Source organism: Pseudomonas mediterranea CFBP 5447 (assembly GCF_000774145.1).
GTDB lineage: Bacteria > Pseudomonadota > Gammaproteobacteria > Pseudomonadales > Pseudomonadaceae > Aquipseudomonas > Aquipseudomonas mediterranea.
On record NZ_KN322982.1, the window covers coordinates 171,416 to 229,086 of the forward strand.

At 61.8% G+C, this 57,671-nt stretch carries 46 protein-coding genes and 1 pseudogene (2 of these 47 running past the window's edge); 25 read left to right on the forward strand and 22 right to left on the reverse strand.

All coding sequences use genetic code 11. From position 1 onward, the window contains the following. From N005_RS05035 to N005_RS05065, 7 genes are all read left to right on the forward strand, one after another. Positions 1–15, forward strand: the 3' end of a protein-coding gene (locus tag N005_RS05035) for an SfnB family sulfur acquisition oxidoreductase (protein ID WP_047699973.1). Its footprint begins 1,227 nt before the window's first position; the window shows 15 of its 1,242 coding nt (coding positions 1,228–1,242); the start codon falls outside the window, past its left edge; its stop codon occupies positions 13–15. A 23-nt stretch (positions 16–38) separates the two neighbouring features. Continuing rightward, entirely contained in the window at positions 39–1,232 is a 1,194-nt protein-coding gene (locus tag N005_RS05040) for an SfnB family sulfur acquisition oxidoreductase (RefSeq protein WP_047699974.1), read from the forward strand. Beyond that, complete coding sequence (locus N005_RS05045) at positions 1,232–2,590, forward strand: LLM class flavin-dependent oxidoreductase (protein WP_047699976.1); 1,359 nt, start codon at positions 1,232–1,234, stop codon at positions 2,588–2,590. The genes N005_RS05040 and N005_RS05045 overlap by 1 nt, the downstream gene beginning before the upstream one ends. A gap of 175 nt (positions 2,591–2,765) precedes the next feature. Then, positions 2,766–3,575, forward strand: a complete 810-nt coding sequence (locus N005_RS05050; protein WP_047699978.1) for a MetQ/NlpA family ABC transporter substrate-binding protein — start codon at positions 2,766–2,768, stop codon at positions 3,573–3,575. A gap of 2 nt (positions 3,576–3,577) precedes the next feature. Beyond that, positions 3,578–4,696, forward strand: a complete 1,119-nt coding sequence (locus N005_RS05055; RefSeq protein ID WP_047699980.1) for a methionine ABC transporter ATP-binding protein — start codon at positions 3,578–3,580, stop codon at positions 4,694–4,696. Continuing rightward, entirely contained in the window at positions 4,686–5,330 is a 645-nt protein-coding gene (locus N005_RS05060; RefSeq protein ID WP_047699982.1) for a methionine ABC transporter permease, read from the forward strand. Before N005_RS05055 ends, N005_RS05060 begins: the two co-directional genes overlap by 11 nt. A gap of 57 nt (positions 5,331–5,387) precedes the next feature. After that, complete coding sequence (locus tag N005_RS05065) at positions 5,388–6,017, forward strand: class I SAM-dependent methyltransferase (RefSeq protein ID WP_047699984.1); 630 nt, start codon at positions 5,388–5,390, stop codon at positions 6,015–6,017. Positions 6,018–6,102: 85 nt separating this feature from the next. Here the strand turns inward: N005_RS05065 and N005_RS05070 are convergent, their stop codons facing one another. Further along, the gene (locus N005_RS05070; RefSeq protein WP_047699986.1) at positions 6,103–6,681 is read right to left on the reverse strand and encodes a transporter substrate-binding domain-containing protein; all 579 of its coding nucleotides are present in this window, start codon (positions 6,679–6,681) and stop codon (positions 6,103–6,105) included. Between the two features lie 133 nt (positions 6,682–6,814). On the opposite strand from N005_RS05070, the gene N005_RS05075 reads away from it, so the two are divergent. Beyond that, entirely contained in the window at positions 6,815–7,237 is a 423-nt protein-coding gene (locus N005_RS05075) for a DUF4399 domain-containing protein (protein WP_047699987.1), read from the forward strand. A gap of 196 nt (positions 7,238–7,433) precedes the next feature. Here the strand turns inward: N005_RS05075 and serA are convergent, their stop codons facing one another. Continuing rightward, a complete protein-coding gene (gene serA / locus N005_RS05080) occupies positions 7,434–8,663 on the reverse strand; it encodes a phosphoglycerate dehydrogenase (RefSeq protein WP_041020979.1) in 1,230 nt (409 codons plus the stop codon). A 201-nt stretch (positions 8,664–8,864) separates the two neighbouring features. Between serA and N005_RS05085 the strand changes: the two genes are divergently transcribed. From N005_RS05085 to N005_RS05100, 4 genes and pseudogenes are all read left to right on the forward strand, one after another. Further along, complete coding sequence (locus N005_RS05085) at positions 8,865–10,259, forward strand: FAD-binding oxidoreductase (RefSeq protein ID WP_047699990.1); 1,395 nt, start codon at positions 8,865–8,867, stop codon at positions 10,257–10,259. Between the two features lie 40 nt (positions 10,260–10,299). Next, on the forward strand, positions 10,300–10,965 hold the full coding sequence (locus N005_RS05090) for a fumarylacetoacetate hydrolase family protein (protein WP_047699991.1): 666 nt from the start codon (positions 10,300–10,302) through the stop codon (positions 10,963–10,965). A 232-nt stretch (positions 10,966–11,197) separates the two neighbouring features. Further along, entirely contained in the window at positions 11,198–12,130 is a 933-nt protein-coding gene (locus N005_RS05095; protein ID WP_047699992.1) for an SdiA-regulated domain-containing protein, read from the forward strand. A 116-nt stretch (positions 12,131–12,246) separates the two neighbouring features. Further along, positions 12,247–13,157 (forward strand): annotated as a pseudogene (locus N005_RS05100) (SdiA-regulated domain-containing protein). Positions 13,158–13,309: 152 nt separating this feature from the next. Here N005_RS05100 and rpiA read toward each other — a convergent pair. Beyond that, positions 13,310–13,984: a ribose-5-phosphate isomerase RpiA gene (gene rpiA / locus N005_RS05105; RefSeq protein WP_047699994.1), complete on the reverse strand. Its 675-nt coding sequence runs from the start codon at positions 13,982–13,984 to the stop codon at positions 13,310–13,312. A gap of 137 nt (positions 13,985–14,121) precedes the next feature. On the opposite strand from rpiA, the gene ilvA reads away from it, so the two are divergent. Together ilvA and N005_RS05115 are read left to right on the forward strand one after the other, a co-directional pair. Next, positions 14,122–15,636 carry a threonine ammonia-lyase, biosynthetic gene (gene ilvA, locus N005_RS05110; protein ID WP_047699996.1) on the forward strand — a complete coding sequence of 505 codons (1,515 nt, stop codon included), beginning with the start codon at positions 14,122–14,124 and terminating at the stop codon, positions 15,634–15,636. A gap of 173 nt (positions 15,637–15,809) precedes the next feature. After that, positions 15,810–16,238, forward strand: coding sequence for a DUF2269 family protein (locus N005_RS05115; protein ID WP_047699998.1), 429 nt, complete (start codon positions 15,810–15,812; stop codon positions 16,236–16,238). A 93-nt stretch (positions 16,239–16,331) separates the two neighbouring features. On the opposite strand, the gene N005_RS05120 is transcribed toward N005_RS05115, so the two are convergent. Continuing rightward, positions 16,332–16,988 carry a histidinol-phosphatase gene (locus tag N005_RS05120; protein ID WP_047700000.1) on the reverse strand — a complete coding sequence of 219 codons (657 nt, stop codon included), beginning with the start codon at positions 16,986–16,988 and terminating at the stop codon, positions 16,332–16,334. Between the two features lie 143 nt (positions 16,989–17,131). Here N005_RS05120 and N005_RS05125 point away from each other — a divergent pair, with 143 nt between their 5' ends. Further along, complete coding sequence (locus tag N005_RS05125) at positions 17,132–17,611, forward strand: RNA pyrophosphohydrolase (RefSeq protein ID WP_003186867.1); 480 nt, start codon at positions 17,132–17,134, stop codon at positions 17,609–17,611. Between the two features lie 22 nt (positions 17,612–17,633). Next, positions 17,634–19,913: a phosphoenolpyruvate--protein phosphotransferase gene (gene ptsP, locus N005_RS05130; protein ID WP_024777955.1), complete on the forward strand. Its 2,280-nt coding sequence runs from the start codon at positions 17,634–17,636 to the stop codon at positions 19,911–19,913. A 94-nt stretch (positions 19,914–20,007) separates the two neighbouring features. Here the strand turns inward: ptsP and N005_RS05135 are convergent, their stop codons facing one another. Further along, complete coding sequence (locus N005_RS05135) at positions 20,008–20,754, reverse strand: NRDE family protein (protein ID WP_047700004.1); 747 nt, start codon at positions 20,752–20,754, stop codon at positions 20,008–20,010. Positions 20,755–21,077: 323 nt separating this feature from the next. Between N005_RS05135 and N005_RS05140 the strand changes: the two genes are divergently transcribed. The 3 genes from N005_RS05140 to N005_RS05150 all read left to right on the forward strand — a co-directional run bounded on the left by N005_RS05140 (position 21,078) and on the right by N005_RS05150 (position 23,761). Next, complete coding sequence (locus tag N005_RS05140) at positions 21,078–21,860, forward strand: sulfite exporter TauE/SafE family protein (protein WP_047700165.1); 783 nt, start codon at positions 21,078–21,080, stop codon at positions 21,858–21,860. 68 nt (positions 21,861–21,928) lie between these two features. Further along, positions 21,929–22,738: a prolipoprotein diacylglyceryl transferase gene (lgt, locus tag N005_RS05145; protein ID WP_042730278.1), complete on the forward strand. Its 810-nt coding sequence runs from the start codon at positions 21,929–21,931 to the stop codon at positions 22,736–22,738. Between the two features lie 51 nt (positions 22,739–22,789). Next, positions 22,790–23,761 (forward strand): thymidylate synthase, encoded by a 972-nt coding sequence (locus N005_RS05150; RefSeq protein ID WP_047700006.1) that lies wholly within the window; start codon positions 22,790–22,792, stop codon positions 23,759–23,761. A 139-nt stretch (positions 23,762–23,900) separates the two neighbouring features. On the opposite strand, the gene cadR is transcribed toward N005_RS05150, so the two are convergent. Continuing rightward, complete coding sequence (cadR, locus tag N005_RS05155; protein ID WP_047700008.1) at positions 23,901–24,347, reverse strand: Cd(II)/Pb(II)-responsive transcriptional regulator; 447 nt, start codon at positions 24,345–24,347, stop codon at positions 23,901–23,903. Positions 24,348–24,433: 86 nt separating this feature from the next. Here cadR and N005_RS05160 point away from each other — a divergent pair, with 86 nt between their 5' ends. Beyond that, positions 24,434–26,647, forward strand: coding sequence for a heavy metal translocating P-type ATPase (locus N005_RS05160; protein WP_047700010.1), 2,214 nt, complete (start codon positions 24,434–24,436; stop codon positions 26,645–26,647). 106 nt (positions 26,648–26,753) lie between these two features. Here N005_RS05160 and N005_RS05165 read toward each other — a convergent pair whose 3' ends face one another. The 9 genes from N005_RS05165 to N005_RS05205 form a co-directional block, all read right to left on the reverse strand. Further along, positions 26,754–29,801, reverse strand: a complete 3,048-nt coding sequence (locus N005_RS05165; protein WP_047700012.1) for an efflux RND transporter permease subunit — start codon at positions 29,799–29,801, stop codon at positions 26,754–26,756. Then, positions 29,798–30,862, reverse strand: a complete 1,065-nt coding sequence (locus tag N005_RS05170; RefSeq protein WP_047700015.1) for an efflux RND transporter periplasmic adaptor subunit — start codon at positions 30,860–30,862, stop codon at positions 29,798–29,800. Before N005_RS05170 ends, N005_RS05165 begins: the two co-directional genes overlap by 4 nt. Then, the gene (locus N005_RS05175; protein ID WP_047700017.1) at positions 30,859–31,962 is read right to left on the reverse strand and encodes an efflux RND transporter periplasmic adaptor subunit; all 1,104 of its coding nucleotides are present in this window, start codon (positions 31,960–31,962) and stop codon (positions 30,859–30,861) included. The genes N005_RS05170 and N005_RS05175 overlap by 4 nt, the downstream gene beginning before the upstream one ends. Before the next feature lie 444 nt (positions 31,963–32,406). Continuing rightward, on the reverse strand, positions 32,407–33,189 hold the full coding sequence (locus tag N005_RS05180) for a MetQ/NlpA family ABC transporter substrate-binding protein (RefSeq protein ID WP_047700019.1): 783 nt from the start codon (positions 33,187–33,189) through the stop codon (positions 32,407–32,409). 169 nt (positions 33,190–33,358) lie between these two features. Beyond that, positions 33,359–38,107, reverse strand: coding sequence for an RHS repeat-associated core domain-containing protein (locus tag N005_RS05185; protein ID WP_047700020.1), 4,749 nt, complete (start codon positions 38,105–38,107; stop codon positions 33,359–33,361). A gap of 25 nt (positions 38,108–38,132) precedes the next feature. Next, positions 38,133–39,086 carry a hypothetical protein gene (locus N005_RS05190; RefSeq protein ID WP_047700021.1) on the reverse strand — a complete coding sequence of 318 codons (954 nt, stop codon included), beginning with the start codon at positions 39,084–39,086 and terminating at the stop codon, positions 38,133–38,135. Positions 39,087–39,415: 329 nt separating this feature from the next. Next, complete coding sequence (locus N005_RS05195) at positions 39,416–40,264, reverse strand: sigma 54-interacting transcriptional regulator (RefSeq protein ID WP_052126359.1); 849 nt, start codon at positions 40,262–40,264, stop codon at positions 39,416–39,418. A 59-nt stretch (positions 40,265–40,323) separates the two neighbouring features. Next, a complete protein-coding gene (locus tag N005_RS05200; protein WP_047700023.1) occupies positions 40,324–40,905 on the reverse strand; it encodes an alpha/beta hydrolase in 582 nt (193 codons plus the stop codon). Between the two features lie 211 nt (positions 40,906–41,116). Then, the gene (locus N005_RS05205) at positions 41,117–41,362 is read right to left on the reverse strand and encodes a DUF2789 domain-containing protein (protein WP_047700026.1); all 246 of its coding nucleotides are present in this window, start codon (positions 41,360–41,362) and stop codon (positions 41,117–41,119) included. 155 nt (positions 41,363–41,517) lie between these two features. On the opposite strand from N005_RS05205, the gene N005_RS05210 reads away from it, so the two are divergent. Both N005_RS05210 and N005_RS05215 read left to right on the forward strand, forming a co-directional pair. Beyond that, complete coding sequence (locus N005_RS05210) at positions 41,518–42,042, forward strand: NfeD family protein (RefSeq protein WP_047700169.1); 525 nt, start codon at positions 41,518–41,520, stop codon at positions 42,040–42,042. Between the two features lies 1 nt (position 42,043). Further along, a complete protein-coding gene (locus N005_RS05215; RefSeq protein WP_047700027.1) occupies positions 42,044–42,805 on the forward strand; it encodes a slipin family protein in 762 nt (253 codons plus the stop codon). A 145-nt stretch (positions 42,806–42,950) separates the two neighbouring features. Here N005_RS05215 and N005_RS05220 read toward each other — a convergent pair whose 3' ends face one another. From N005_RS05220 to N005_RS05240, 5 genes are read right to left on the reverse strand one after another with little or no spacing between them, the layout of a single operon-like run. Next, the gene (locus tag N005_RS05220) at positions 42,951–43,892 is read right to left on the reverse strand and encodes a sulfotransferase family protein (RefSeq protein WP_047700029.1); all 942 of its coding nucleotides are present in this window, start codon (positions 43,890–43,892) and stop codon (positions 42,951–42,953) included. After that, entirely contained in the window at positions 43,880–44,665 is a 786-nt protein-coding gene (locus tag N005_RS05225; protein ID WP_047700031.1) for an aspartyl/asparaginyl beta-hydroxylase domain-containing protein, read from the reverse strand. The genes N005_RS05220 and N005_RS05225 overlap by 13 nt, the downstream gene beginning before the upstream one ends. Positions 44,666–44,677: 12 nt before the next feature. Beyond that, positions 44,678–46,189 carry a TolC family protein gene (locus tag N005_RS05230; RefSeq protein ID WP_047700033.1) on the reverse strand — a complete coding sequence of 504 codons (1,512 nt, stop codon included), beginning with the start codon at positions 46,187–46,189 and terminating at the stop codon, positions 44,678–44,680. Positions 46,190–46,235: 46 nt separating this feature from the next. Then, entirely contained in the window at positions 46,236–52,559 is a 6,324-nt protein-coding gene (locus N005_RS05235) for an Ig-like domain-containing protein (RefSeq protein ID WP_047700171.1), read from the reverse strand. A 52-nt stretch (positions 52,560–52,611) separates the two neighbouring features. Further along, positions 52,612–53,448: a sulfotransferase family protein gene (locus N005_RS05240; RefSeq protein ID WP_047700034.1), complete on the reverse strand. Its 837-nt coding sequence runs from the start codon at positions 53,446–53,448 to the stop codon at positions 52,612–52,614. 285 nt (positions 53,449–53,733) lie between these two features. Here N005_RS05240 and N005_RS05245 point away from each other — a divergent pair, with 285 nt between their 5' ends. The 3 genes from N005_RS05245 to N005_RS05255 all read left to right on the forward strand — a co-directional run bounded on the left by N005_RS05245 (position 53,734) and on the right by N005_RS05255 (position 55,549). Continuing rightward, entirely contained in the window at positions 53,734–54,321 is a 588-nt protein-coding gene (locus tag N005_RS05245; protein WP_047700036.1) for a phage tail protein, read from the forward strand. A 46-nt stretch (positions 54,322–54,367) separates the two neighbouring features. Continuing rightward, a complete protein-coding gene (locus N005_RS05250; protein WP_024777932.1) occupies positions 54,368–54,679 on the forward strand; it encodes a DUF6916 family protein in 312 nt (103 codons plus the stop codon). A gap of 282 nt (positions 54,680–54,961) precedes the next feature. Then, positions 54,962–55,549: a phage tail protein gene (locus N005_RS05255; protein WP_047700038.1), complete on the forward strand. Its 588-nt coding sequence runs from the start codon at positions 54,962–54,964 to the stop codon at positions 55,547–55,549. Between the two features lie 152 nt (positions 55,550–55,701). Here the strand turns inward: N005_RS05255 and N005_RS05260 are convergent, their stop codons facing one another. Further along, a complete protein-coding gene (locus tag N005_RS05260) occupies positions 55,702–56,193 on the reverse strand; it encodes a GNAT family N-acetyltransferase (RefSeq protein WP_047700040.1) in 492 nt (163 codons plus the stop codon). A gap of 9 nt (positions 56,194–56,202) precedes the next feature. Then, on the reverse strand, positions 56,203–57,671 hold the 3' portion of the coding sequence (locus N005_RS05265; protein WP_047700042.1) for an efflux RND transporter periplasmic adaptor subunit. The gene runs 628 nt beyond the window's last position; only the last 1,469 of its 2,097 coding nucleotides appear in the window; the start codon falls outside the window, past its right edge; it ends in the stop codon at positions 56,203–56,205.

The window sequence follows — 57,671 nt, forward strand, 5'->3', positions numbered from 1 at the left end:
CATTCCTGGATCTGACCACCCGACCTCTGGAGCAGCACATGACGCTTTCCCAACACGTCGCGGTGATCACCAGCGATGAACAAGCCCTGGTCATCGCCAGCGACCTGGCCGATGAATTCAAACGCGACAGCGCCCTGCGCGACCGCGAACGTCGCCTGCCGCACCCGGAGCTGGAGGCATTCTCACGTTCCGGCTTGTGGGGCATCAGCGTGCCCAAGGCCTATGGCGGCGCGGGCGTTTCCAACGTCACCCTGGCCAAAGTCATTGCGTTGACCGCCGAGGCCGACGGATCTCTCGGGCAGATTCCGCAAAATCATTTCTATGCCGTGGAAGTGCTGCGGGTCAACGCCAGTGAGGCGCAGAAACAGCGTTTGTACGCCGAGGTGCTGGCCGGCCAGCGGTTCGGCAACGCCCTGGCGGAACTGGGCACCCAAACCGCCCACCACCGCACCACTCGACTGCGCCGCGACGGCGACGGCTATCGCATCGACGGTCGCAAGTTCTACGCCACCGGTGCGCTCTATGCCCAGCGCATCCCCACTGCCGTGGTGGATGAAAACGGCGTGCAGCAACTGGCATTCGTGTCGCGCGACAGCCAGGGCCTGACGGTCATCGATGACTGGAGCGGTTTCGGCCAGCGCACCACCGGCAGCGGTTCGGTGGTGTTCGAAGACGTGTATGTTGCCGCCGCAGACGTCGTGCCATTCCAGAGCGCCTTCGAGCGGCCGACGCCGGTAGGGCCACTGGCGCAGATTCTTCATGCCGCCATCGACACCGGCATCGCCCGCGCCGCCTATGAAGATGCCCTGCAGTTTGTCCGCAGCAAAACCCGACCATGGATCGACGCCACCAGCGACGTCGCCACCGACGATCCACACACGCTCAAGAGTTTTGGCCAACTGAGCAGCCGCCTGCATGCCGCCGAAGCGCTGCTGGAAAGGGCCGGAGAATTTCTCGACCGGGCCCAGGCCGACACCAACGCCGAAACGGTCGCCGCCGCATCGATTGCCGTGGCCGAAGCTCGCGCCATCAGCAGCGAAATTTCCCTGGCCACCAGCAGCACACTGTTCGAGCTGGCCGGCAGCCAGGCAACCCTGGCCGAGCATGGCCTGGACCGCCATTGGCGCAATGCCCGGGTGCACACGCTGCATGACCCGGTGCGCTGGAAATACCACGCGGTGGGCAACTTCTATCTCAACGATGAGAAGCCGCCGCTGCGGGGGACCATCTGATGGCGCTCGGCAAGAAAAAGATCCTGCTCAACGCGTTCAACATGAACTGCATCGGGCACATCAATCACGGACTATGGACGCATCCCCAGGACACTTCTACCCAATACAACACCCTCGAATACTGGACCGGGCTGGCACAGCTGCTGGAACGCGGGCTGTTCGACGGGTTGTTCATCGCCGATATCGTCGGGGTCTACGACGTGTACCAGCAGTCGGTAGACGTCACGCTGAAAGAGTCGATTCAGTTGCCGGTCAACGACCCGTTGTTGCTGGTCAGCGCGATGGCCGCCGTCACGAAGAACCTGGGCTTCGGCCTCACCGTCAACCTGACCTACGAGCCGCCGTACTTGTTCGCCCGTCGCATGAGCACCCTCGACCATCTGAGCCGTGGCCGGGTCGGCTGGAACATCGTCACCGGCTACCTGGACAGCGCTGCCAAGGCGATGGGCCTGACTGCGCAGGTCGAGCATGACCGCCGCTACGACCAGGCCGACGAATACCTGCAAGTGCTCTACAAATTGTGGGAAGGCAGTTGGGAAAACGATGCGGTACTCAACGATCGCCAGCAGCGGATCTACGCCCGACCGGAAAAAGTCCATAAGGTCCGACACCAGGGCGAGTTCTATCAGGTCGAGGGTTACCACCTCTGCGAACCTTCACCCCAGCGCACACCGGTGCTGTTCCAGGCCGGCAGCTCGGAGCGCGGCCTGCAGTTCGCCGGGCGTCACGCCGAGTGCGTGTTCATCAGCGGACAGAACAAGGCGGCGACCAGAAGCCAGGTGGACAAGGTGCGCGCCAGCGCTGTCCAGGGCGGACGCAAGCCCGAGGACATCAAGGTGTTCATGGGCCTGAACGTGATCGTCGGCGAGACCGAGGAAACCGCCTGGGCCAAGCACGCCGAGTACCTGAGCTACGCCAGCGCCGAGGCCGGGGTCGCACATTTCTCGGCGTCGACGGGCATCGATTTTTCCGAATACGCCCTCGACGAGCCGATCCAGTACGTGAAGAACAATGCCATCCAGTCCGCCACGCGGATTCTGCAGAACAACGACTGGACCCGACGCAGGCTGCTGGAACAACACGCCTTGGGCGGCCGCTACATCACGCTGGTCGGTTCGGCCGAACAGGTGGCCGACGAGTTGGAGTCGTGGATTGCCGAAACCGGTCTCGACGGTTTCAACCTGACCCGCATCGTCACGCCGCAAAGCTATGTGGACTTCATCGACTTGGTGATCCCCGAGCTGCAGCGACGTGGGTCGTACAAGACTGCATATGACCACGGCACCCTGCGGGAAAAGCTGTTTCGGGCAGAGGCCCATTTACCCGAGCGACACACCGGTTCGCACTACCGACACTGACTTGTTAACCAGAGGCAGGCTGAGCCCTGTGGCGAGGGAGCTTGCTCCCGCTCGCCTGCGACGCAGGCTCCCAAGCAGTTTCAATGAACATTTGGGTCCGCTTCGCGGCCCAGCGGGAGCAAGCTCCCTCGCCACGAAGACATCGATTTTTTATCAAAATGACTGGAAAAACTTTATGACCAAGCACTCCCTTTCCTTGCCAGTCAAAGCACTGGCCCTGACCCTCAGCCTGTTCAGCCCGGCACTGTTCGCCGCCGACGCACCGCTGAAAATCGGCACCACCGCCGCCTTCGCCATTCCTCTGGAAGCCGCCGTGGCCGAGGCAGACAAGCAAGGCCTGAAGGTCGAGCTGGTGGAGTTCAGCGACTGGATCGCACCGAACGTCAGCCTCGCCTCCGGCGATATCGACGTGAACTATTTCCAGCACATCCCGTTCCTGGAAAACGCCAAAGCCGCCGCCGGATTCGACCTGGTGCCGTTCGCACCGGGAATCATCAACAACGTCGGTCTCTATTCGAAGAAATACAAAAGCTTCGACGATCTGCCCGAGGGCTCGAGCGTCGCCATCGCTAACGATCCGATCAACAGCGGGCGCGGCTTGCAGCTGCTGGCCAAGGCCGGGTTGATCACCCTCAAGCCGGGAGTGGGCTACAAGGCCACCGAGGACGACATCGTCGCCAACCCGAAGAAGCTGCGGATCTTGCAGGTCGAAGCCGTGCAACTGGTGCGCGCCTATGAAGACGCCGATCTGGTGCAAGGCTATCCCGCCTACATCCGCCTGGCGAACACCTTCGACGCCACCTCCGCGTTGCTGTTCGACGGCCTCGACCACAAGGAGTACGTCATCCAGTTCGTGATCCAGCCCAAGAACCGGAACGACCCGCGGCTGATCAAGTTCGTCGACATCTACCAGCATTCGCCTGTGGTGCGATCGGCCCTGGACAAGGCTCACGGCAAGCTCTACCAGGCCGGTTGGGAGGGCTGACCATGAGCGTCGCCAATGCTCGTCCCAGCCTGGAAACACCTTGGCCCCTCAGCGCCGAGCACACCGAGCTGCATCCGGAGCTCAACCGCGCCCACGTGCGCTTCATCGGCGTGAGCAAAACCTACGGCGGCGCTCGGGTGGCGGCGTTGCAAGGCATCGATCTGGCGATCCAGCACGGCGAAGTGTTCGGCATCATTGGCCGCAGTGGAGCCGGCAAATCATCGTTGATCCGTACCATCAACCGTCTGGAACAACCCACCCGCGGACGGGTGCTGATCGACCAGGTCGACATCGGCGGGCTCGATGAAGATCGCCTGGTGGAACTGCGCCGACGTATCGGCATGATCTTCCAGCATTTCAACCTGATGTCGGCCAAGACCGTGTGGCAAAACGTCGAGTTGCCGCTGAAGGTCGCCGGCGTACCGAAGGAACAGCGCCAGCGCAAAGTTCGCGAACTGCTGGAACTGGTCGGCCTGCAAGACAAGCACATGGCTTACCCGGCACAGCTCTCGGGCGGCCAGAAGCAGCGCGTCGGCATCGCCCGGGCGCTGGTGCACGACCCACAGATCTTGCTGTGCGACGAGGCCACCTCGGCCCTGGACCCGGAAACCACCCAATCGATTCTCGGCCTGCTGCGCCAGATCAATCAGCGGCTGGGCCTGACCATCGTGTTGATCACCCATGAAATGGCGGTGATCCGTGAAGTCTGCGACCGCGTGGTAGTGCTCGAACAAGGGCGGATCGCCGAGCAGGGGCCGGTCTGGGAGGTGTTCGGCAACCCTCGGCATGAGGTCAGCCGGACATTGCTGGCGCCGTTGCAACAGGCCTTGCCGGAGGAATTGCAACGTCGTTTGCAGGCACAACCGCCATCGGCAGACGCAGCTGCGGTGCTGCGCTTGCAGTTCACCGGCACAGGACGGGAGGAAGCGGATCTGGCGGAGCTATTCAGTGCCCTGGGCGGGCGGGTGCGGCTGCTGCATGGGGGCATCGAAAGAATTCAGGGGCACGGGCTCGGCCAGTTGCTGCTGGCAGTCAGCGGCTCGTCCTGGGGCGTCGAGGAACTGCGGCAACGCGCGGGCAATTGGGCACAACAGGTGGAGGTGCTGGGCTATGTGGTTTGATCGGTTGTTGCAGGGTTTCATCGACACGCTGCTGATGGTGGGCGTGTCGTCGCTGATCGCGTTACCAACCGGCATCGCTCTGGCGGTGATTCTGGTCACCAGCGGCAAGGGCGGGATCTACGAAGCGCCCACGTTGAACCGCGCCCTAGGCGCGTTCGTGAACCTATTCCGTTCGATACCCTTCCTGATCCTGATGGTGGCGCTGATCCCGTTCACGCGGCTGATCGTCGGCACGACCTACGGCGTGTGGGCCGCCGTGGTGCCCTTGACCATCGCTGCCACACCCTTCTTCGCCCGCATCGCCGAAGTCAGCCTGCGGGAGGTCGACCACGGCTTGATCGAAGCCGCCCAGGCCATGGGCTGCCGACGCTGGCATATCGTCTGGCACGTGCTGTTGCCAGAAGCCCTGCCGGGCATCGTCGGCGGTTTTACCATCACGCTGGTGACCATGATCAATTCCTCGGCCATGGCCGGTGCCATCGGTGCCGGCGGCCTGGGGGACATCGCGTATCGTTATGGTTACCAGCGCTTCGACAGCCAGATCATGCTCACCGTGATCGTCTTGCTGGTGGCACTGGTGGCACTGATTCAAGTGGGCGGTGACCGCTTGGCGCGAGGGTTGAACAGGCGTTGAGTCGATGGGCGTGACGATGGGGTATAGTCGGCTTTCGCTCCTCACTCAAGCCTCGCCATGAAACACTCCCCCGACGACCTCCACGCCATTACCACCACGACCCTGGGCCATTACAACTCGGTCGCCGAGAGCTTTCGCGAAGGCACTCGCGATCACGACGTCAGCCAGAACATCGACGCGCTGTTGCGGCATATCCAAGGCCCGGCCCCCCTTCACATTCTCGATTTCGGCTGCGGCCCGGGGCGGGATCTGCAGACATTTACCCGCATGGGGCACGTTGCGGTGGGCCTCGACGGCTCGCAGGAATTCGCCCGAATGGCACGCCAGGACAGCGGCTGCGAAGTGTGGCAGCAGGATTTCCTGCAACTGGACCTGCCAAGCGAACGCTTCGACGGGATCTTCGCCAACGCCGTGCTGTTTCATGTCCCCGTCCAGGAACTGCCCAGGGTGCTCGAGCAGCTGCATGCCACCCTCAAACCCGGCGGCGTGCTGTTCAGCTCCAACCCCCGGGGCGAGAACCAGGAAGGCTGGAATGGCCAGCGCTTCGGCGCCTACCACGACCTCGAGGCCTGGCGCACGCTGCTCATCGCAGCCGGCTTTGAGGAGCTGGAGCACTACTACCGGCCAACGGGGTTGCCCCGGGAGCAGCAGCCCTGGTTGGCGAGTGTCTGGCGCAAGATTGTCTAACCCTTGAGCACCTCATCGCGAGCAGGCTCGCTCCCACAGGTGATGGAGTTTCCATGTGGGAGCGAGCCTGCTCGCGATGACGGCATTACTGCCCAACCGACTGCTGCTTACCCAACCACTTCTGCGTCAACTGCTCCAGCCTCCCATCATCCTTGATACGCGCCAGGGCGTTGTCCACGCTGGCCTTGAACGCCGGGTTGCCCTTCTGGAACGGAATCACCAGGCTCGGTGCCGGGCCGCTCTTTTCTTCCGGCTGGAAAGACTGCGCCATCATCAGCGGGCGCGGTGTGTCCTCCTTGCTCGCCAGCAGTTGCGCATCCGGACGGCTGTAAGCCGCACTGGTGTCGAAACGTTCCGCCAGTTCCGGGGTCATTGCTATGTGGTTGATGGCGACGTCGTACTTGCCGCTTTCCACGCCGCTCAGCAGATCCGCGGCATCGGTAACCACAAAGTCGGCGCGCACATCGAGTTCATTGGCCAGCATCTGGCCCAGTTCCACTTCGAAGCCGGTGAGCTTGCCGTCCTCCTTGAAGTTGAAGGGAGCGGCATTGGCTTCGAGGGCGATGCGCAGTTCGCCACGGTCGTTGATGTCGTCGATCAGCTCGGCATGGGCCAGGGGGCTCAGAAGAGGTAGCAGGCAGATCAGGCCAGGCAGGAAACGCATGGTCACTCCTTTGTATGGGTACAAGCGACGCTCGTTTCAGGCTCGCTTTGCTATGGTTGTTGCAGGCTTCGACAACGATTGGTCATGAAGTTGTCACGACCAATAGGATTTCATGGAAAAACTGGAGAGAAAAATGAAAAGCTTTATGTCACGTGCAGTTTTGACAGGCCTGTTGCTGGGCACTTCGATGCTGGCGGCAGCAACGCCTGCGCCTGAAGACGCAAAAGTGTTTATCGTGTCCCCAGCCGATGGCGACACCGTCTCCCAGGAATTCAAGGTCAGGTTCGGCGTCGAGGGTATTGCGCTGGCGCCGGCGGGTAATACGACAAAGAACACCGGGCACCACCATCTGCTGATCGACGTCGACAAACTGCCTGCCGCAGGCGCACCGATTCCAACCGACGCCAACCACATGCACTTCGGCAAGGCGCAAACCGAAGCCACCATCAAACTGGCCCCGGGCACGCACACCTTGCAACTGGAACTGGGCGACAGCGGGCATATGCCGTTCGATCCGCCGATCGTTTCCAAAAAAATCACGGTAAACGTGAAGTAACCACACTAACCTTTGTGGGAGCGAGCCTGCTCGCGAAAGCGTCGGATCAGCGACATCTCCGCATACTGATGCACCACCTTCGCGAGCAGGCTCGCTCCCACAGGTTGCGCGGTGTATCAGGCCATAAAAAAACGGGAGCCCTCTTGGACTCCCGTTTTTTATTGCAAGTCCAACCTCGACTTGCCACCCAGTCTTTTTAGAACAACACGCGGGACCGGATGGTGCCCTTGATGTGCTGCAACTTCTCTTGCGCCAGGTCCGAGTACTCGGCATCGACGTCGATCACGACGTAGCCGACTTTGTCGTTGGTCTGCAGGAACTGACCGGAAATGTTGATGCCGTTTTCCGCGAAGACCTTGTTGATCTCGCTCATCACACCCGGGATGTTTTCGTGGATGTGCAGCAGGCGGTGCTTGCCAGGGTGCGCCGGCAGGGCCACTTCCGGGAAGTTCACGGACGATACCGAGGTACCGTTGTCGCTGTACTTGACCAGCTTTTCCGCCACTTCCAGGCCGATGTTGGCCTGGGCTTCAGCGGTGGAACCGCCGATGTGCGGGGTCAGGATCACGTTGTCCAGGCCACGCAGCGGGCTTTCGAAGATATCGTCGTTGGAGCGCGGCTCCACCGGGAACACGTCGATGGCAGCGCCGATCAGGTGCTTGTCCTTGATCGCGTCGGCCAGAGCATCGAGCTTGACCACCGTACCGCGGGCGGCGTTGATCAGGATCCCGCCCTTCTTGATGGCGCGGATTTCCTTCTCGCCGATCATCCACTGGGTCGCCGCGGTTTCCGGCACGTGCAGGGTCACGATGTCGGACATGCCCAACAACTCATGCAGATCGTTGACCTGGGTGGCGTTGCCCAGTGGCAGCTTGGTCACGGTGTCGTAGAAGAACACCTGCATGCCCAGGCCTTCGGCCAGGACCGACAACTGGGTGCCGATCGAGCCATAACCGACGATACCCAGCTTCTTGCCGCGGATTTCGAAGGAGTTGGCCGCGCTCTTGATCCAACCGCCACGGTGGCAGGAAGCGTTTTTCTCGGGAATGCCGCGCAGCAGCAGGATCGCTTCGGCCAGCACCAGCTCGGCAACGGAACGGGTGTTGGAATACGGTGCGTTGAACACCGCGATACCGCGCTCGCGAGCCGCGTCGAGGTCAACCTGGTTGGTGCCGATGCAGAAGCAGCCGACCGCCACCAGTTTCTTGGCGTGGTCGAAGATCTCTTCGGTCAATTGGGTGCGGGAGCGAATGCCGATGAAATGAGCATCGGCGATCTTTTCCTTGAGCTGGGCTTCCGGCAGAGAACTGGTGATGTACTCGATACTGGTATAGCCCGCCGACTTGAGGACGTCGACAGCCGATTGGTGGACGCCTTCGAGGAGAAGGAACCTGATCTTGCTCTTATCGAGTGAAGTCTTGCTCATCTGCTTAAACCTGTGTCCCGGAAAAAATGGCAGGGAATCGGACAGCGCATGCTGGCCCGATCGGCGTGATGGCCGTCGCCGCAGAACGACCTTCGGCACTGTCCTGCGGGGGCGGTATGCTAGCATATGCGACCTGCAAACACTCATTCTGCGACATGAAGCGTTCTCAGGGTGACCATGAATTGTTCGAGAGTTTTGCCGATGACCAATCCTGCCCTGGTAGAAGAACTCAAGTCCCTGGTCGAGCCTGGTAAGGTCCTGACCGATGCCGACTCCCTGCAAGCCTATGGCAAGGATTGGACCCGGCACTTTGCCCCGGCGCCGAGCGCCATCGTTTTTCCCAAGACCATCGAACAAGTGCAGGCCATCGTACGCTGGGCCAATGCACACAGGGTTGCCCTGGTGCCATCGGGCGGGCGCACCGGGCTTTCCGCCGCCGCCGTGGCGGCCAACGGCGAAGTGGTCGTGTCATTCGACTACATGAACCAGATTCTCGAGGTGAACCTCACCGACCGCACCGCCGTCTGCCAGCCGGGCGTGATCACCGAGCAACTGCAGAACAAGGCCGAAGAGCATGGGCTGTATTACCCGGTGGACTTCGCTTCGGCCGGTTCCAGCCAGATTGGCGGCAATATCGGCACCAATGCCGGCGGGATCAAGGTGATTCGTTATGGCATGACCCGTAACTGGGTAGCCGGGATGAAGGTCGTCACCGGCAAGGGCGATCTGCTGGAACTGAACAAGGACCTGATCAAGAACGCCACGGGCTACGACCTGCGACAGCTGTTCATCGGCGCCGAAGGCACCCTCGGCTTCGTGGTCGAGGCCACCATGCGCCTGGATCGGGCGCCGAAAAACCTCACCGCGATGGTGCTCGGCACGCCGGACTTCGATTCGATCATGCCGGTGCTCCACGCGTTCCAGGGCAAGCTCGACCTGACGGCCTTCGAGTTTTTTTCCGACAAGGCCCTGGCCAGGATCATGGGCCGTGGCGACGTACCGGCGCCGTTCGAAACCGACTGCCCGTTCTATGCCCTGCTGGAGTTCGAAGCCACCACCGAAGATGTTGCCAATCACGCCCTGGAAACCTTCGAGCACTGTGTGGAGCAAGGCTGGGTGTTGGATGGCGTGATGAGCCAGAGCGAAACCCAGCTGCAGAATCTTTGGAAACTGCGTGAGTACATCTCCGAAACCATCTCCCACTGGACACCGTACAAGAACGACATCTCGGTGACTGTCTCGAAAGTCCCGGAGTTTCTCAAGGAAATAGATGCGATTGTCGGAAAACACTACCCTGATTTCGAAGTCGTCTGGTACGGCCACATCGGTGACGGCAACCTGCACCTGAATATCCTCAAGCCGGACAACCTGGGCAAGGACGAATTCTTCGCCAAATGTGCGACAGTGAATAAATGGGTGTTCGAAATCGTCGAGAAGTACAACGGCTCGATTTCGGCGGAACACGGCGTGGGCATGACCAAGCGCGACTACCTGACATATAGTCGCTCGCCAGTGGAAATCGAATACATGAAAGCCATCAAGGCGGCATTCGACCCCAACGGCATCATGAACCCGGGCAAGATTTTCGCGGTGTGATGCAAAGCACCTGATGAGTTTCAGATAACAGGAGTCGGTAATGAGCTATCAGCACCAGTATGTCGACGGTACCCGCATCCACTTCCCGGTCGGGAAAGTGGTGTGCATTGGCCGTAATTACGCCGAACATGCGAAGGAACTGGATAACCCGGTGCCCACCGAACCCTTGCTGTTCATCAAGCCCGGCAGTTGCGTGGTTCCGCTGGAAGGCAGCTTCAGCATTCCCGTCGAGCGGGGCTCGGTGCATTACGAAGCGGAAATCGCCGTGCTGATCGGCAAGCCGCTGTCGCCCCGGCCAAGCGTCGAAGAAGTCCTCGATGCCATCTCCGGCTTTGCCCCGGCCCTGGACTTGACCCTTCGGGACAAGCAGGCCGAACTCAAGGCCAAGGGCCTGCCGTGGGAAGTCGCCAAGTCATTCGATGGCGCGGCGGTCATCGCACCCTTCGTATCGAACGCCACCTTTGCCGACCTGGCCGATATTCCCATTCGCCTGACCATCAACGGTGAAGTACGCCAGGACGGCAACAGCAGCCTGATGCTCAATCCCATCGTGCCGATGATCCAGTACATGGCCGGCTGCTTCTCGCTGCAGGCCGGCGACGTGATCCTCACCGGCACCCCGGCGGGCGTCGGACCGCTGAATGTAGGGGATGAGCTGGTGCTGGAACTGCCGGGGACAAGCCGTTTCGAAAGCAGCGTTTGCTAAAGCGCAGCACCGTTTCCCTTGTGGGAGCGAGCCTGCTCGCGATAGCGGTCTGCCTGCAACCTTGATGTTGCCTGACACGCCGCCATCGCGAGCAGGCTCGCTCCCACAGAGGTGATTAATGGATCCAACCTGACGATTTACCGTTTTTTTCACATGCCATCCGGATAATTCCGAAGAATGCGGCATCTGAGCCAGCCATTCCCCAGCCCGAATTCCTGGAACGCGATCACCGATGGCCAAGACCCAAGCACTGCCCCACGCCAAACCTGCCCACCGCTCCCGCTTTGCCCTGCCCTGGTATGTCTGGTCGCTGCTGGCCGTGGCCGCCGCCTATGGGTTGGCGTTTGCGATGCATTGGGATGACCGGGGCCGACTTTGGGTCGCGGAACACTTTCAAAGCCCCGCTCAGCGCCAGCAAAGTGTCTGGCTGCCGGACTATACGGCCGTGATCGACGCCAAGCCGCTCCCGGGCATGGAAAAGGATGAAGCGTCCGATGTGACCTATAACCCACAGACCAAGACCCTGTTTGCCGTCATGGGCAAGAACCCGTTCCTGGTAGAGCTGACCTTGCAGGGCGATGTGTTGCGCAAGATGCCGCTGGTGGGCTGGAGCAATCCGGAAGGGGTGTCTTTCATGGAGAACGGACTGCTGGCCATTACCGACGAGCGAAGCCACACGCTGTCGATCGTCCACGTCGACGCCGATACGCATGAACTGAAAAAGAGCGATTCCCCTCTCTACGATCTTGGCCCTTCAAAGAACCAGAACAAGGGCTTCGAAGCGGTTGTCTGGGACCCACGCAACCAGCAACTGGTGCTGGGCGAGGAACGTCCACCAACGTTGTTCACCTGGAAAAGCGATGGCAGCCTTTTGCTGAAGGGCGACAAACAGATCCATGTCAGTAATGAACTGGACCTGCGCAACCTCTCGGCCCTGGCGATAGACCCTCGAACCGGCCACATGCTGGTGCTTTCGGCTGATTCGCACCTTTTGCTGGAACTTGATGAAAAAGGCCAGCAAGTCAGCTTCATGACCTTGCTGGGCGGCTTCAACGGGCTGAAGGACACCATCCCTCGCGCCGAAGGTGTCACCATGGATGAGGCCGGCAACGTGTACATGGTCAGCGAGCCAAACCTGTTCTATCGTTTCGAGAAACAACGCTGACGCGCAACTCTGTAAGGCAATTCCTCCTTCGCTGTAGGGTGTGGCACACAGCCATTAAGCTTCAGTTCAGGCAGTCGTGGTATTTCCAACCACCTGTTCTTATCCGAGCCCACCCCATGCGTCGACTTGCCCGCCCCAAACCCTTGATCCTGGCGTTATTGGCCATTGCCCTGATCGTCCTGATTGCGGCGGGCCAGTACCTGCGGCTGTTCGAACGGGCCTGGTTCAACTTCAATACACTCTGGCAACCCACCAACGAGCAGGCCATCGCCCTGGACCAGTACCGGGTCACGATGGAAGCCCAGGTGATCGAGGGTCTCGACGACGTGTCGGCGCTGACGTTCGATCCGGTACGCAAGAGCCTGTTCACCGTCACCAACAAGAATGCCGAACTGATCGAGCTGTCACTGGACGGCAAGATCCTGCGCCGCGTGGCCTTGATCGGTTTCGGTGATCCGGAAGCCGTGGAATTCATCAGCGAGAACATCTACGTCATCAGTGACGAGCGCCAGCAGCGGCTGATCAAGATCCACCTGGACGAAGACACCCCGTTTCTCGACGCGGCCGACGCCGAACAAATGACCCTCGGCGTGCACATGAGCAAGAACAAAGGGTTCGAGGGATTGGCCTACGACTCAGAGGGCAACCGGCTGTTCGTAGCGAAGGAACGTGACCCGATGCTGATTTATGAAGTGCAGGGCTTTCCCCACCACAATTCAGAAAAATCTTACGCAGTCCACGTCATCAACAACCCCAAGCGCGATGCCGGACTGTTCGTGCGCGACCTGTCGAGCCTGCAATACGATGAGCGCAGCGGCCACTTGTTGGCATTGTCCGATGAGTCGCGGTTGATCATCGAACTGGATATCGACGGGAAGCCCCTGAGCACCCTGTCGCTGAGCAAGGGCGCCAGGGATTGCAGAAAAATGTGCCCCAGGCCGAAGGCATCGCCATGGACGATGACGGCACCCTGTACCTGGTGAGCGAGCCGAATCTGTTCTATGTGTTCAAGAAACCACAGCCCTGAACCTGGCCTGGCATAGATCCAATGTGGGAGCGAGCCTGCTCGCGATAGCGATCCACCCGTCACATCAGCGTTGAATGTGAAACCGCTATCGCGAGCAGGCTCGCTCCCACAGGGGGCCCGACTTCGACCAGAAGACCGGGCATTTTCCCGATTTACTCGGCCCGCAGGGTCTTCACCCCTTCCGCCGTGCCCAGCAACAGCACATCCGCAGGACGGGCAGCGAACAAACCATTGGTGACCACGCCGACGATGGCGTTGATCTGGCTTTCCAGCTCCGTCGGGTTGGTGATCTGCAGGTTATGCACGTCCAGGATGATGTTGCCGTTATCGGTCAGCACACCCTCGCGATACACCGGGTCGCCGCCCAGCTTCACCAATTGGCGAGCCACGTGGCTGCGAGCCATCGGTATGACTTCGACCGGTAGCGGGAACGCTCCGAGCACCGGTACCAGTTTGCTGGCGTCGGCGATGCAGATGAAGGTCTTGGCCACCGCCGCGACGATCTTCTCGCGGGTCAGGGCCGCACCACCGCCCTTGATCAGATTCAGATGTGCGTCGCTTTCGTCGGCGCCATCGATGTAGAACTCGAGGTCGCTCACGGTGTTGAGCTCATACACCGGGATCCCGTGGCCCTTCAGCCGCGCAGCGGTGGCTTCGGAGCTGGCAACCGCCCCGTCGAAGGCACCCTTGTGCTGTGCCAACGCATCGATGAAGCAATTGGCCGTGGAGCCGGTGCCGACCCCGACGATGCTCTTGTCATCCAGTTTCGGGAGGATGAGGTCGACGGCGGCCTGGGCCACGGCCTGTTTGAGTTGATCCTGGGTCATGCGGGCTCCGAAAACGGGCAGGGAGTAAAGAGGGGCGCGAGTATAACCCAACAAAACCTCGGGATTCGTGTGGTCGCCCGGCCAAAAGCCGGGTTAGACTCCCTGGCCCTGCCCAACCCGCCCAGTGATGCTTTCCGATGCTCGAACAGTACGTCAAAAAGATCCTCACCTCGCGCGTCTACGACGTCGCCGTAGAAACCCCGCTGCAGACCGCTCGCCAGCTTTCCGAGCGGCTGGGCAACAGCATCTGGCTCAAGCGCGAAGACTTGCAGCCGGTGTTCTCGTTCAAGATCCGCGGGGCGTACAACAAGCTGACCCAGCTCAGCGATGAAGAGCGTTCACGGGGCGTGGTCACGGCGTCGGCGGGCAACCATGCCCAGGGCCTGGCCCTGGCCGCCAAGGTCCTGGGCGTGAAAGCCACCATCGTGATGCCCAAGACCACTCCGGAAATCAAGGTCGAAGGCGTGCGCTCCCGTGGCGGCAAAGTGGTGTTGCACGGCGACTCTTTCCCCGAGGCCCTGGCCTATTCGCTGAAACTGGTCGACGAAAAGGGTTACGTCTATATCCATCCCTACGACGACCCCCACACCATTGCCGGGCAGGGCACGGTGGCGATGGAAATCCTGCGTCAGCATCCGGGGCACCTGGACGCGATTTTCGTTCCGGTAGGCGGTGGCGGACTGATTGCCGGGATCGCGGCCTACGTGAAGTACCTGCGCCCTGAGATCAAGGTCATCGGTGTCGAACCCGACGACTCCAACTGCCTGCAGGCCGCCATGGCCGCCGGCGAGCGGGTGGTATTGCCCAGCGTCGGGCTGTTTGCCGACGGCGTCGCCGTGGCGCAGATCGGCCAGCACACCTTTGATATCTGCAAGCATCACGTCGATGAAGTGATTACCGTCAGCACCGACGAGATCTGCGCCGCAATCAAGGATATCTACGACGATACCCGCTCGATCACCGAACCTGCCGGCGCCCTGGGTGTGGCCGGGATCAAGAAATACGTCGAGTCACGCGGCATCAGCGGCCAGACCCTGGTGGCCATCGATTCCGGCGCCAACGTCAACTTCGACCGCCTGCGCCATGTGGCCGAGCGCGCCGAGCTGGGCGAAGGCCGCGAAGCAATCATCGCGGTCACCATTCCCGAGCAACCCGGCAGCTTCAAGGCGTTCTGCGAAGCCGTGGGCAAGCGTCAGATCACCGAATTCAACTACCGCTACAACACCGGCAGCGAGGCACACATCTTCGTGGGCGTGCAGACGCACCCGGAAAACGACCCACGCAGCGCACTGATCGCCAGCCTCACCGAGCAAGGTTTCCCGGTACTGGACCTGACCGATAACGAACTGGCCAAGCTGCATATCCGCCATATGGTCGGCGGACATGCGGCCCACGTCATCGACGAGGTGGTGCTGCGCTTCGAATTCCCTGAACGCCCCGGCGCGCTGTTCAACTTCCTCAACAAGCTGGGCGGCCGCTGGAACATTTCGATGTTCCACTATCGCAACCATGGCGCGGCGGACGGCCGTGTGGTCGCCGGCTTGCAAGTGCCCCACGATGAGCGTCACCTGGTGCCGGCCGCCCTCGAAGAGATCGGCTATCCGTACTGGGATGAAAGCGATAACCCGGCGTACCAGCTGTTCCTGGGGTGAGTCCGCGGTGCCGAACGCCTCGTGGCGAGGGAGCTTGCTCCCGCTTGACCGGGCTGGCGCTCCAGTGCGTAGCACTCACCGTTTTTTTGGGGGGGCCGCTGCGCGACCCAGCGGGAGCAAGCTCCCTCGCCACAGGGGCTAAGCTGCTGAGTAAGCCATAAGGAAATCGAACAATGGAAACGTTGACTGCGCTGAAGATCGCTCACGTCGTGGCCACTGCACTGCTGCTGGTGGGCGCGTTGGGGCTGGCTGTCTGGGTCTGGCGGACACGCCGCCACGGCGACGCCACGGCCCCTGCCCGCTTACTGCAGCGCCCACGGGTGTTTGTCTGGCTGGTGATGGTGCTTGCCCTGGCGAGCCTGCCCTTTACGGGCTGGTGGATGGTTCATCAGATCGGCTGGCCGCTGGGACAGACCTGGCTGCTGGCTTCCAGCATCCTCTACACCCTGGCGACGCTGACGGGGTTCTGGCTGTTGGTGCGATTGAACAAGCGGCGCAAGCTGCCGACGGCGGGCAACGGTACCTTTACCTTGGCCTTGGCGCTGTTCAGTTTTGTCTGCCTGATCGCCATTGCCGGGTTGATGGGTGCCAAGCCGGTCTAGGCCTGGAACCGAGTCGAATTCATCGCGAGCAGGCTCGCTCCCACAGGGAAAACGCATTCCAATGTGGGAGCGAGCCTGCTCGCGATGACGATCTCAGTCGCGCAGACTGATCACCGGCCAACCACGCTTCTCGGCTTCAGCCCGCAGGTTCGGGTCCGGATCCACGGCCACCGGATGCGTAACCGCCTCCAGCAACGGCAAGTCGTTCATCGAGTCGCTGTAGAAATAGCTGTCTTCAAGGGAATACCCGGTTTCTTCCAGCCAGCGATTCAGGCGGGTCACCTTGCCTTCGCGGAAGCAGGGGATGTCGGTGCTGCGCCCACTGTAGCGGCCATCGATCATCTCGCACTCGGTGGCGATCAGGGTTTCAACCCCCAGGCGCTCGGCAATTGGGGCGGTGACGAAGCGGTTGGTGGCGGTAATGATCACCAGCTTGTCGCCGGCGTCACGGTGTTTCTTCAACAGTTCGATGGCCTGGGGCAACACGATGGGCTCGATGCAATCGCGCATGTAGTCCAGATGCCATTGGGCCAGCACTTCCATTTCGGTGCGGCCGAGGATTTCCAGGCAAAAGTTCAGGTAGGCAGCATTGTCGAGCTTGCCGGCCAGGTAATCCTGGTAGAACTCATCGTTGCGCGCCTTGTACGCGACGGCGTCCAGGAAGCCGCGCTCACACAGGTAATCGCCCCAAGCGTGATCGCTGTCGCCGCCCAACAGGGTGTTGTCCAGGTCGAATAAGGCCAGCCGCATTGCAGTTACTCGCTGAAATTTCTGAAGAAAGGCGCTCAGAATACGGACTTTTCACAAGAGTGCACATAACCTGGGCAGGCTCGTTGCTGCTTTCACAACCTTTGTGGAACAATGCGGCGACATGCGCTTGCGAGGTTGTTGCCGTGATCGATCCCGATGGTTTCCGACCCAATGTGGGGATCATTCTTACGAATGATGCCGGGCAGGTACTATGGGCTCGCCGTATCAATCAAGACGCCTGGCAGTTTCCTCAAGGCGGGATCAACCCCCAGGAGACGCCGGAAGAGGCTTTGTACCGCGAGTTGAACGAAGAAGTGGGGCTGGAGCGCGAAGATGTTGAAATACTCGCCTGCACCCGAGGCTGGTTGCGCTATCGTTTGCCGCAACGCCTGGTCAGGACGCACAGCCAGCCGCTGTGCATCGGCCAGAAGCAGAAATGGTTTCTCCTGCGCCTGATCTCCAACGAGCAGCGGGTGCGGATGGATTTGACCGGTAAACCGGAGTTCGATGGCTGGCGCTGGGTCAGCTATTGGTATCCGCTGGGCCAGGTGGTGACATTCAAGCGCGAGGTGTATCGACGCGCTCTCAAAGAGCTTGCCCCGCGCCTGCTGACGCGCGACTGACGACGGAGTTCGACCCCGAGCCATGCTCAATACGCTGCGCAAGATCGTCCAGGAAGTCAACGCCGCCAAGGATCTCAAGGCGGCGTTGGGGATTATTGTATTGCGCGTCAAAGAGGCCATGGGCAGCCAGGTCTGCTCGGTCTACCTGCTGGACCCCGAGACCAACCGTTTCGTGCTGATGGCCACCGAGGGCTTGAACAAGCGCTCGATCGGCAAGGTCAGCATGGCACCCAATGAAGGTCTGGTCGGCCTGGTCGGCACGCGCGAAGAGCCCCTGAATCTCGAAAACGCCGCGGACCACCCGCGCTATCGCTACTTCGCCGAAACCGGCGAGGAGCGCTATGCCTCGTTCCTCGGCGCGCCGATCATCCACCACCGCCGGGTCGTCGGCGTGTTGGTCATCCAGCAAAAGGAGCGTCGCCAGTTCGACGAAGGCGAAGAAGCCTTCCTCGTGACCATGAGCGCGCAACTGGCCGGGGTGATCGCCCACGCCGAGGCCACCGGCTCGATCAGCGGCCTGGGTCGCCAGGGCAAGGGCATCCAGGAAGCCAAGTTCGTCGGCGTACCGGGCTCTCCGGGCGCTGCCGTGGGCACGGCGGTGGTCATGTTGCCACCCGCCGACCTCGACGTGGTGCCGGACAAGGCCATCAGCGACATCGATGCCGAGCTGAAGCTGTTCAAGACCGCCATCGAAGGTGTGCGCGCCGACATGCGCGCCCTGTCGGCCAAACTGGCGACGCAGCTGCGCCCCGAAGAGCGCGCGCTGTTCGACGTCTACCTGATGATGCTCGACGACGCCTCCCTGGGCAGCGAAGTGACCACGGTCATCAAGACCGGCCAATGGGCCCAGGGTGCGTTGCGCCAGGTGGTGACCGACCACGTCAACCGTTTCGAACTGATGGACGACGCCTACCTGCGCGAGCGCGCCTCGGACGTCAAGGACCTCGGCCGCCGCCTGCTGGCCTACTTGCAGCAGGAACGCCAGCAGACCCTGGTCTACCCCGACAACACCATCCTGGTCAGCGAGGAGCTGACCCCGGCCATGCTCGGCGAGGTGCCCGAGGGCAAGCTGGCGGGGCTGGTCTCGGTATTGGGTTCGGGCAACTCCCACGTCGCGATCCTCGCCCGGGCCATGGGCATCCCCACGGTGATGGGCCTGGTGGACCTGCCGTACTCCAAGGTCGACGGCATCCAGATGATCGTCGACGGCTACCATGGCGAGGTCTACACCAACCCCAGCGAAGTGCTGCGCAAGCAGTTCGCCGATGTGGTGGAGGAAGAGAAACAACTGTCCCTGGGCCTGGATGCGCTGAGGGATCTGCCCTGCGTGACGCCCGATGGCCATCGCATGCCGCTGTGGGTCAACACCGGCCTGCTCGCCGACGTGGCCCGGGCGCAGAAACGCGGCGCCGAGGGTGTGGGCCTGTACCGCACCGAAGTGCCGTTCATGATCAACCAGCGCTTCCCCAGCGAAAAGGAACAACTGGCGATCTACCGCGAGCAACTGGCCGCGTTCCATCCGCAACCGGTGACCATGCGCAGCCTGGACATCGGCGGCGACAAGGCCTTGTCCTACTTCCCGATCAAGGAAGAAAACCCCTTCCTCGGCTGGCGCGGGATTCGCGTGACGCTCGACCATCCGGAAATCTTCCTGGTCCAGGCCCGTGCCATGCTCAAGGCCAGCGAAGGGCTGAACAACCTGCGCATCCTGTTGCCGATGATTTCCGGCACCCATGAGCTGGAAGAAGCCCTGCATTTGATCCACCGGGCCTGGGGCGAAGTGCGCGACGAAGGCACCGACGTGCCGATGCCACCGGTTGGCGTCATGATCGAGATCCCGGCAGCGGTGTACCAGACCAAGGAACTGGCGCGGCAGGTGGACTTCCTCTCGGTCGGCTCCAACGACCTGACCCAATACCTGCTGGCCGTGGACCGCAACAACCCACGGGTGGCCGACCTGTACGACTACCTGCACCCAGCCGTGCTGCAAGCCTTGCAGACCGTGGTGCGCGACGCCCATGCCGAAGGCAAGCCGGTGAGTATCTGCGGTGAAATGGCCGGCGATCCGGCAGCGGCGGTCCTGTTGATGGCGATGGGCTTCGACAGTTTGTCGATGAACGCCACCAACCTGCCGAAAGTGAAGTGGATGCTGCGCCAGATCAACCTCAGCAAGGCCCAGGAACTGCTGGCGGAGGTGATGACCATCGATAATCCGCAGGTCATCCATAGCTCGTTGCAACTGGCACTGAAAAACCTTGGACTGGCGCGGATGATCAATCCGGCTTCGAACAAGACGCTTTAGTCCGCGGCGCGCCCATCGCGAGCAGGCTCGCTCCCACAGAATCCAGTGTGGGAGCGAGCCTGCTCGCGATGAGGCCGGCACAAGCACCACAACACTAGACCCTGACCTCGATCTCCCCCAAATGCCCCCCATGGGGCCCGAAGCTGCGCTCGACCATGTGCCGCGTCCCATCAGCCTGGACAATCAACGCCGTGCTCGCCCGCGTCCCATACGCCGGGCTGGCGATGAACACACTCGACAGCAGCATCTCGGTCGCCAGCCCCACCCCGGTGTCCGGCAGCTCCGCCACGGGGGCCGGTTGCGGGTCGTTCAGTAGCGCCAGCAAATCCTGGAGCTGCGGATCGGCGAGCACCTCGACCAGTGCCGCCCGGGCCTTGAGCAGCTTGGGCCAGGGCGTGTTCAAGCCGGCGTTCGACAGCCCGTAGACGCCTTCGGCCAGTCGCTGTGGCCGGGCATCGCGGGCGTTGTAGTGCCACAACTCGCTGCCGTCACCCAGCAGCAAGTTGAATCCGCCATATTCGCCGGCACGGGGCACGACTTCACTCAAGTAGTCGGCGATCGGCAGATTTCCGCTCAGAAACCGCGCCACCAGTTCGCCCCGAGACTTGAACGCCGGCAATTGGCCTGGATCACGGATATTCGTCAGGGCCGCGAAGCGCCCGCCGGCGCCGATACCGAGCCAGGTGCCGCCGGCCTCCAGGTCACGGCCGGCATGGACATGGGGCGCGTCGGGCCACTGGGCCAGGGGCAGGGTCGGGCGCGCGTAGAACTCATCACGATTGGCCGCCACGATCAGTGGTTGGGCATGACCGGGTCGCCAGGCAAATACGATCAGGCACATCAGGTAGTCCCGTAAATAATGCCAATCCGTTAAAAGAATAAAGCCGAGCACCGCCTTTGTGGCGAGGGGATTTATCCCCGTTGGACTGCGAAGCAGTCCCAAAACTATCGACTCAATCAACCTGACACGCCGGGATGTCAGGTTTTCAGGGCCGCTTCGCAGCCCAGCGGGGATAAATCCCCTCGCCACAGAGATTCTGCGCAAGTCAGCTATGGGTCACTCTACCCATACATCACTTACGCATCCATCACCTTCAGTAGAGCCCAAGGCCATGGATCCGTTACCATGCCGCTCTTGTTTCGGGGATGGGCGGGGGGACGCTGGTGGAATTCGTGATCTATCTGCTGCTCGGCGCCTGCGCCGGGGTGCTGGCCGGGTTGTTCGGCGTGGGTGGCGGGATGATCATTGTCCCGGTACTGGTGTTCAGCTTCACCCTGCAAGGTTTCGACCCGCAGGTATTGACGCACTTGGCCGTCGGTACGTCCTTGGCCTCGATCATCTTCACCTCGGTCAATGCCGTGCGTGAGCATCAGCGCAAAGGCGCGGTACGCTGGCCGATTTTCGCCTGGATGACCGTCGGGATCCTGATCGGCGCCGGTTTCGGTGCAGTCACCGCCGAAGCGATTTCCGGCCCGCACCTGCAAAAGATCATCGGCGTGTTCGCCATGATCGTCGCCGCGCAACTGGCCCTGGATTTCAAACCCAAGGCCAGCCGCACGGTGCCTGGCAAGGCCGGGTTGACCCTGGCCGGCACGGTCGTCGGCTGGGCCTCGGCGATTTTCGGCATCGGCGGCGGCTCGCTCACCGTACCGTTCCTGACCTGGCGCAGCGTGCCCATGCAGCAGGCAGTGGCTACTTCGTCGGCCTGCGGCTTGCCGATCGCTCTGGTCAGTGCATTAAGTTTCATGATTCTGGGCTGGCACGATCCGCTGTTGCCGGCCCATAGTCTCGGTTTTGTGTATTTGCCGGCACTGCTGGGCATCGCCCTGACGAGCATGGTCTTCGCCCGCGTCGGCGCACGACTGGCCCATCGCCTGTCGCCACGCTTGCTCAAGCGGCTGTTCGCGGCTTTGCTGTTCAGCGTGGGCCTGAGTTTCCTGCTCTGACGCAATCCTGGCTTAATCCCGGGGTGACAGGGTCACCCCAGTATTTTTGACGTTTACGAGGAATACCAATGCTGCCTTACCCGCAGATCGATCCGGTGGCCCTGGCCATCGGCCCGCTGAAAATCCACTGGTACGGCCTGATGTACCTGGTCGGCATCGGCGGTGCCTGGCTGCTGGCGTCGCGACGGCTCAACCGTTTCGACCCGACCTGGAACAAGGAAAAGCTCTCCGACCTGGTGTTCTGGCTGTCCATGGGTGTGATCGTCGGCGGACGCCTGGGTTATGTGCTGTTCTATGACCTGAGCGCCTACCTGGCGAATCCGACGCTGATCTTCGAGGTCTGGAAGGGCGGCATGTCGTTCCACGGTGGCTTCATCGGCGTGATGCTGGCGGCGGTGTGGTTCGGCAAGCGCAACAACAAGTCGTTCTTCGAGCTGATGGACTTCGTCGCGCCGATGGTGCCGATCGGCCTGGGCGCCGGGCGCATCGGCAACTTCATCAACGCCGAATTATGGGGCAAGCCGACCGACGTGCCGTGGGCAATGGTCTTCCCACCGTTCAGCGATCCGGCGCAGTTGCCGCGCCATCCGTCGCAGTTGTACCAGTTCGCCCTTGAAGGCGTAGCGCTGTTCCTGATTCTCTGGCTGTTCTCGCGCAAGCCACGGCCGACGATGGCGGTGTCAGGCATGTTCGCGCTCTTCTACGGCATCTTCCGCTTCATCGTCGAGTTCGTCCGTGTGCCGGATGCCCAGCTCGGCTATCTGGCGTGGAACTGGCTGACCATGGGCCAGGTGCTGTGCCTGCCGATGATCGTCGGTGGCCTGGTGCTGATCTGGCTGGCTTATCATCGTGCGCCGGCTGCGGCGGCCAAGGCTTAAAAAATTCGGACACCGAGGCGCTGGCCTCGGGTTCAAGGACACAGGTAATTCATGAAGCAATATCTCGATCTGGTGGCCCATGTCATCAAGAACGGCACCAAGCAGGCCAACCGCACGGGCGTGAACACCATCAGTTTTCCTGGTGCGATGCTGCGCTATGACTTGAAAGACGGTTTCCCGGCCATCACCACCCGCAAGATGGCGTTCAAATCGGCCATCGGCGAGATGTGCGGTTTTCTCCGTGGCGTCAACAACGCCGCCGAATTCCGCGCCTTGGGCTGCAAGGTCTGGGATCAGAACGCCAACGAAAACGCCCAGTGGCTGGCCAACCCGTTCCGCCAGGGCGCCGACGACCTGGGGGAAATCTACGGCGTGCAGTGGCGCAAATGGCCGGCCTACAAGCAGATCCCCGTGAGCAATCCGGCAGCCATCGAGCAGACCCTGGCCCAGGGCTACCGGCAGATCGCCGAAGGCGAGGAAAACGGCCAGGCCTATGTGGTGCTGTACAAGGCCATCGACCAGGTTCGCCAGTGTGTCGACACCATCATCAAGGACCCAGGCAGCCGGCGCATCCTGTTCCACGGCTGGAACTGCGCCCAGCTCGATGAAATGGCCCTGCCGCCGTGCCATCTGCTGTATCAGTTCCACCCGAATGTCGAGACGAAGGAAATTTCCCTGACCCTCTACATCCGCTCCAACGACCTGGGCCTGGGCACGCCGTTCAACCTCACCGAAGGCGCCGCGCTGCTGAGCCTGATCGGTCGCCTGACCGGCTACACGCCGCGCTGGTTCACCTATTTCATCGGTGACGCCCACGTCTACGAAAACCACCTGGACATGCTCAACGAACAACTCACCCGCGAGCCGTTCCCGATGCCAAGGCTGGTGATTTCCGAGCGGGTACCGGAGTTTGCCAAGACCGGTGTGTACCAGCCCGAGTGGCTGGAACTGGTGGAGCCGGGCGACTTCTCCCTAGAAGGCTACCAACACCATGCGCCGATGACCGCGCCGATGGCGGTCTGAAGCACACCACTATCCATCCCTGTGGGAGCGAGCCTGCTCGCGATTGCGGTACATCAGACACATAAGTGTTGGCTGACCCACCGCAATCGCGAGCAGGCTCGCTCCCACAGGGTTCGCCATGGATTTCGGGGCCAGGCACTCAATGCCCGTGACTGCGCCCCACATGCGAAGGCTCCACCTCCGGCACCACCGCCCCGCTCACTTCCAGGCGCTGCAAGATCCCGCATTGATCCGGATCCGGTCCTTCGCCGCAGCGACGGCGCAGGTCGATCAGTTGTGCCTGCAAGGCCAGCAGGCCGTCGATGCGAGCCTTGACGTGGAGGATGTGCTCGTCGACCAGCGCGTTGACGCTTTCGCACTGATCCTGAGGGCTGTCACGCAAGGCCAGCAAACTGCGGATTTCTTCCAGGGTCATATCCAGGGTGCGACAGTTGCGGATGAACGTCAGCCGCTCGGCGTGGGCCTGGGTGTAGACGCGGTAATTGCCGTCGCTGCGGGCCGGCTCCGGCAGCAGGCCTTCGCGCTCGTAATAACGGATGGTTTCGACTTGGCAGTCGGTGATTTTCGCCAGCTCGCCGATCTTCATGGCATTGCCTCCTGAACAGGTGCTTGACCCTATAGTGGCTACAGGGTCTTTACTGTGCAACAAGCACTTTTCATGGACGTAACCCAATGAGCGACTCCCATCACATCCATAAGCCCGTCCACGGCCATGACCACGGGCATTCCTGCTGCGCGTCGAAAGCCGCGCCGTCCGTGGTCAACCTCGGTAAAGCGCCGACGGACGGTGCCCGGCTGAGCAGTTTTCGCATCGAAGCAATGGACTGTCCCACCGAACAGACACTGATCCAGAACAAGCTCGGCAAGCTCGAAGGCGTGCAGCAGCTGGAATTCAACCTGATCAATCGCGTATTGGGTGTAACCCACGACCTGGCCGACGATGGGCCGATCATCCGTGCCATCCAGTCCCTCGGCATACAGGCCGAACCGCTGGCGCCGGGCCAGGCGCAACAAACCAACGATCTGCCGGCCCCGGCCAAGCCCTGGTGGCCGTTGGCGCTGTCCGGCGTCACAGCCCTGAGCGCCGAGGTGATCCACTTCACCAATTCCGCGCCAGGTTGGGTAGTCGCCGTGGTGGCCCTGGTGTCGATCCTCAGCGGCGGCCTGGGCACCTACAAGAAGGGCTGGATCGCCCTGAAGAACCTCAACCTGAACATCAATGCATTGATGAGCATCGCAGTGACCGGCGCGGTGCTGATCGGCCAGTGGCCGGAAGCGGCCATGGTGATGTTCCTGTTCACTGTGGCCGAGCTGATCGAAGCCAAATCCCTCGACCGGGCGCGCAATGCCATCAGCGGGCTGATGCAGATGGCGCCGGAACAAGCCACCGTGCAACAGACCGATGGCACGTGGCAGGCGCAAGAGGTCAAGACCATCGCCCTCGGCGCCCGGGTACGGGTTCGCCCTGGCGAACGCGTCGGGCTGGACGGTGAAGTGCTGGCCGGTCGCTCGACCATCGACCAGGCGCCGATTACCGGCGAAAGCCTGCCGGTGGAAAAAACCGTGGGCGACAAGGTGTTCGCTGGCACCATCAACCAGGCCGGCGAGCTGGAATACAGCGTGACTGCGGCAGCCGACCAATCAACCCTGGCGCGAATCATCCACGCCGTGGAGCAGGCCCAGGGCTCCCGCGCGCCGACCCAACGCTTCGTCGACCGATTCTCGACAATCTATACTCCGGCGGTGTTTGCCCTGGCGCTGGCGGTAGCCGTCATCCCGCCACTGTTCATGGGCGCGGCGTGGTTCGACTGGATTTACCGGGCCCTGGTGCTGCTGGTGGTCGCCTGCCCCTGTGCACTGGTGATTTCCACCCCGGTGACCATCGTCAGCGGTCTTGCCGCGGCAGCGCGCAAAGGCATCCTGGTCAAGGGTGGCGTGTACCTGGAGGGTGGCTACAAGCTCGACTACCTCGCCCTCGACAAGACCGGCACGATCACCCACGGCAAACCGGTACAGACCGACTATGTGGCGCTGGACCCGAGCGTGGAAGCCACCGCCCCGGCCCTGGCCGCCAGCCTCGCCGCCCGTTCCGATCACCCGGTGTCCAGGGCCATCGCCGCTGTGGATAAACAACCGGCGCCGCAGCCTGTGGATAACTTCGAAGCGCTGCCCGGGCGGGGAGTGCGAGGCGATATCAACGGCCAGACCTACCACTTGGGCAATCATCGCCTGGTGGAAGACCTGGGCCTGTGCTCCCCGGAACTGGAAGAGCAACTCTTCGCCCTGGAAAAACAAGGCAAGTCCGTGGTGCTGCTGCTCGACGGCTCGGGTCCCCTGGCGCTGTTCGCCGTGGCCGACACCGTGAAGGACTCCAGCCGTGAAGCCATCCGGCAATTGCATGAACTGGGCATCAAGACCCTGATGCTCACCGGCGACAACGCCCACACCGCCGAAGCGATTGCCGGCCAGGTCGGCATGGATCAGGCGCGGGGCGACCTGCTGCCGGGGGACAAGCTGCAAGCCATCGAAAACCTGTACGCCCTGGGTCACCGGGTCGGCATGGTGGGCGACGGTATCAACGACGCCCCCGCCCTGGCCCGCTCGGAAATCGGCTTCGCCATGGCGGCGGCCGGCACCGATACGGCCATCGAGACCGCCGATGTCGCCTTGATGGACGATGACCTGCGCAAGATCCCGGCCTTCATCCGCTTGTCGCGGCAAACTTCAAGCATCCTGAAACAGAACATCGCCCTGGCGCTGGTGATCAAGGCGATCTTCCTCGGCGTCACCTTTGCCGGGTTCGCCACCATGTGGATGGCGGTGTTTGCCGACATGGGGGTGAGTTTGCTGGTAGTGTTCAATGGGTTGCGGTTGTTGCGTAAATGAAGAATTCCGGGTGATGGACAGGCCCCATCGCGAGCAGGCTCGCTCCCACATTGACCTCTGATCCACTGTGGGAGCGAGCCTGCTCGCGATGGGCTACGCAGCGGCCCTATGACTTGCGCGGCTCGCGAATCTTGTACCAGGCCACATACAGCGCCGGCAGGAACAGCAACGTCAACAGAGTGGCGATGATGATCCCGCCGATCATCGCGTAGGCCATCGGCCCCCAGAACACTTCCCGGGCAATCGGGATCATCCCCAGGCTCGCCGCAGCCGCCGTGAGCAGGATCGGTCGCCGCCGGTGTTGGGTGGCTTCCACCACCGCATCCCAGGGCTCATAGCCGTCGCGCTCATACTCATCGATCTGGGTGACCAGGATCACCGAGTTGCGGATGATGATGCCGATCAGCGCCAGGATTCCCAGGATCGCGACGAAGCCCATGGGCGTACCTGTGGGGACCAGCGCCAGCACCACGCCGATCAACCCGAGGGGGGCGACGCTGGCCACCAGGAACAGCTTCTGCACGCTGTGCAGTTGGATCATCAGGAACGTCGCCATCAGGAACAGCATCAGCGGCACGACGCTGGCAATCGGCCCCTGGGCCTTGCCGCTCTCTTCCACCGTCCCCCCGGTGGCGACCTTGTAGCCCACGGGCAAGCTGGCGGCGAACTTGTCGATGTCCGGTTGCAACTGCTTCACCAGATCGGTGGGCTGGATTTCATCGCGTACGGCGGCCTTGATGGTGATCGTTGGCTTGCGGTCGCGACGCCACACCAGCGGCTGTTCCAGTTCATAGCGCACCGTGGCGAACGCCAGCAACGGAATCGACGTGCCGCCCGGCGTGACGATCTGCAGGTTCTGCAAGGTTTCCGGCGAGCCCCGTTCGCTGTCCACGGCACGCCCGACCACGTTGATCAGGTAGATGTCGTCGTCGACCTGGGTGACCGGCGACCCGCTGACGATGCTGTTCATCAGCTTGGCCACGTCATCGGAGGACAACCCCAGCTGCCGTGCCTTGTCCTGGGCGATGTCGATGCGCAGGACCTTGCCCGGCTCGTTCCAGTCGTAAATGATTTCGCCGATGTGCTCGTTCTTGTCCAGTTCGGTGGCCAGCTCGATGGCATGCTTGCGCACCTGATCGATGTCCTTGCCGCTGACCCGATACTGGATCGGCCGGCCTACCGGCGGCCCCATTTCCAGGGCCTGCACGTAGCTGCCGATGCCGACGAAGTCCTCGCGCAGGCGTTTTTGCAGGCGCTCGGTGAGAGCCGTGCGCGACTCCAGGCCTTTGCTGACGATCACCAGTTGCGCGTAGTAGGGGTTCTGCAGTTGTTGGTCCAGCGGCAGGTAGAAACGAATCGCGCCTTCGCCGATGTAGGTGCTCCAACGCTCGATGTCCGGGTCGCCCTTGAGGGTCGCCTCCAGGCGGTCGACGGCCTTGCGCGTCTCGTCCATCGAGGCGTTCTGCGGCAGGTTGAGGTCCACCAGGATCTCCGGCCGGTCCGAAGACGGAAAGAACTGGTTCTGCACAAAGCGCATGCAGAACACCGCCAGCACGAACAGCAGCACGGTGATGCCGATGGCCCACCAGCGATTGCGCATCGCCCACAGCAGGCCGCCATTGAACGCCCGGCCGATTCGCCCCGGCTCGGTGTCGTGGGGTTTCACGTTTGTACTGAGAATATGCACGCCGATCACCGGGGCGAACAGCACCGCGACGATCCAGGACACCAGCATCGCCACGGCGATCACCGCGAACAGGGTGAAGGTGTATTCGCCGGCGGAGCTGGCGTTCAGGCCGATGGGCACGAAACCGGCGACGGTGACGAGGGTGCCGGTGAGCATCGGGAACGCGGTCGAGGTGTAGGCGAAGGTCGCGGCCTGCTCCCTGGTTTCACCTTTTTCCAGGCGCGTGACCATCATTTCCACGGTGATCATCGCGTCGTCCACCAGCAGGCCGAGGGCGATGATCAACGCGCCGAGGGAGATCCGTTGCATGGTGATGCCGCTGTATTCCATGAACACAAAGACCATCGCCAGCACCAGGGGAATCGAGCAGGCCACAACCAGGCCGGCGCGTATGCCCAGGCTGATGAAGCTGACCACCAGCACGATCACCACCGCCTCGAACAAGGCGCTGGTAAAGCCGCCGACGGCCTCCTGTACCACTTCGGCCTGGTCCGACACCGTATGCACGCCGACGCCCACCGGCAGGTCGGCGGTCAGTTCGGTCATACGGGCATGCAGCGCCTTGCCGAACTCCTGGATGTTGCCGCCCTTCTTCATGGCGATGGCCAGGCCGATGGCCGGCGTGCCGTTGAAACGGAACAGCGGCGTAGCCGGATCGACGTAGCCGCGACTGATCTCGGCGATGTCGGCCAGTCGATAGAACCGGTCATTGAGGCGCAGGTTGACGTTGGCCAGGTCCTTTTCCGATTGGAACTGCCCGGACGTGCGCACGGAAATCCGCTCCGGCCCGGCGTCGATCACCCCGGCAGGCGTCACCGCATTCTGGGATTGCAGGCTCTGCACCACCTGGCGCTGGTCGATGCCCAATGCAGCGAGTTTGCGCGTGGAGAAATTCAGGTACAGCACTTCATTCTGCTCGCCGAGCATTTCCACCTTGCCCAAGCCGGGCACGTCACGGATCTCGGCCCGCACCTGTTCCACGTAGTCGCGCAACTGGCGCATCGACAGGCCGTCACCGGTAAAGGCATACACCGAACCGTACACGTCGCCGAATTCGTCGTTGAAACCCGGCCCCTGCAAGCCTTCGGGGAAGTCGCCACGAATGTCGTTGATCTTCTTGCGTACCTGATACCAGATCTCGGGAATGTCCTTGGCGCTGGTGGTGTCGCGCAGGTACACGAAGACCGTCGACTCGCCCGGCCGGGTGTAGCTTTTGACGTAGTCGAGGGAGTCCAGCTCTTCGAGTTTTTTCTCGATGCGGTCGGTGACCTGCTTGAGGGTTTCCTCCTGGGTCGCGCCCGGCCAACGGGTCTGGATGATCATGGTCTTGATGGTGAACGACGGGTCTTCTTCGCGGCCCAGGTTCACGTAGGAAAACACGCCCATCAGCAACGCAACGAACATCAGGTACCAGACAAACGACTGATGCCGCAGGGCCCACTCGGACAGGTTGAAGGGCCCTTTCATCGTGCATCCTCATCGAGTTTCACTTTCTGCCCCGGCTGGAGGCTGTTGACGCCGGCACTGACCACGCGGTCGCCGGGCTTGATGCCGTTGGCCACCAACACCGAGTCGGCCGAACGTTCGAGAATCTTCACCTCACGGGGCGAGACGGTCTGGCTCTGCGGGTCGACGAGCCAGATCCGCGCCTTGCCATCGACTTCCTGCAGCGCGCTGAGTGGCAACTCGATGCGCGGTTCGATGGCCGAGCTCAGCGTCACGCTGATGGCCGTGCCCAGGCGCAGGCCCGGTGGGGTGTCGGTCAAGGTCAGGCGCGCGCGACGGGTGCGGGTGGCGCTCTGGGCCTGGGGCTCGATCTCGCGCACGGTGGCGGTGGTGCGGATACTCGGGTCCAGTTGCGCCGCGACTTCGAATACCACGTCCTCGGGCAGACGTTCGGCCAGCCCGGCCGGCAGGTCGATCACCGCCTCCTTGATGTCCGGGCGGGCCAGGGTCACCACTTGTTGGCCGGCAGTCACCACCTGCCCGGCTTCTGCGGTCCAGGCCGTGACTACGGCGTCGTGGTCGGTGCGCAGCTCGCTGTAGTTGAGCTGGTCATGGGCCTGCTCCACCGCCGCCCGGGCCTGCTCGAGGGAGGCGCCGGTGGTTTTCAGGTCGGTCTGGGCGACGTCCAGCTGCGCCTGGGCACCGACACCCCGATCGAACAACTGCTGCTGGCGACGGGCATTGGCCTGGGCGTTGATGTACTGCGCCTCGATCCGCGCAAGGTCGCCCTGGGCGGCACGCAACCGGTTCTGCTGATCGGTGGGGTCAAGGGTCGCCAGCAGATCGCCTTTCTTCACTTCCGCGCCGACATCGACATTACGGCTGGCAATTCGCCCCGGTACGCGGAAACCCACATTGCTCTCGTAACGCGCCTGGATATTCCCGGCGAAACGTCCGAGGGCCTGCTGGTCGAGCGCCCGGACTTCGATGGACAACACCGGACGTACCGGCTCGGGCGGCGCGTCTTCCTTCGAGCAGGCCGCCAGGGCCAGGCTCGCCAGGACCATCCACAAGCGCTTCATGGTTGGGCTCCTGCCGGCGGTTTGTCATGGCGGTTTTCAGCGATCTCGACGCGCACGCCAGGATGCAGCAATTGCCCGCCGGCCGTGACGACGGTCTCCCCTTTCTTGAGCCCGTCGCTGATGATGACTTTCCCGGTCAGGTAGCGGCCGACAGTGACGGTGCGCAATTGCGCCTTGCCTTCGCCGTCCACCAGCCACACGGCCGGCTCGCTGAGGTTCTTGGTCAATGCCGACCAGGGCAGTTCCACGGCGGTCTTGCCGGCGGATTTGGCAGTGGCACTGACCACCGAGCCCAGGCGCATGCCCTCGGGCAAATCGTCGAGGGTCACCTTGACCTGCACGGTGCCGGTTTCGGCGGACACCGCCGGGGTGATCTCGCGCACCTTGCCGGTGGTCTGGATGGCCGGGTTGTCCAGCAGGCTGATGACAATGGCCGGATCCGAGGGGGGCTCGCTCAGCAACGATTCGTAGATGTTGAACACCGCGTCACGCTCGCCGTCCCGGGCCAGACTGAAGATCGGCTCCGTGGCCTGTATCACCTGGCCGACCTCGGCCTGGCGCGCCGTGATGATGCCCGGCGCCTCGGCGATCAGCGCGGTGTAGCTCAGTTGTTCCCGCGCATTGGCCAGCTGGGCCTGGGCGGCCGTGAGCGCGCTCTGGCTGCTGCGCAATTGCGCCTGGGCCGCGTCGTATTCGCTTTGGCTGGTATAGCCCTTGGGCAGGAGTTTCTGCTGGCGCACGAAGGCCGCCGCGCTTTGCTTGACCCGCGCCTGTTCGGCAGCCACCTGGGCCTCGGCGGAGTCGACGTTGGTCTGCAGGTCCCTGGGGTCGAGCCGCGCCAGCACTTGCCGGGCCGAGACACGATCGCCGACATCGACCTTGCGCTCGATGATCTTGCCGCCTACCCGAAACGACAGATCGGTCTGCACCCGAGCCTGGACATCCCCGGTCAGGGTCACCGAGGCCGCATACTCGGTTGGCACGGCTTGCTGCACGAAAACCCGTGGCAGGGCTTTTTCACCAATCTTTTCGTCACCGCATCCCGCTAGCAATGCACACAAACCCAAGCCAACAACCAGTTTGTTTCGGGGACCAGCCATGCAGACTCCTTTGCGCTGTACGAGCGTACCAGTGACGATACGACTGTGAGCTTAGAACAGGGTTCCATGGATGCACAGGCAGGGCCAGGCCCAAGAAGCCGGGACAGGACCGGTCAGATCGGTGATTGAGCAGACATGGACGTTTGCGTAGCGGAAGGGGGCCGTCTATCTTTCCGGGAATTGCAGACGGGCTTTGGTGAAAGGAATCTCTCCAAGGAACCGCAGCCCTCATCACAAGGAGATACCCATGGCTGACGTGAAAGCCCCGCAACCCCTCGACCCGCGAGATCTTGTCAAACTGCTGGTGGCCCTGCGTCGCGCGCTGAAGATGGGAGCGGTGTAGCCGCAGAAGCCCCAGGCAGGGGCCCGTTACTTCAATTCATTGTGGAGAGGGAGCAAGCTCCCTCGCCACGATCATTCCAGCTTTTTACAGGACGGGGTCGATCAGAACGCCGGCAATACCGCGCCGCTGTATTTCTTCTCGATGAACGCCTTCACTTCCGGGCTGGTCAGGGCCTTGGCCAGTTTCTGCATGGCGGCGCTGTCCTTGTTGTCCGGACGGGCCACCAGGAAGTTGACGTAAGGCGAATCCGAACCTTCGATCACCAGCGCATCCTTGGCCGGGTTGAGACCCGCTTCCAGGGCGTAGTTGGTGTTGATCATGTCCAGGTCGACCTGATCCAGCACCCGCGGCAGCATGGCCGATTCCAGTTCCTTGAACTTGAAGTCATGCGGGTTCTTGGCGATGTCCTTGGGTGTTGCCAGGGCGTTTTTCGGGTCCTTCAGTTCGATCAGGCCAGCCTTCTGCAAGAGGATCAGGGCGCGGCCGCTGTTGCTGCCCTCGTTGGGGATGGCGATGGTGGCGCCGTCTTTCAGCTCGGCCAGGCTTTTGACTTTCTTCGAGTAGCCGCCAAACGGTTCGACGTGCACACCGATCACAGTGACCAGGTTCGTGCCTTTGCCTTCGTTGAAGCTCTTGAGGTATGGCAGGGTCTGGAAGTAGTTGGCGTCCAGACGCTTCTGATCGACCTGTACGTTGGGCTGCACGTAGTCGGTAAACACTTTGATCTGCAGGTCCACGCCTTCCTTGGCCAAGGCCGGCTTGATCAGCTCGAGGATTTCAGCGTGGGGTACCGGAGTAGCCGCTACCACCAGTTTCTCCGCGGCCTGGGCCAGGCCCGAAGCCAGCGCTGCCGCCAATGCGGTGAACAACAGAACCTTTTTCATGCAGTGTCCTTATCGAAAAATCACGGTCGTCACGGACGACGGCCAATGTGGAAGTGCCAGCGAATTGCTATCGCTGGCGTGATACGGAAGATACCGATATTTTTTATGCCTTAACAATACCTTTTATGGAAGTACATATATCAATAGCTTATAGACCTATACAGGCTGTTCATGCGAAGCGGATATCCGAACTTCGCTGCCTGATGTCCCCGTAGATATCATCCGGCGCCTCGCCAGGCCGACCGCTACCGGATCTCTCCTCGGTCAGTCCCAGGAATCCCCGGGCTTTTTCAATGTACTTGTCCCGATCGATTGTGTAGGTGACGCCCTTGACCGGGTAGTTGGCATAGCTGACCACGTCCTTGGCAGTCAGTACATTTCTGAGATCGTTTTGCAAGGCAATGAGGTTGCGTCGCCCTGCGCTTCGAACCAGAGGACTCGCGGCCCTGGCGTAGTCACCGAGGCGTGTCCCACGCAAGGCATTGCTGCGGCCCAGGGTCACGACGTCACTGAGTGACTCGACTGTTTTCTGCAAGGCGACTGATGTCCCTTTGCCCAGCAACTTACCCGTCAGGGAAGCCCCCCCGGAGACGACGCCCAAGGCAATGCTGGTGTAGCTCAGGAGTTGGGTCGCGACGGCGTCCGGAGCCGCCTCCTCCAACACGATGGATGCTATCGACGCCGCGCCGGATACCACCTCCAGCGTCAAGGCCGTTGCGGCCGAGAACGACATCCCTATCAGCGGCGCGGATGCGCCCAGGGTTGCGATGGTGAATGCAACGGAAGCGATCGCGAAAGCAGCGGTAAGACCGACCTTGATCCAGCCCCAGGTAGAAATATGCCCGGTCGGATCGCTCAGATTGATCGGGTCCCCGAGACAATAGGCATAGGCGTTGAGACCACCGCCATCGAAAGGACTCCAGTTGTCTGGCCGGTGAAATCGCATCAGTACCGGATCGTAGGCCCGATAGCCGTTGCCAAGCAGATAACAACCGGTCACCGGATCCAGCGGCTCGCCGCCGAGACCGAACAGACTGTCCAATCCGTCTGTCGCCGAGCGTTGCCCATAGGGCGAATAGGCATGTCGGGTGTTGTCGCCGCCGCAAAGTGCTTGCAAGACGTTGCCACTGCCATCGGTTCCGAATAGCCGCGTGTCCCGGCCCTGGGACAACGCCAACAACTGCCGCTCTTCGTACAGGATGCTGCGACTGTCCTCACCCGTTATTTCGCTGCATAACTGCTCTGCACGGTAGAAGCGCCGACATGACTTCTGCCCTGCCCACTCAATGGCATGCAACCGGTCAGAGGCATCGTACCGATAGCGCGCCAGTGTCGACCTCGAGTCAGCCGAACTCACGCGCTCCAGGCGACCCAATTCGTCATAGTGCAGCTTTCGTCCATGGGAATCGTTGAGCAGATTGCCGTCATCGTCATACTGGAAAGTCGCATCGGCAGAGGCATAGTCGGGATGGCTATTGGTAACGGCGCTGAGCTGGGTTTTATCAGCCAAGTCGTATCGATACGTTGCGGTGTTCGCGCCGCCTGTGAAATGCGTAACGACCTGGCGGATGTTATCGAGAAAATCATAGGCGTAGCTCTGCGAAACGATGACTTTACCCTGCGCGTCCACCGGCGCCTGCTGGCCATCGCAGGCGTAACGCGTCAACCGGCCTCGCACGTCATAGGCAAACGTCTCGACACGCACGACCCCGTTGGACCTGAGCGTACGCTGGCTGAGCCTGTCGCCCGGACCGAACGACTGGGCAACCTCGACGACGTCATTTCCTTGGGCGGACCGTCGAAGGATTTCGCGGCCGAACCCGTCATAAGCCAGGTCAGTGACCATCGAACGGCCCGACCGAGGATCGGTGACGGCGACGCGCTTGACCTGCTCTTGAGCGTCGTAGGTGTACGTGGCGGTGATGCACTCCTGAGGGGAAGCGGCAGCCGAGCGTTGGGTGATTGCCACAAGGCGTCCCGTCCGGTCATAGGCACAGGTGCGGGTCGTGCCGTCGACATCCGTGTGGACCATCGGCTTGCCCATCAACGAATAGGTTTGCCCACTGTCGAACCGATCAAGTGCCGTGACCCATGACTCCCGGCTGAGCCGGCCGGAAGGACAGTATTCCAGGCGTCGCTGCACCAGCGAATTGGACGACTCCAAGAGCAGACCTGTGCGAGGGTCGAACCGGTGTCTTGCCGCAACGGACGCCTGGCCGCCGGAGCGGCCGGTGAGGCCATCCTCAAGCAACGGATCATGGGTGAACCGCAACTCTTTTCCGGCTGCCGTGCTCTTCTGCGAAGGGTTCCTGCTGGAACCTTCATAGGCCATCCGTTCAGTACGACCGCCAGACTGGTTGCCGGTAATGCGCATCAGCCCGTCATAGGTACGACGGCCCACCACGTAACCGTTTGCGCTGATTTGGGTGGGATAGTCGCCCTGGCTTTGTGGGGCGTACTTTTTTTCGATCACCGTACCGTCGGGCAATGTCGTGTTCAGCACACGGCCGGCCAGATCGTACGTATAGCGGGTGACCGCACCGTCGGAAGCGGTTTGCTCGATACATCGCCCCAGCCCGTCGTATTCGTAGACGGTCACCTCTCGCACAACGCCCGCCAGGTCCACACGTTCGACGCGCGATGATTTCTCCAGGGCGTTGATGAATGTACGGGTCTTGCCACCGCCCGCCATCCACTGGGTGCGAGTACGCGCTACAGGATCGATTTCATCATGAATAATCACCTGCCCGCGGCGGCTGATGCGGCTCTGATGCCCCCATTCGTCGTACCCGTAATGGGTCTCCAGGGTTTTCGGCTCGCCGTTGAACCAGTCGGTTTGTTCATCCGATTGCAGGCGTCCGAGGCCGTCATATTTCGCCGCATAGATCACTCGCAGGGGCGCGCCGGGCATATCGACGTCTTGTTTCTCGACTCTGATGGTGCGTCCCAGTCCATCGCTGCGGGTGGCCGTCAGGGCCCCGCGTGAATCCTTGACGATGACAGTGACACAACGACCATCGGACCTGGCATTCGCCTGATAGATGAACTGGCGCGACGCTGAACGGCCGGTCTCAGGCATGACCGTTTCTCGGGTCAATTGCCCCAGTGAATCGTATTCCATGCTGATGGTATTACCGCCGGATTCACACGTTCTGATCAACCACCCGCACACGTCATGCCAGTCCTGCCTCAGATGGCTCAGCCCTTGAGCGCTGAAGGTCTGGTCGGTGCGGACGTTATCGTTTTCGCGCCAGTACGCATAACGGTGCTCGTTGCGAACGCCGCCTACGGTTTCGACCTTGCTGTGCAACCGCCCATGAAAGAAGTCATTGACGTTATTGATGTAACGCAGCCGACAATCTACACGGGGCTCACTGACGCCTTCCTCGTACAGTGTTTCGCTGGCGAGCCGGACACAGCGGCGACCCGCAAGCAGCGAGGGCAATTCACTGTAGGTATAACGCACTACAGTGGTCGGCGCGGCGGCGAAATCGGCCGAGGCGATAATCGATTTCTGCTTTAGAAAACAAGGCACGCCGATTGGGCTGGCGGGACAGTCCGCGCTCCCTTGTGCCGGAAAATACTCATAGACCTCCCGCACCCCGCCCGGACTGGTTTTTTCCAGCAGATTCCCATGCTCATCGTAGGATGTACGAGTGATCTCACTTCTGCTGTTGGTACGGCGTTGCCCCTCAATCACGCGGGTGTCAAAAACGCTATCGCGTACGACCCGCTGCATCTGGAACTGCGGGGGCTGATCCCTGAACCCTCGATTGGGCACATCGTGGTATTCGATTTCCCGCAGTTGCATCGTGTTGCCGCTGATGGTTCGTTGCGAAATCATTGAGTGGAAGCGGTTGTAGGTGCGTATGACCCGGGAGGATTCACGCAGGCCACTTGGACCAGGCACCATCTGGATCTGGGTGCAGGAGTATTCGTAGTTGTCGCTGACGTCATAAAGCACATCACGCTCAGCGGACCAACGCATCCCGGAACCATGTCCAAGAAAATTCCTCGCGGAATATTCGTACGCGCTGATCATCGCCGGCTGTTCTCCGCCAGGAGACATGATCGATTGAGTCACAACGGGCAAGTAAGGCACCGGTGCCCCGCTGGGCAGCTTATGGCCTTCCAGCTTGTACTTGAGCGTTTGCTGGGCCCCGCTTGGCTGGCGGATTTCAGTCATCAGCAAAAAGCCCTGGCCATACAAATAATCAAAAGACCAGATCAACGGGAGATTTTCAGCGGTGAGCAACCGGATCTGTTGCAGTCGTCCATTGCGCAAGGCAAACAGGTATTGGAGTTTCCTCGAGGGAATATCCGGCCACACGGTGATCGTCGGAGCCGTCGATGGGTACCGGGCGTAGTCGACCTGCAAGATTCGGCGATGCTGCTGGTAAACCGCTACCAGTTGCCGTCGGCCAGTGACGAGACGGTACTCATAAAGCGTTTCCCTACCCTCGGGACTGTATTCCCGCGCCAGCAACCATTCGTCATGGGTCGTACCGGGGCGCGAAAGGATTTCGATCCTGCCATCGATGTGTTCAATGACAAGTTCATTGCCTTGCAGCGTGACGCTCAAGTTATCGAGCTTCTTGTCCTGGAAAGCGACCTGACGTCCATCGGTAAAAAGCTGATAGGTTTCCCCGTTGGTCAGCGTCAACTTTCGTCTGCGCTGATCATAGCTGCAAGTGCGCAAGGACCAACCGGCGCCAAAACCAAGGTCCCGATCATTGAAGGAATCGTATGCCAGGGTCACTGATACTTTCGACCCGATGGCCGCGTCAGGCGGCGTCGCGTCCAGCGCCACGCTGCAACTGCAGCTACCGGTTCTGGGATCCACGCCCGAACGGACAAAGCTGTCGAACTTGAAGGCGGCCGACGTCAGCTGCCCCTGAAGAGGTGAAGTGGTATTCATCGGTTCGTCCTTGAACAAATTGTTCTTATATTCGGATCACGCGGACCGCCAGAGGGTTATCAGCCAGCTCCACACGCAGCTCATGACGATTTCCATACATGTCGCGCAGTTCCAGTGCAGTACCCGTTACAGGGTCTCTCACCCAGACCTGGCCGAGCTTTCCGTAAGCCAGAACCAGTGCAACCCGCCCGTTTTCACTCCGATGCCTTCCCAGTGCATCTGGACGCTCCCAGCTCACTGGTCCCGCTGCTCGTATAGGTTGACCGTTCGCGTACCCAATCAGGTAGTAACCCGAATAACGCTTATCCGAACTTCCTATCCTCAAATGAGCGTTCATATGGGAATCCTTTAAGAATTCAATTCGTTGCTGATCAATGACCAGGTCCAGCATGAAAAGCTCGACCTTTTCAATGTCACTTTTTGAACTGAAGTAGGGAGCCGAAGTGCGAGTGAGCGAGTACTGCTCCGATCGATAGACCGCCGGCGGAATTGAAACCAGCGTAAGTACGCCAAAATCGTGCTGTTTGTTGGAGCGAAACATTACGCCGTCTGCTCGTGTAATGCGTAGTTGCAACTCGACTGATTTGTCAGAGCTGGACGTGACGTAAAAGTCCTGTGTGTAGATATATTCTCCTGACGGTACCGAACCCCGGACTGGCATATTGGGCGGGAGCTGGCGGAAACGGCTATCCTGTCGATCGCTATATTTCCATACACCGATATCACCGCGATTCCAATCCCTGGTTAACTCAGCCCCCGTATGCCCGTCGATCAAGACGATGGAATCGAGTTCAGCCTGGGTCAGGGGAAGCGCACTTCCGAACCAACTCTGAACTTGAACAAACACCCTTACCATTAATTGTTGATGACCATTGCTGAACAACTGGTTACCCCCTGTGACGGAAAAAATCCCGAACGCCTTCAAGTCATTCCATTCCGACTGATGCGCTGCGACAGGTGGATTATTCTTGTATTCCATTTTGAATTTCCGGTGTTCCAGTTAATGAATCATGGTCTTACCTTTATTGGGTAGACCACTTCGCTTTCGCCATTCAATTAACAACTTAAGAACACCAGCCATCAAGCACTAAAGCCACACAAATTATTTGTACGGCAAATTAAAAATTCGCACAAACAAAAATGTTTTCCGCACGACCCCCTTAACTCCCACATAATAAAAACCCTGGCAACTCAAAAGCTGTCAGGGTTAAATATCTGGAAAATTTTATATACAATTCAAGGCCGGCGAGCGACTGATTAACCGCCAAAGTTACTGAAAACCCGCCAGACCGATAAAGCTTGAGGGCACTACTTAATCGCTACCGAGGGTTCTGTTAAGTTCGGCAAATTGAGATGTTCCGGCAAGATGTAATCCCCAGCGCTGACCAGCAACGCAAAATGAATGACGTTTTCCAACTCTCGGGTATTGCCAGGCCACCTGTGCCGTTCCAGTGCGCGCTGCGCCGCTTCGCTGATCAGCGGCACGGCCAAGCCGAGGCGTTGACTGTAGATACCCAGGAAGTATTCGGCCAGGGACAGGATATCGCCCACCCTTTCGCGCAAGGGCGGTAACTCGAGCCGGCCCTCACCCAGGTAGCGATAAAGCCGGTCATGAAATTTCCCGACAGCCACGGCCTTCGCCAGGTCGATGCTGGTGGCCGCCACCAGTCGCACGTCCACGGGGCTGGGTTGATGGGCGCCGACGCGGGTGACTTCGTGATTTTCCAGGGCGGCCAGCAATTTGACCTGGATCGGCAGCGGCAGATCGCCGATTTCATCCAGGTACAGCGTGCCGCCATTGGCCGAGCCGAACCACCCGGCCCGGCTGCTGGCTGATCCGCTATGGTTGCCGGCGGCATAACCGAACAATTCAGCGTCGGCATAGGTCGGGCTAATGGCACCGCAATTGACCGACACGAACAACCCACCGCGATTGCTCTCACGATGGATATGGCGGGCCAGCAGTTCCTTGCCGGTGCCGGTTTCACCGCGAATCAACACCGAGACCGAACGTGGCGCCAATGCTTCCAGTTCCTGACGCAACTGCCGCGAACGTGGATCGACAAACACCAGCGCCTTGGCGCGAATGCTCAGGGGGCTTTTTTCCGCATCGGGAAAGGTCAGTAACGACTGACCGGAACGTTCATGCAAACTCATGGCAGACTCCCGCCCTGCATCGCCGGAAAGACGGAAGGGCATCTACATCCAAAGGCGGTTCAGGCTTGACGGAGCGCGTGATGCTCCATGCGGCTCTGCAGACGATAGAGGTACGCGAAACCCTGCTCCCAACGCTGATGGCCGGACTGCACGTTGATGTGCCCCGCCCCGGCCAGGATCCCGGCTTCAGCTCCCCAGCTACGCGCCAATTCCAGCGCACGCGGAGCACTGACCGCGGCGTCGTTGTCGGAACTGACCACCTGGCTGGGAAAGGGCAACAGCTCGGTGGGGATTGGTGCGAAATTGCGCAGCGCAGGCGCGCAGGCCGGCCGTTCGACATCCGCCGGTGCGACCAGCAGCGCTCCGCGAACCTGTCGTAGCAGTTGCCGCGGGGCGGTGGCAGCCCAATGGGCAACCGTGATGCAGCCCAGGCTGTGGGCAATGAGGATCACCGGCCTGCTATCGGCGGCAATGGCTTCGGCCAGCGCGGCCACCCAGTCTTCGCGGCGGGGCGTCAGCCAGTCGTCCTGCTCGACCCGGGTACTGTTGGGCAGACTGTTCTGCCAATAGGTCTGCCAATGATTTTCCGGCGATCCTTGCCAGCCCGGCACAATCAGGTAGCGAGTCGATTCGTTGCGCATGGGTGCTCTCCTGCGTGTCTGTTCAGGGACGAGTATAGGGAGGAGAGTTATATTCCTTAAGTAATAAGAAGCTATTTATTAATAATCAAACTGAATATAAAGCCCTGTGGGAGCGAGCCTGCTCGCGATAGCGATACACCCGCCCGCCACTGCAGTGAATGTGAGATCGCTATCGCCAGCAGGCTGGCTCCCACAGGGTCTGCCCCCTGCATCAGTCACTGCGGCCCTTTCTCAACAACTCATTCAACCGATCCACCACCATCGCCCAATCGGCATCCTCGAGGATTTCGTCGCGCAACAGTTGCCGCTGACCCTCGTTCCAGAAAAACGCGTCAGCCAGGTGCAGTTCGGGTTTGAGGGGTGAATGGCTGGCAATGAACTGATCGATGCTGACGGCATCGTCGGGCAGCCCGAGTTGCTTGAACAGGGCGGGAAGGCTGTGGGTTGGGGTTTCCATGGGAACTCCTGACATGACTGGATGCGGTTGCTCTCCCAGCAGTCTAGCCTCTGGAGCATCGCCGGACTGGTCAAAATCCGACCAACCCAGGGTTCGACTAGACTGTGGATAACGACTGTGGATAAACATCATGCATGGGCGTCGCGGAGGGTCCGGTGAATATTCGCTGCTTGATGCTTGCGCTGCTGGCCATGAGCGGGTCGGTGCTGGCAGCCGACGGCACTGCGCTGATGGTCGCCAACTCCCTGGGTTTCTGGCTGATTGCCTTGGGCGTGGCATTGCTGATCGCCGAGGCGGCCTTGCCCAACTATGGCGTAGCCGGGCTCGGCGGCATCATTTTGTGTGTCATCGGCGCGATTATTCTGAGCAATGCCGAGATACCCGTTCCCTTGATGATCGGGCTGGGCCTGGTCAGTGCCTTGCTGCTGATCTTCCTGTTGGTCCGCGCATTGAAAACCCGGCCGCGCCAACCCGTCAGCGGCGATGCCGCGTTATTGGGAAGCGTCGCCGTGATCACCGGCCTGCAGGCCGGCAATCATCACCATGGCTGGGTGCAGCTGGAAGGCGAACGCTGGCAAGTGGCATGCGCGACGTCGCTACGGCCTGGACAAGCGGTGCGTGTCATCGCCCGCAAGGGCCTGCTGCTGGAAGTGGCCCCCGCTGATTCACAAGGAGCATGAGATGGGTATGCAAATCGGTTTTGTAATGCTGCTGTTACTGCTGATCGCGCTGGCAGCCTCGACCTTCCGGATCCTGCGCGAATACGAGCGTGCGGTGGTGTTCCAGCTGGGCCGGTTCTGGCAGGTCAAGGGGCCCGGGTTGATCCTGTTGATTCCAGTGGTGCAGCAAATGATCCGCGTCGACCTGCGCACCATCGTGCTCGACGTACCGCCCCAGGACGTGATCACCCGGGACAACGTTTCGGTAAAGGTCAATGCGGTGCTGTATTTCCGCGTCCTCGACCCGCAGAAGGCAATCATCCAGGTCGAGAACTTCCTCATGGCGACCAGCCAATTGGCCCAGACCACCTTGCGCGCCGTGCTCGGCAAACACGACCTGGACCAACTGCTGGCCGAGCGCGAGCAATTGAATGGCGATATCCAGCAGGTGCTGGACGCCCAGACCGACGCCTGGGGCATCAAGGTGGCGAATGTCGAGATCAAGCATGTGGACCTCAACGAATCGATGATCCGTGCCATCGCCCGGCAAGCCGAGGCCGAACGGGAGCGACGGGCCAAGGTGATCCACGCCGAAGGCGAACTGCAGGCGTCGGAAAAGCTCATGCAGGCCGCCGAGATGCTCGGGCGTCAGCCAGGCGCCATGCAATTGCGCTACATGCAGACGCTGGGATCGATTGCCGGAGACAAGAGTTCCACCATCGTCTTTCCCCTGCCGATCGAATTGCTGAAAGGGATGGCGGAGCTGTCGCCCAACAAATCCTGAACATCGCGGTTACGCCTAAACAGCCCCCTGTGGCGAGGGAGCTTGCTCCCGCTCGGTTGCGCAGCAACCGCAAAGATCCTGAGGCCGCCTCGCCCGAGGCGTCGGACCGGCCCGGCGGGAGCAAGCTTCCTCGCCGCAGAAGCGTTTACCTCGCCAGGGACTGCAATGCCTCATACGGCCCTTGCGCCCACGCCTGCACCCGTTCGCGCAACAAGGGCGACGCCTCTCGGCGCTTCTCCTCGCTGTCACCGGTAAAACCCTGCGCTGGCTGCTTGGCGTGCCGCTTCACGCTGGCGAACGCCCGCCTGCGCTGCACCTCATCAAGCTGGAAAAAGATCGCCAGCTTGCCTGCCATCGCGTCGGGTAGCTCGCGATAGTCAACCGCCTCGGCGGCGCAGGCCTGGCACTGCTCCAGCCCGGCCTGCAACAATCGCCCGACCCTGCGGGCAATGAAGTCTTCCGGGCCGCTGAAAGGCAATCCATCGTCCAGCACACTCGCCCCGATCATCCCCGGCACCATGTGCATGCCGGGTCGGCGCAGATGAGACACAGCGATTTCCAGGGGATCGCGGTACACGAACAGCCAGGGCGTGTCGGGAAAACATTCACGCAGGCGCGAAAACTCACCGATGTTCCAGGCATCGAGCTTGATCACCAATCGCCGCTCCACGCCTCGACGAGGCTGCCCGTAGGCCGACAGCAACCCCTTGAGCGCCGCGCGGCGTTCGGCGCTGGGCAGGTCGCTACGCAGTAATCGATCCAGCGGCGGCGGTTCGGAGACGACGATATGGTCGTCCAGTTGCGCCAGCATCTGGCTGATCAGTGTCGAGCCACAGCGCGAGGCATGGAAGATGAACGCACTGGGCGCAAGTCCAGGGCTCTGGTGCTGCCACTGGGCAAGCGCGTCCAAGGGCGTCTGGCGCCGGAACGCCTGGTTGAAGGGCAGCCGCAGGGCGGCTTCCACAGCATCACCGAAGAAGGGTTGCGATAAGGGCTTTTCGCCGAACCAGCACCAATCGACCCACCACTGCCCCGCTTCCTGCCACACGCGGATCGGCAGCCAGCCTTGCAGGTTCAGGCCCTCCATTGCTCGCTCCATTGCCGGCGGCCGTTGCGCATGGCCGTCCGCAGTTCTTCGCGGGTGAGGTGCAAGCCTTGGCCGGCACTCAGCGCAAGGGCGCACTCAATGAAAGCCTCCAGGTCATGCACGCCTCGCAAGACCTGGGCGAGGTGCGGATCGGTTTCCACGCAGTGCTGGAACCGGACCAGGTCGCTTTGCCCGTTACCCGGTGCGGGCGTGGTGGGCAGCCCATCGGCAATCTGCTGCTCCAGCCAGGGTCCGGGTCGGCAATCGAGCACCAGGTGCACCCGCGACCGGTCGCTGCGATTGGTCACCCGATGGGGGCGCGCCAGGTCGAGGAACCAGCACTCGCCCGCCGCCATCGGCATGATCTGCCCGTCCAGCCAAAAGTCCACGCCCGGCGCGCTGAGCAGCGGCACATGCAGGCGCAGGTCGGCGTCAGGCCCGCCCAGGTCATAATCGCGATGCTCGTGAATACGACCGCCGGGACCCAGTCGCAACAACCGGGCCGAGACGATCTCCAGGGGCCAATCGCGCAGCGCCATCTGCCAGCGCTCATCCCTGGACCATGGCTCGCGGCACACCGGCTGGCCGCGCCCCGGCGACAACTCGGTCAAGGCATCCGCCGGCGAAATCAGTGCCACGCCGCTCCAGTCGCCGTGGTAATAGCCGCTGTTGAAATGCCCCTGCCAGCGCTCGTCCTCAATGGTCGCCAGCGCTTGCAGCAAAAGGGGCAGGTCTACCGTCACCGGCAGCCGGGAAAACGCCGGACGCGTCATGCTTGCGCCCGGTTATGGCTTCACCGCCGCTTTCGGCACCGTGATGTCGCCCTGGGCCCAAGCCGCTTCGCGATTGGCCAATGCCGTGGCAATCGACTGCACCTGGGTCGACTGCACTTCGTCGGGCATCGGGTCGAGACCGGCGCTGGCGAAGATTTGCCCATAGGCATTGCGCAGGTCGGCGTAGGACAGATCCCGCCGCAGGTCGGCCTGCAAGGTATTGAGCTCGCCCTGGATCAGGTCCAGCTCACCGATGCCGGCGGCCTGATGACGGTTGCGCAACTGGCCGACGATTTGCCCGTCGATATCCGATAGTTGCTGGTTGGTCTTGAACTGACGCAGCGCATCGCGGTAGTTGGCGTTGGCCACGTACAACTGCGCCAGCACGGCAATCGACATTGCCTGGCGCCGTGCCGCCGCCACTTCTTCGCCGGCCTTGGCCACGTCGATGGCCGCCGGGGCGGAGATCACGTTGAACAGGTTCCAGGTGACTTTCACGCCATAGTCGGCCCAGCCCTGTTCCACCAGGAACGAGTTGCTGTCGTAGTGCCCGCCGGCGGAAAACTCCAGGCCCGGCAACAGCCGCAGCATGGCCTTGCGGGTTTCGGCGGCCGAGATGCGTGTCTGGTAATCCTGCTCGCGCAGTTCCGGACGGCTGGTCAGGGCTTCGTGTTCGAGACGCGCCATGTCGACCTTGAGTTCGGGGATCTCGTACTCATCCGGGGTCGCGAGGGTCAACTCCGTGCCCAGGGGCAGGTTGATCAGGGTGGCCAGTTCGGTCTTGGCCAGGGACAACGCGCGCCGCTGCTCTTCGAGCTGGCGGGTGGCCTGGATCAGCGAGCGCTGGTAACCCAGGGCCTGCACCGGGTCACCGATGCGCTGCTCGCTCATGCTCTGGCTGTTGTTGCGCGCCGCCTCGACCCGGGCCATCAGGCTGTCGATCTGCTTGAGCAGGCGTTCGGCGGCCATGGCTCGCCAATAGGCCGAACGCACATCCTGGACGATGGTGTTGATCACCTTGCGCCGGCGTTCCTGGACGATTAATCGCTGGTCACCGGCTTGCTTGGCGCTGATGTAGCTCACGCCGAAGTCGAGCACGTTCCAGACCATGGTGAGGTCGGCCACTTCACGGTCACGGTCCTGGGAGGTCGACGGCTCCAGGGATTGGGTGCCGGTCTCCACGCTCTGGCTGCTGGAGGCGTTGACGTTGTTGCGGCCCACGTAGCCGGCGTCCAGCGCCATGCGTGGCAGCATGTCGAAACTGGCCAGGTCCAGCTGCCGCTTGGCCAGGGCCTCCTCCATGATCTTCAGGCGCCCTTCCAGGTTGTACTTCACCGCCCGGGCCATGGCCTGGTGCAGGGTCAGCGGGCCGCTGAGGGGCTCCTGGCCCTTGTACATGTTCTGCAGATCGGTTTGGGCGCGCTGTTCGCTGACGCTACGATCGATCGGTTCACTGGTGACTGCACACCCGCTGACCACCACGGCCAGCAGACTCATACCGAATAACTTCTGACTTCTATTCATTCCCTGGAACGCCCCTGGTTGCCGCAAAATTTTCTTATTGAGTATTTCAAGCCTGTATCTGGCTGACCCCGACCTGTTGCAGAGCCATTGCCAGGCTGTCGACCTGGCGCTGCTCCGTGTCCTTGAGGTGTTGCAGTTGCTGGCCCAAGGTCGGTGCGCCGAACATTCCGCGTATACCTTGGGAAACATCGCCCCCCTGCATCGACGAATTGCCAAAGGCATCCATCGACTCACCTTCGCTGCCGGAATCATGGTTGAACAGGGTCGAGAGGGTACTGCTGCCGAACACGCCGCCGTCGCCGCCGCCAAAACCGAGGAACCCTTGACCCGAGCCATCGCCGGCGGCATCAGTGCTGAATACCTGGGCGATGTAGCTGGGCGCCAGCGCGCCACGGTTGATGAAGATATCGCCTATCGGCCGCAGGCCGCCGCCCACATCCCGTTGCTCGAACAGCGGTGGGAAGCCCACCGGCGAGCCCAGATCGCCCGTCGGCGGCGTGAAGACGACCGGCTGCAACGGCACCTCGATCGGCGGAATGGCCGGTGCTACCGGATCCGTGGTCAGGAACTCCGGTGGTGGCTTCACATCGTTGGGCACCACCGTGTCGATGGCGTAATTGTTGGACACCGCCACGCTGGCCCCGGCATTGCCTGCCGCGTCGCTGACATTGCTGGTGTCCAGGGCAATGAAATTGCTCGGGTCGGTGAGATTCGCCGCGGGGGTGAACGTCGCCGTCCAGGTCTTGCCACCATCGCTGCTGGTCAGGTTGGTCAGTTCGCCATTGGTGACGCTCAGGTCCGACAGGTCGAAACCGGCCACGGCTTCGCTGAAGGTGATGGTCACGGTGGTGGTTTCGCCCACACTCAGGCTCGGATCGGCGACAACGATGGTCGCGGTCGGTCGGGTGGCGTCGAGCGCGTAGTTGCTGGAGATGGCGATACCCGCACCGGCGTTGCCGGCAATGTCCTGCACGGTGCTGGCGTCGAGCAGGATCAGGTTGGTGGCATCGTTGATACCCGCCGTAGGTGTCAGGGTCGCCGTCCAGGTCAGGCCGCCGTCACTGCTGGCGAGGTTGGACAGCACCCCATTGGCGACACTGAGGTCCGACAGGTCGAAACCGGTCACCGCCTCGGTGAAGCTGATAGTCACGGTGGTGGTCTGGCCAATACCCAGGCTGGTATCGCCGACCACGATGGTGGCGCCCGGACGCACCGTGTCCACAGCGTAGTTGTTGGAGTTCACCACGCCGATACCGCTGTTGCCGGAAACGTTGACCACGCCGCTGGTGTCCAGGCTGATCAGGTTGCTGGTATCGGAAATGCCGGCGCTCGGGGTGAACGTCGCCGTCCAGGTCACGCCACCGTCGGAAGACGACACATTGCTCAACGTGCCGTTGTTCACGCTCAGGTCCGAATTATCGAAGCCGCTGACCGCTTCCGAGAAGGTAATGGTCACCAGCGAGGTTTCGCCCACCGTGAGTGAGCTGTCCGCGACCACGACGGTGGCGGTCGGCACCTGTGTCTCGACCGCATAGTTGGCCGAGTTGCTGGTCCCTGTCCCGGCATTGCCGGCTGAGTCGCTCACGCCGGTGTTGTCCAGGACGATGAGGTTGCTGGCATCGCTCACGCCCACGGTCGGCGTGAACGTGGCGGTCCAGGTGATCCCGCCATCGCTGCTGCTGACCGCGCTGAGGCTGCCATTGGCAACGCTCAGGTCAGCGTTGCTGAAACCGGTCACGGCCTCGGAGAAGGTAATGGTCACCAGCGCGGTTTCGCCCGGCCGCAGCGTCGAGTCGCTCAGCACGATGGTGGCGGTCGGACGCTGGGTGTCGATGGCATAGTTGTTGGAGTCGGTGGTCCCGGTGCCGATGTTGCCCGCCAGGTCGGCGATACCGCCGTTGGCGAGGGTGATAACGTTGCTGGTGTCGTTGATACCGGCACTCGGCGTGAACGTCGCGGTCCAGGTGATACCGCCGTCACTGCTGCTCAACCCGGTGACCGTACCGTTGGCGACTGTCAGGTCGGCAGCGGTGAAAGCAGTCACCGCCTCGCTGAAGGTGATGGTCACCAGCGAGGTCTCGCCAGCGCCAATAGCGGTGTCGGCGACAACGATGGTGGCGGTGGGGCGTACGGTATCGACGGCATAGTTGTTGGAGTCGGTGGTGCCGACCCCGGCATTGCTCGCCCCGTTGCGCACACCGGTGTTGTCCAGGGTGATGAGGTTGCTGGTATCGGAAACGCCGACACTCGGAGTAAAGGTGGCCGTCCAGGTCACGCCGCCATCGCTGCTGCTGACGTTGGTCAGGGTGCCGTTGCTGACGGTCAGGTCACTGTTGTCGAATCCGTTCACCGCTTCGTTGAAGGTAATGGTCACCAGGGAGGTTTCACCGATGCTCAGCGACGAGTCGGCGACCACGATGGTGGCTGTCGGCACGTTGGTGTCGACCTGGTAGTTGTTCGAGTTGGTCGTGCCGGTACCGGTGTTGCCCGCTGCATCACTGAAACCGGTGTTGGTCAGCGTGATGACGTTCGTGGCGTCGACGATCCCGAGGGTCGGCGTGAGGGTGGCGGTCCAGGTGATCCCGCCATCGCTGCTGCTCACTGCGCTCAGCGTACCGTTAGCCACGCTCAGGTCCGAGTTGTCGAAGCCGGTCACGGCCTCGCTGAAGGTGATGGTCACCAGCGAGGTTTCGCCGACGCTCAGCGTGTTATCGGCCACGACAATGGTGGCGGTCGGGCGTTGCGTATCGACAATGTAGTTGTTGGAATCGGTGGTGCCGGTACCGGCATTGCCTGCACCGTCCACGACGCCGGTATTATCGAGGGTGATCAGGTTACTGGTGTCACTGATGCCGACACTCGGGGTAAAGGTGGCGGTGTAGGTGATGTTGTCGCTGGTGCTCAGCCCGCTCAGGATACCGTTGGCGGCAGTCAGGTCGGCCAGGGTGAAACCGGTCACCGCCTCGCTGAAGGTGATGGTCACCAGGGAGGTTTCGCCGGCGGCAAGCGCCGTGTCGGCAATCACCACGGTGGCGGTGGGGCGCACGTTGTCGATGGCATAGTTGTTGGAATTGGTGGTACCGCTGCCGGCGTTGCCCGCCGCATCGCTCACCCCGGTATTGTCCAGGGTGATGACGTTGCTGGCATCACTGATGCTGGCATTCGGGGTGAATGTCCCGGTCCAGGTAATGCCGCCGTCGCCGCTGCTCAGCCCGGTGACGCTGCCGTTGGCGACCGTCAGGTCGGCGCTGGTGAAACCGGTGACCGCTTCGCTGAAGGTGATGGTCACCAACGAGGTTTCGCCGATACTCAACGTGGGGTCGGCAACGACGATGCTGGCGGTGGGGCGCTGCGTGTCGATGGCGTAGTTGTTGGAGTTGGTGGTGCCGGTGCCGGCGTTGCCCGCCGCATCGCTCACCCCGGTATTGGCCAGGACGATCAGGTTGGTGGCGTCGGTGACACTCGCGCTTGGGGTAAGCGTCGCGGTCCAGGTGATACCGCCATCCGCACTGCTCAGGCCGCTCAAGGAGCCGTTGGCGACCGTCAGGTCGGCCAGGGTGAACCCGCTGACGGCCTCGCTGAAGGTGATGGTCACCAACGAGGTTTCACCGGCGCTCAGCGCGGTGTCGGCCACTACGATCGTCGCGGTCGGGCGCAACGTGTCGATGGCATAGTTGTTCGAGTCGGTGGTGCCCGTGCCGGCATTGCCGGACAGATCGGCGATACCACTGTTGGCCAGCGTAATCAGGTTCGTGGTGTCACTGATGCTGGCGGTGGGGGTGAGTGTCCCGGTCCAGGTGATGCCACCGTCGCTGCTGCTCAGTCCGGTGACGGTACCGTTGGCGACCGTCAGGTCGGCAGTGGTGAAGCCGGTCACCGCCTCGTTGAAGGTGATGGTCACCAGCGACGTTTCACCAACGCTCAGCGCAGTGTCGGCCACCACGATGGTAGCGGTCGGGCGCAGGGTATCGATGGCGTAGTTGTTCGAGTTGGTGGTGCCCACGCCGGCGTTGCCGGACAGGTCCGCGACGCCAGTCTTGTCCAGAACCACCAGGTTGGTGGTGTCGGTCACATCGGCATCCGGGGTCAGGGTCGCGGTCCAGGTGATGCCGCCATCGGCGCTGCTCAACCCGGTGAGGGTACCGTTGGCCACCGTCAGGTCGGCGGTGGTGAAGCCGGTCACCGCTTCGGAGAAGGTGATGGTGACGGCCGAGGTTTCACCGCTTTTGAGTGCGGTATCGGCCACCACAATGGTCGCCGTCGGCGCCACGGTGTCGTTGACCACGTAGTTGTTCGAACTGGTGGTACCCACACCCGCGTTGCCCGCCAGGTCGACAACGCCGGTGTTGTCCAGGGTGATGACGTTGGTGGTATCGGCGATGTTGCTGGCCGCCGTCAGCGTGCCGGTCCAGGTGATACCACCATCAGCGCTGCTGAAGGCACCCACGGTGCCGTTCTGCACCGTCAGGTCGGATGAGGTAAGACCAGTCACGGCTTCGGAGAAGGTGATGGTCACCAGGGACGTACCGCCGGAGTTCAGGCTGGTATTGGCCACCACGACCGTCGCGGTAGGCGGGGTCAAGTCCGGCACATAGTTGGTATTGATGGTCCCGCCGTCACCGTAGACATTGGCCACGGAAGCGGGCGAAGTCCCTGCGGTGCCCGCACTGCCACCCCCGGCACCGCTGCCGCCGACATTGCCTGACAAGGCCGCGAAGTTGGCGGCGGTGATCAGGATCGCGCCCTTGTTCCAGATGGCGCCAACGCCGACGCCGCCCGCACCGCCAGTGTGGGTGTAGCCACCTCCGGCGCCACCACCGCCACCGCCACCGCCGGCGCCGATGTTGTTGGAAATCACCGAGTTGCCAATGATGCGCAGGGTCGCGCCGGTGTCGTTGTAGATACCGCCGACCGCGCCGCCACCGGCGCCGCCGACCGCGTTGTAACCATCACCGCCGCCCCCACCGCCGATGGACAATCCCGCGCTGGCCGCCGTGCCGCCGGCCGAGCCGGTGCTGTAGCCCGGGTAAGCAGCACCGCCGGCGCCACCGCTGGAGTTACCGCCCCGTCCGCCCATGTTGAAGAAACCACCGCCGGCACCGCCCTGTCCGGTCGAGCCGACGGAGCCCGTGGCATTGATCGTGTCGCCGCCCCGACCACCGGTACCGCTGCCAACCGCACCGCCACCACCGCCGCCGCCACCGGCATATTGCGGCGTCACGCCACCACCGCCACCACCGCCCGAAGCGGCGTTCGCGGTGATCGTGACGTTCTTCAGGGTCAGGGTCCCGGCGTTGTAGATACCACCGGCCTTGGCAACCGCAGCATCGACGCCACCATTGCCACCGTCACCCGCCACCATGCCACGGGTAATCACCAGGCCATCGAGGGTCGCCGTCGTACCGGATGTCACGTTGAGAACCTGGGTACGGAACTGCCCATCGAGGGTGACATCGGCGACGTTGTCGTTATTGAGGTCGCCGTCGATGGTCACGTTCCTGTTGACCACCAGCACCTGGGTCAGCGCCACGGTCATGCCGCTGCTGAAGGTCACGATGTCACCGTTCTGCGCAGAGGCCAGGGCCGCACGCAGCGAGCCGACACCGGTGTTGGCGTTGTTGGTGGCGGTCCAGGTGGCAAGACCCCATTGATAATCGCTCATCGCGCTGGCGGACAGTACGTTGGCGCTTTCGATGTTGCCGGTGGCAATTTCCAGGTCCCAGTCGCCGCCCAGACCGGTACGGTCGTTGGATGCGGCCACATCGCGGCCGGTCAACTGCGCCAGCGAATCGACCAGCTCCAGGCCACGCTCGCCTTGGGCGGTGTAGCAGCCATAGATCAGGATATCGCCACCGGCGTTCATGTCCTGGCCGATCTGGGCCAGCACCTCGGCGCGGGCCTGGACGTTGTCCGCCGACAGATAGGCATTGCCCAACCACAGATCACCGGCGTTGCCGTGGGCGATGATCTGCACCGAGCTGACGTCCTGGTGGGTGTCCAGGTAATCGGCGATCTGCTGCAAGCCGTCCTTGGTGGCGTCCAGTTGCACGACCTGGGTGCCGGGCGCCACGCCTTCGAGCAGGCTGGCGGCATCCTTGACCCGGGAATCGACGAATACCACCGACTTGCCCGGCACGGCGGCCTCGGTGGCATCGGCCTGGCCCTGGGCCGCGTGAGTATCGGTAGCCTGATCGGCCGTGGGCGTCTTGGCCGCGTCGGCGGTGGGATGGGCGTCCGGCTGCGCGGCGTCGGCCACGGTCGCTGCGACGGCGCCGTCGAACAGCATCCGCGGTTCCAGGGACATGATCATTGGCGATGCAAGGGCCTGTGCGCCCTCGGTTACCCGCGATTTACCTTTGCTCCACCACATGATGTTCACCCGGACTCGAACTGCTTGAACGTGTAAATGAAATAAACCGCGCTCAGCTGAGCGCGGCGTCGGTTTTCATACGAATGACATTAGCGGCGCTGGCAGAGCCATCGCGCCAGAACGACAACTCGGCGTACTTCTCGAACAGATCCGGCGGCAGCAGGGTCCGTCGCGCTTGCGGCGCCACCCTGGGCTTGACCTTGTGCAGGCCGGCAACGCCCAGGGCCAGGTCGAAGGCCGGTGCGTCGTAGGTCAAGTGATTGAAATCGTGTTCGAACCAGGGCTCATCGATGAATTCATAGATCAGCCGCATCACCCGCTCGGGTGCCTGGCTCAACAAGTCGTAGTCGACAATCAGCAAAGACTCGGCGTTTTCGCCGTAATAGGCTTCCTTGAGCGCCGTCCAGGCATAGCCCACCAGGCGGTTGCGCTGGGCCAGGGTTTCGCAGCGGCTGTAGACGGTGTTGCGCTCGTCATCGTCATTGAACAGCTTGGTGTTCTCGAACGGGTTGGCGCGGTAGAGCCGCTCCAGGCTGTCGAGCACCCAGGCGACGTTGCGCACGCAGGCGATGGTCTTGGCTTGGGGAAACAGATCCTGCAGCGCCGGTAAACGAGCGCACCACTGGCGGTTGGTATCGAAGATAACGGGCTTGTCGGCCTTATCGGCATAGTACGAGTCGAACAACCCACGCAGCAGGCGACGGCGCAGGTCGGTGTCGATCACCGAACCGAATTCGCTACCGGCACTGCACTGCTGCAATACGCTGCTGAACAGCGTACCGACGGGGCTGGTCATGCCGGCATGAAAGCGTGGGTTCTGCAACAGAATCGCAGAAAGCAGGGTCGAGCCTGAGCGCGGTAGACCGGAGATAAAGTGAAACTTTGACAATCCCTTTCACCGTTTGTAGTCCATTTGTGTCCGAAGAGTAGACGAGGAAACAAACCTCGACTAGTACTACTTTGACATCAAATGCACCTGTTCCTGAAAAAAAGATGGACGGTACAGCTCACCCCCAAACCTGAATCGATTAAGCCAGGCGGCAACCTTTTTCAGCTCACGGGCAAAATGAAATAACCCCGTCTACGCTCAGCCGGGCGTAACCGGCCAGGTGATCGCATCTTTGCCCGTTGTACCCAGATACCACAGACCAACAACCTGAAGGATGAGGATTCCATGGAAGTATTTATCGGGACTATCCAGCCGTTCGCGTTCAACTTCGCCCCCAGGGACTGGGCCTTGTGCAACGGGCAGACCCTCAGTCTCGCCCAATACCAGACATTGTTCGCCTTGATCGGGGTGACTTACGGCGGGGACGGCCAGACCACCTTTCTGCTCCCCAACTTGCAGGGGCGCATGCCCATGGGCCAGGGCAACGGCCTGGGGCTGACCCCTCGGGTGATCGGCACCGTCTCCGGCACCGAAAACGTCACGGCGACGCTGAACAACCTGCCCAATCATACCCACGCCCTTACCGGTATAAGCGCCGCAACCACCCTGCAACTGGCGAACCCGGCCAGCAACCCGGTGAATACGCCAACGGCCACCAACTCCTTCATCGGCACCTCGGGCACCGGGCCGGGTGCGGCGAATATCTATTCCGACCAGCTAGGTGCTTCACCGGTACCGCTGCAGGGTGTGACCACGACGGTCAGCGGTACGGTCGCCCCTACCGGCAATGGACTGCCGATGGCAATCATGAACCCATTCCTGGCGATCAACTTCAGCATTGCCCTGCAAGGCTACTTCCCATCCCGAAACTGATGATCCGCCGGAGGACCACGGCCCTCCGGCCCGTTGGAGTATCGATATGTTGCAAGCCGTCCATAGCCACCATTTCCAACCACTGCTGGGCCAGACCAGCCACCTGACCCTGCCCGACGGCAGTTGTTTGCCCGTACGGATCGAAACCCTCGAACAAGCGCCTCGGGCGAAAATGCCCAACACAGAGCGCATGCCTTTCAGCGTCGAATTCAACAGTTTGCAAGCCACCGATTTCGTGGACGGTTTGTGCTCATTGGAAGTGCCCGAACTGGGCAGGCTCGAAGGGGTGTTCGTGTCGCGGGTACCGCCCATGGGACGGGATCCGGCGGTGGGGTATTTCTATATCGCGTTCAACTAGTGGCAGCCATCCGAGTGACCCTGTGGGAGCGAGCCCGCTCGCGATGATGGCGGCACATTCGACAAGCATGCGATTGACCCACCGCTTTCGCGAGCAGGCTCGCTCCCACAAAGGATTTGTGGTGCACACAGACTTGGTGGTCGATCCGCGAATCCCACCCGGCAAAACGCGGCAACCGCGTCTACGCTCAGCCGTGCGTGACCAGGCCAGGGAAGGAGCCGGGCTGAATGCAATCTTCCCCCTGGCAATACCAGAACGATAACCTGAAAGGACGAGGAATCTATGGAAGTATTCATGGGCACTATCCAGTCGTTTGCCTTTAACTTCGCCCCCAGCGGCTGGGCGTTGTGTAGCGGGCAGACGCTCGGCATCTCGCAGTACCAGGCACTGTTCTCACTGATCGGCACCTACTACGGAGGCAATGGCCAGACCAACTTCATGCTGCCCAACCTGCAAAGCCGATTGCCCTTGGGCCAGGGCAACGGCCTGGGCCTGTCCCCGCGTGTGATCGGCGAGACGTCCGGCACTGAAAACGTGACGGCAACATTGAACAACCTGCCCAACCACACCCACGCCCTGACGGGCATCACCGCCGCAACCACCTTGCAACTGGCGAACCCGGCCAGCAATCCACTGAACGCGCCAACGAACGCCAACTCCTTCATCGGCACTTCAGGCACCGGACCGGGCGCGGCGAATATCTATTCCGACCAGCTAGGTGCGTCGCCAGTACCGCTGAAAGGCGTGACCACCACGGTCAGCGGCACGGTGGCTCCTACGGGCAATGGACTGCCGATGGCGATCATGAACCCATTCCTGGTCATCAACTTCAGCATCGCCTTGAACGGTCTGTTTCCATCCCGAAACTGATTTGCCAATCGCAGGGCAGCGGCCCTGTGGGAGCAAAGCTTGCTCGCGACTGCGGCAAGTCAGCCAGCAACAATATTGACTGGTCTGCCGCTATCGCGAGCAAGCTTTGCTCCCACAGAAACATCCCACACACATTAACGAATGTTGAGCTGTCAGTTGCCTTTCGGATACCAGACCAACCGTTCCGCCGCCGGGTTGCGCTCCTCGACTTCGAAGCCCAGCGCCAGGTAATGCCGCCGTGCGTGAGGATTGCTGGTCCAGACCACGGTCGCCACCGGGCAGCGGATCTGTTGCGCGGCTTTCTGCACGCCTTGCAACACCGTCCGGCCATAACCCTGTCCGCGGGCCTGGGGGATGAAAGCCAGGTACAGAACCCGAATTTCATTGGGACCGAAATCGGTGCTTAACGCGCCGATAGCGGTGCCGAGTTTTTCCACGACGTAATGCATGGCGTTGGGAAAGTTCTCCCCCAACCCCTGCTCCTGTACCTGGAACTGCTGGGCGATCACCTGCTGCACTTGCTCGTGCTCGCCATCGATCCATTGCAGATCCGGCCGCGCCGCCTGATAAAGACTCTGCAAGAACGGACCATCGCTGACCCGCGACGGCCGCACCACCAGTCCCTCTGCCGCTACTGACTCCATGTACGCTCCTTAAAATCCGCTTTCCCTTACACCCAACGCCGCCAACCGACGCCAGGCCGCTCCCAGTATCGATTCGCCCTGCCCCTGCAGCACCACGACTCCCCGCAGCGGTTGCGACGGTGCAGCCTCATCATCGACGGCGCTCAGGCGCACGCCGTATTGCGCCTGCACAGGCTCTGCGCGCTGTTGCGAATCACGGCGCACGGCAATCGGCCCATGATGATCGGACGTCAACGCCTGCTGCTCGACCCAGGCGGTGCCATTGGTGTCGATTTCATTCAGTTGCACGGCAATCGACGGGTGCATCGGATCATCGGCGATGAATCGTCCCGTGGCGCCAGGTCCGACCCGCCAAAGCTCGGCCTCGGTGAGGTAACCGCGCAGGCGGGAGTCGGCCTGCACCACCCGCACCAGCGGTTGCGTGGGTGACAACCAGCGGCCCACCGCCAATTGTGGTAGCAGGTCACGCACCTGGCCGGCATGGGGCGCTCGCAGCAACAGTCGCTCACGTTGGGCGACCAGACCACGGTACTCGGCAACGGCTTCGGCCAGTTGCTGCTCGACAATGCCGGCGTCGGCAGCGGTTTCGCTACGGCCGGCCCGACGACGCATCTGCAATTGCTGGATCTCGATTTCCCGACGCACGATGCTCAGGCGTGACGCCATGTCCGGCGACTCCAGTTCAATCAACACATCGCCCTGGGCCACCACTTGCCCATCGCGCACATTCACCTGTTTGACCCGTGCCGCCACCGGTGCATACAAGGCACTGGCACGACCGGCCTCCAGCATCGCCGGTACTTCCACGGCGCTGCGCCAGGGCAAGAGCAAGGCCAGGATCAGCGCCAGCAAGACCAATCCGGTCAGCAACACCCGCGGCCCATGGGCCTGCTCGCGACGCTGCCACCACTGTCGCCACTCATTCACGATCGGCATGAAAATGAACCAGACCAATTCCACCATCATCAGGAAAATGCCCAGCACCTTGAAGAACAGGTGATAGACCGCCAGGGCAATGCCAAAGAACAACACCGCTCGCCACAACCACGACCCATATCCCCATACGAGCAAGCGACGGCGCATCTTCGGCGACCAGGGCTCCGGCGCCGCCGCGCCGTAACCGAACAAGGCTTCGCGCAAGCGCCAGCGACACAAGGCGAATGCCCGGCCTTGAAGGTTATCCACCGCCCAGAAATCGCTGAGCAGGAAGTACCCGTCGAAGCGCATGAAGGGATTCAGGTTGATGATCAGCGTGGTGATCCAGGTGGCGCTGGCCAGCATGAACGCGGCAGTGCGGGCCGGCCCATCGGCCAATAACGACCAGGCCAGCAGGGCGATGCACGCCAGTAGCAGCTCCGCCAGCACGCCGCCGGCGCCAATCAGCAATCGGGCCCGACGATCATTGATCCGCCAGGCGTCGCTGACATCGGTATAGAACATCGGCAGCAGCACCATGAACGCCACCCCCATGCTTTGCA

What these genes read in the sequence shown, in the direction of transcription:
- N005_RS05040 (WP_047699974.1), top strand. Translation starts at nt 39, where the DNA reads ATGACGCTTTCCCAACACGTCGCGGTGATCACCAGCGATGAACAAGCC.
- N005_RS05045 (WP_047699976.1), top strand. Translation starts at nt 1,232, where the DNA reads ATGGCGCTCGGCAAGAAAAAGATCCTGCTCAACGCGTTCAACATGAAC.
- N005_RS05050 (WP_047699978.1), top strand. Translation starts at nt 2,766, where the DNA reads ATGACCAAGCACTCCCTTTCCTTGCCAGTCAAAGCACTGGCCCTGACC.
- N005_RS05055 (WP_047699980.1), top strand. Translation starts at nt 3,578, where the DNA reads ATGAGCGTCGCCAATGCTCGTCCCAGCCTGGAAACACCTTGGCCCCTC.
- N005_RS05060 (WP_047699982.1), top strand. Translation starts at nt 4,686, where the DNA reads ATGTGGTTTGATCGGTTGTTGCAGGGTTTCATCGACACGCTGCTGATG.
- N005_RS05065 (WP_047699984.1), top strand. Translation starts at nt 5,388, where the DNA reads ATGAAACACTCCCCCGACGACCTCCACGCCATTACCACCACGACCCTG.
- N005_RS05070 (WP_047699986.1), bottom strand. Translation starts at nt 6,681, where the DNA reads ATGCGTTTCCTGCCTGGCCTGATCTGCCTGCTACCTCTTCTGAGCCCC.
- N005_RS05075 (WP_047699987.1), top strand. Translation starts at nt 6,815, where the DNA reads ATGAAAAGCTTTATGTCACGTGCAGTTTTGACAGGCCTGTTGCTGGGC.
- serA (WP_041020979.1), bottom strand. Translation starts at nt 8,663, where the DNA reads ATGAGCAAGACTTCACTCGATAAGAGCAAGATCAGGTTCCTTCTCCTC.
- N005_RS05085 (WP_047699990.1), top strand. Translation starts at nt 8,865, where the DNA reads ATGACCAATCCTGCCCTGGTAGAAGAACTCAAGTCCCTGGTCGAGCCT.
- N005_RS05090 (WP_047699991.1), top strand. Translation starts at nt 10,300, where the DNA reads ATGAGCTATCAGCACCAGTATGTCGACGGTACCCGCATCCACTTCCCG.
- N005_RS05095 (WP_047699992.1), top strand. Translation starts at nt 11,198, where the DNA reads ATGGCCAAGACCCAAGCACTGCCCCACGCCAAACCTGCCCACCGCTCC.
- rpiA (WP_047699994.1), bottom strand. Translation starts at nt 13,984, where the DNA reads ATGACCCAGGATCAACTCAAACAGGCCGTGGCCCAGGCCGCCGTCGAC.
- ilvA (WP_047699996.1), top strand. Translation starts at nt 14,122, where the DNA reads ATGCTCGAACAGTACGTCAAAAAGATCCTCACCTCGCGCGTCTACGAC.
- N005_RS05115 (WP_047699998.1), top strand. Translation starts at nt 15,810, where the DNA reads ATGGAAACGTTGACTGCGCTGAAGATCGCTCACGTCGTGGCCACTGCA.
- N005_RS05120 (WP_047700000.1), bottom strand. Translation starts at nt 16,988, where the DNA reads ATGCGGCTGGCCTTATTCGACCTGGACAACACCCTGTTGGGCGGCGAC.
- ptsP (WP_024777955.1), top strand. Translation starts at nt 17,634, where the DNA reads ATGCTCAATACGCTGCGCAAGATCGTCCAGGAAGTCAACGCCGCCAAG.
- N005_RS05135 (WP_047700004.1), bottom strand. Translation starts at nt 20,754, where the DNA reads ATGTGCCTGATCGTATTTGCCTGGCGACCCGGTCATGCCCAACCACTG.
- lgt (WP_042730278.1), top strand. Translation starts at nt 21,929, where the DNA reads ATGCTGCCTTACCCGCAGATCGATCCGGTGGCCCTGGCCATCGGCCCG.
- N005_RS05150 (WP_047700006.1), top strand. Translation starts at nt 22,790, where the DNA reads ATGAAGCAATATCTCGATCTGGTGGCCCATGTCATCAAGAACGGCACC.
- cadR (WP_047700008.1), bottom strand. Translation starts at nt 24,347, where the DNA reads ATGAAGATCGGCGAGCTGGCGAAAATCACCGACTGCCAAGTCGAAACC.
- N005_RS05160 (WP_047700010.1), top strand. Translation starts at nt 24,434, where the DNA reads ATGAGCGACTCCCATCACATCCATAAGCCCGTCCACGGCCATGACCAC.
- N005_RS05165 (WP_047700012.1), bottom strand. Translation starts at nt 29,801, where the DNA reads ATGAAAGGGCCCTTCAACCTGTCCGAGTGGGCCCTGCGGCATCAGTCG.
- N005_RS05170 (WP_047700015.1), bottom strand. Translation starts at nt 30,862, where the DNA reads ATGAAGCGCTTGTGGATGGTCCTGGCGAGCCTGGCCCTGGCGGCCTGC.
- N005_RS05175 (WP_047700017.1), bottom strand. Translation starts at nt 31,962, where the DNA reads ATGGCTGGTCCCCGAAACAAACTGGTTGTTGGCTTGGGTTTGTGTGCA.
- N005_RS05180 (WP_047700019.1), bottom strand. Translation starts at nt 33,189, where the DNA reads ATGAAAAAGGTTCTGTTGTTCACCGCATTGGCGGCAGCGCTGGCTTCG.
- N005_RS05185 (WP_047700020.1), bottom strand. Translation starts at nt 38,107, where the DNA reads ATGAATACCACTTCACCTCTTCAGGGGCAGCTGACGTCGGCCGCCTTC.
- N005_RS05190 (WP_047700021.1), bottom strand. Translation starts at nt 39,086, where the DNA reads ATGGAATACAAGAATAATCCACCTGTCGCAGCGCATCAGTCGGAATGG.
- N005_RS05195 (WP_052126359.1), bottom strand. Translation starts at nt 40,264, where the DNA reads ATGAGTTTGCATGAACGTTCCGGTCAGTCGTTACTGACCTTTCCCGAT.
- N005_RS05200 (WP_047700023.1), bottom strand. Translation starts at nt 40,905, where the DNA reads ATGCGCAACGAATCGACTCGCTACCTGATTGTGCCGGGCTGGCAAGGA.
- N005_RS05205 (WP_047700026.1), bottom strand. Translation starts at nt 41,362, where the DNA reads ATGGAAACCCCAACCCACAGCCTTCCCGCCCTGTTCAAGCAACTCGGG.
- N005_RS05215 (WP_047700027.1), top strand. Translation starts at nt 42,044, where the DNA reads ATGGGTATGCAAATCGGTTTTGTAATGCTGCTGTTACTGCTGATCGCG.
- N005_RS05220 (WP_047700029.1), bottom strand. Translation starts at nt 43,892, where the DNA reads ATGGAGGGCCTGAACCTGCAAGGCTGGCTGCCGATCCGCGTGTGGCAG.
- N005_RS05225 (WP_047700031.1), bottom strand. Translation starts at nt 44,665, where the DNA reads ATGACGCGTCCGGCGTTTTCCCGGCTGCCGGTGACGGTAGACCTGCCC.
- N005_RS05230 (WP_047700033.1), bottom strand. Translation starts at nt 46,189, where the DNA reads ATGAATAGAAGTCAGAAGTTATTCGGTATGAGTCTGCTGGCCGTGGTG.
- N005_RS05235 (WP_047700171.1), bottom strand. Translation starts at nt 52,559, where the DNA reads ATGTGGTGGAGCAAAGGTAAATCGCGGGTAACCGAGGGCGCACAGGCC.
- N005_RS05245 (WP_047700036.1), top strand. Translation starts at nt 53,734, where the DNA reads ATGGAAGTATTTATCGGGACTATCCAGCCGTTCGCGTTCAACTTCGCC.
- N005_RS05250 (WP_024777932.1), top strand. Translation starts at nt 54,368, where the DNA reads ATGTTGCAAGCCGTCCATAGCCACCATTTCCAACCACTGCTGGGCCAG.
- N005_RS05255 (WP_047700038.1), top strand. Translation starts at nt 54,962, where the DNA reads ATGGAAGTATTCATGGGCACTATCCAGTCGTTTGCCTTTAACTTCGCC.
- N005_RS05260 (WP_047700040.1), bottom strand. Translation starts at nt 56,193, where the DNA reads ATGGAGTCAGTAGCGGCAGAGGGACTGGTGGTGCGGCCGTCGCGGGTC.